Genomic DNA, 57671 nt, shown 5'->3' with positions numbered 1-57671 from the left:
GCTACAAGGCGCTCCAGGACATCATCGCGATCCTGGGCATGGACGAGCTCTCGGAAGAGGACAAGCTCACCGTCGCCCGCGCCCGCAAGATCGAGCGCTTCCTCAGCCAACCGTTCCACGTGGCCGAAGTCTTCACCGGTTCGCCGGGCAAGCTCGTCGCGCTTGAAGACACCATCAAGGGCTTCAAGGGTCTGGTCGAAGGCCAGTACGATCACCTCCCCGAGGCCGCCTTCTACATGGTCGGCACCATCGAGGAAGCGATCGAGAAGGCTCAGCGTCTCGCAGCTGAAGCGGCTTAATTCAAAAGCGTTGTCCCGGATCGCGGCTGCCGCGTTCCGGGACCGCGCGTTGACCGTCTCCCCAAACGATCCCGCGCCGTCGGTCACGATGGGTAGGGTGACGAGGAGCTAAAATGGCTACCTTCAATTTCGAACTCGTCTCTCCCGAGCGCGTGCTGTTCTCGGGCTCCGTCGATGCGGTGATCCTGCCGGCAGCCGACGGTGATGTGACGGTTCTTGCCGGGCACGCGCCCCTGATGACGACCCTGAAGACCGGGTTTCTTGTCGTCACGGACAAGCCGGGCAACGGAAAGCGGGTTCTGGTTCGCGGCGGCTTCGCCGATGTCAGCCAGAACGGTTTGACCGTTTTGGCCGAGCGCGCCCTTCCGGCCGAGGAACTGACCCAGGAGATCCTGGACAAGGAAATCCTCCAGGCCGAGATGGCCTATGACGCGACGAACGACCTCGCAGCAAAGCACGCGGCCGAATCGGCCCTCGCGCAATTGCGCGAAGCCAAGGCGGCGCTGAACTACTGAGTTTGAAAACCCGGCTTCGAGCCGGGTTTTTTGTTTGGGACAATCGTTTCGAGCGTTTTTCTCGCGACGTCACGGCCTTCCCCAGCGTCATTCCGGGGCCGCGAAAGCGGAGCCCGGAACCCAGAACCGCTGAGGCGGCCGGATGAGGCGGGGCGTTCAGTCATTTTTTGGCACCGTCACAGTTTATGGGTTCCGGGCTCGCGCTCCGCTCGCCCCGGAATGACGGAGAAGGCGGTGGCCCTGAGACATGGGCTTTTCACTGTCGCGTCCAGGCGTGTTTCAAACTCGCTCAGGAGCGCCACCTTGATCCGCCTGAGACAACAAGAAGAGAAGCAGAGCGCTTAGTCGCCCGCCTGCGCTGACAGCCCCCGCAATATCTCCATCGCCTCAGCGGCGCGATCCTCCGCGATGAACAGATGATCGTGAAAGAAGGCCGAGACCGGGTTCACGCCGATGCCGGCCTGCGCAAGCGCGCTCGTGATGGCCGCCAGAAATCCGACCGCTTCCAATGACGAATGAATCGACAAGGTGATGCACCGGCAGGGATAGATCGCCTTGAGACCATGCGCTTCAGCGAGCGCCTGAGGCACGATCAGGGTCACGCCCTCATCCTCCCGAAAGAGCATGAGGGCCGCAGCCACAAGGTCGGGTCCAGGGTTGTCCGTGGTCGCGAAAACGTAGGTGCCGGGCGTGAGGACGGGCGTCATCGAGGCAATGAGCCGTTGAAGATCCGTCTCACCCGCCATCCTCATTCTCCCATCGCGATCAGGTTGGCATTGCCGCCCGCCGCCGCCGTGTTGATCGTCACTGTCTGCTCGGTGGCGAACCGCAGCAGGTAATGCGGCCCGCCCGCCTTCGGCCCGGTACCGGAAAGGCCATGACCGCCGAAGGGCTGCACGCCGACGACCGCGCCAATCATGTTGCGGTTCACATAGACATTGCCGACCGACAGACGCTCGACGATGTGGTTCACCGTGGCGTCGATGCGGGAATGAACGCCCAGCGTCAAGCCGTAGCCGGTGGCGTCGATGGCCTCAATCACGTCATCGAGACGACCGGCTTTGTAGCGCACCACATGGAGAATCGGGCCGAAGACTTCTTCGGTGAGAGCCTTCGGCTGATCGAGCTCGAAGATATGCGGCGCGACATAGGTGCCGGCCGTCGGCGCTTCGCCCGCGTAATGCACCTTGGCGGACGTCCGCATGGCGCGCACATGCGCGTCGAGCCGGTCTTTCGCCTCGCGGTCGATCACCGGACCCACATGGGTCGAGATCTCGCGCGGGTCGCCGAGTTTCAGCTCGCGCGCGTTGCCCGCGATCATCTCGATCATGCGGTCGGCCACATCCTCCTGCACACAGAGCAGGCGCAGGGCCGAGCAGCGTTGACCGGCAGAGCGGAACGCGGACATGACCACGTCATCGGCCACCTGCTCAGGCAGAGCGGTTGCATCGACGATCATGGCATTGATGCCGCCGGTCTCCGCGATCAGCGGGACGATGGGTCCGTCTTTCGCCGCGAGCGTGCGATTGATGATGCGCGCGACCTCCGTCGAGCCGGTGAAGACGACGCCCGCCACATGCTTGTTCTCGACAAGCCGCGCGCCGACGCGGCCATCGCCGGGAGCAAATTGCAGGGCAGAAGTCGGGACGCCTGCCTCATGCAGGGCGCGCACGGCGAGCGCCGCGATCAGCGGCGTCTGCTCGGCGGGTTTCGCGACGACGGTATTGCCCGCCATGAGAGCCGCTGAAACCTGACCAAGGAAGATCGCGAGCGGGAAATTCCAGGGCGAGATGGCTATGAACACGCCACGCCCGCGCATGCGCAGAGCGTTGCTCTCGCCGGTCGGGCCGGGCATCGCTTCGTCCGAGCCGAAGAGCTTGCGACCTTGCGCGGCGTAGTAGCGGCAGAAATCGACCGCCTCACGCACCTCCGACATGGCGTCGTCGAGGGTCTTGCCCGCTTCCGTCTGCAGCAGATGCAGGAACGCGCCGCGGCGCGCTTCCAACAAATCCGCCGCGCGCTCCAGGGCGGCGGCGCGGACCTGCGCGTCGGTGCCACTCCAGCCTGCGAAACCAGCTCGGGCGGCCATGATGGCGCGGTCGGCCATATCGGCCGAGGCCTCGGTCACCTGACCCGCGACGGTGGTGCCATCGATGGGGCTCACCACCGGGCGCGTTTCGCCGGAGGCGGGCTTGCCGTCGATCAGAGGCTCGGCCTTGTAGGTCTGGCGCGCGCCCTGAACGATTTCGGCGAGAAGCGAATCAAGCGCGTCGCTGTTGCCGAACTCGACGCCGTCGGAATTGGACCGCTCCTTTCCGAAGAGATCGCGGGGCAGCGGCAGCTTGGGATGCCGCGCGTGATCGGCGGAAACGATGATGTCGGCGGGGCGCTTCAGAAGCGCCTCGATCGGAACCTCGGGGTCCGCCGCGACCGACACGAACGAGGAATTCGCACCGTTCTCCAACAGGCGTCGCACCAGATAAGCCAAAAGATCGCGATGCCCGCCGACCGGCGCATAGGCGCGGCAGGCGAGACCGGGCTCATCCTCGAGCAGGCGCGCATAGAGCGCTTCGCCCATGCCATGCAGACGCTGGAACTCGTAGCCCTCGCGACCGCCCGCGCGCTCGATGATCGACGCGACCGTGAGCGCATTGTGAGTCGCGAATTGCGGATAAATGCGCGGGCGCAAGCTTAGAAGCTTCTCGGCGCAGGCGACGTAGTTGAGATCGGTCATCGCCTTGCGGGTGAAGACGGGATAATCGTCGAGCCCGCGCTCCTGCGCGCGCTTCACTTCCGTGTCCCAGTAAGCGCCCTTGACGAGGCGCACCATCATGCGTCGGTCGTGGCGTTCGGCCATGGCGGCAATCGCATCGATCACCGCGCCCGCGCGCTTCTGATAGCCTTGGATGGCGAGGCCGAATCCGCTCCAGCCCGCAAGCGACGGATCAGCGAGCACCGCCTCGATCACCTCAAGGGACAATTCGAGACGGTCCGCCTCTTCCGCGTCGATGGTGAAGTTGAGATCGTAGGACTTGGCCTTCTGCGCCAGCTCGATCACGGCGGGCACGAGCTCGCGCATCACCCGCTCGCGGCTCGTGGCCTCATAGCGCGGGTGGAGCGCGGAGAGCTTCACCGAGATGCCGGGGCGGTTCGGCAAGGGTTCATTGCCGGCTGATTGGCCGATGGCCTCGATGGCCGACGCATAAGAATCGAAATAGCGGCGCGCATCGTCCGCCGTGCGGGCGCCTTCGCCGAGCATGTCGAAGGAATAGCGATAGAGCCGGCCCTTGCTGGAGCTTGCGCGCTTCAATGCTTCTTCGATGGTCTGGCCGAGCACGAAATGATTGCCCATCACGCGCATGGCCTGGCGCGTCGCCGTGCGCACGGCAGGCAGCCCGAGGCGCTTGGTGAGCTGGCGCAAGATGCCTTCCGGCGTCTCGCCGGGCTGGATGATGCGGGCGGTGATGCCGAGCGCCCAGGCCGAGGCGGACACAAGAAAGGCGTCGGATTTCGATTCATGCCCGGCGAAATCGGCCTGGCCGAGCTTGTCTTCGATCAGTTTGTCGGCGGTGGCCGCATCGGGCACCCGCAGCAGGGCCTCCGCCAGCACCATCAGGGCCAGGCCCTCCTTGGTCGAGAGCGCGTATTCCCGCAGCATCTCCTCGACGCCGCCCAGGCCGCCGCTCTTTTCGCGGATCGCCTCGATCAACCGCCGCGCCCGCCTGTCCACCTGCCGTTCCCGCTCGGGCGAGAGCCGGGCATCCGCCAACAGGCGCGCGGCGACGACTTTGTCGTCTTCCGCGTAAGGTGGGTTGAAAGGCTGGGTAGCGGTTGAGATCAGGGTCACGGCGTCCTCCGGTGTTTTGTGGAATATAAGAGGCCGGGAGCCGCGTTTCGATGGCAATATTAGCCGCTTTGCCGTAAGAACAGAGGTTAGATAGCCATAGGGCCGCGATAATGACGGAAATTGACCGGATCGATCGCAAGATCCTGAAATGCCTCCAGAACGATGGCCGCATCGCCACCGTGGATCTGGCCGAGAAGGTGGGTCTCTCGCCGACCTCGACCAGCGAGCGCATGAAGCGATTGCAGCGGGAGGGCTACATCGCGGGCTTTGGGGCGCGGCTCGATCCGCACCGGCTCGGCCTCGAATTGCTCGTCTTCGTGGAGGTGTCGCTCGACAAGACGACGCCGGACGTCTTCGAGAAATTCGCCGAAGCCGTTCGGCGCGCGCCGGAGGTGCTCGAATGCCACATGGTCGCGGGCGGGTTCGACTATCTGGTCAAGACCCGTGTCGCCGACATGGCCGCCTATCGCCATTTCCTCGGGGAGATCCTCCTCGCCCTTCCGGGCGTGAAGGAAACCCGCACCTATGCGGTGATGGAAGAAGTGAAGAGCGACGGGATGTTGCCGGTCTAACGGCACCATCGTCATGGCCGGACGTGATCCGGCCATCCACGTCGTTGAGCGGGTAGAAGGCGTGGATCCCCGGGACAAGCCCGGGGGATGACGCGCAGTTCTCTTATCCGGTGACCTGCTTCGCTTCGGGCCCTTCGCCCTTCGTCTTCCAGAGACTCCAGCCAACGCCTGCGGCGAGAATGCCGAAGGTGACGCCGAGCGAGATGGCCGGAGGAATTTTCGCCAGGTCGAACGCGTCGGCGATGAAGATCTTCGCGCCGATGAAGATCAGCACCACCGCCAGGGCATATTTGAGGTAATCGAAGCGGTGCACCATGGCGGCGAGCGCGAAGTAGAGCGCGCGCAATCCCAGGATCGCGAAGATGTTCGACGTGTAGACGATGAACGGGTCGGTCGTGATGGCGAAAATCGCCGGCACCGAGTCGACCGCGAAAACAACGTCCGCGATCTCGATGAGCGCGAGCGCCAGGAACAGCGGCGTCATGAACCAGACAAGCCCGCCGCTTTTCGGGTGGGGCAGCTTCACGAAAAAATCGTGACCGTGCATCTGGTCGGTCACGTTGAACCGGCGACGCATGAAGCGCAGAACGGGGTTCTGCGCGATGTCGTGCGTCTGGTCCGCGAAGACGAGCATCTTCACGCCGGTTGCGATCAGGAACAACGCAAAGACGTAGAGAATCCAGGAAAATTGCGCGATGGCGGCCGCGCCGAATCCGATCATCAGCGCGCGCAGCACGATGACGCCGAAGATGCCCCAGAACAGAACCCGGTGCTGGTAGACGCGCGGCACCGCGAAGAAGCTGAAGATCATCGCGATGACGAACACGTTGTCCATCGCGAGCGCCTTTTCCAAGGCGAAGCCTGTCAGATAGTTGATGCCGGATTCAGGGCCGAGTTGCCACCAGACCCAGGCACCGAAGAGCAGGCCAAGCCCGATATAAAAGGCACTCGTGAAGAGGCTCTCGCGCACACCGATCTCATGGTCTTTGCGATTGAGCACGCCAAGATCGAGGGCGAGAAGAGAAACGACGATAACCAGAAAGGCAAGCCACATCCAAAGAGGCTTGCCGAGCCAGCTGAACAGCAGGACTTCGAGCATGACCGAACCCATTAATGTTGAAATCTGTCGGTTCCGACATCACGCGCGCAATTCTGCGCCCGCCAGAGGGGCCCGGTCACCGACCAAGCTTACGTGGGAACGCGGTTCTTCGCCGTCAAGGGCTTCCGCTACGGAGATCGTCTGCCCCATTTGAGGGCACCTGCCGGTTGAAACGGCAAAGGGGCTTGACGTCGCGCGCCGTTCTGCTTGCATGAACAGGGTTTCAGAAGAAATGGCACGCAGATTGCCAAGAGGCCTGTAGGTCCCGGCTCTCCAAGGGCACGGGGCGACAAAAACAGAGGTGACGGTGATGATTTCCAATCGTTCGACACGAGCGGGATGGTGGACCAGGGGGATGGTTGCCGGGGCAGCTGTTTTTCTCGGTCTCGGTGCCGCGCAAGCGCAGACGCCGGTGCGGTTCAGCCTGGATTGGCGCTGGGAGGGGCCGGCCGCGCCTTTCGCGGTTGCGCTCGACAAGGGTTACTTCAAGGCCGAGGGCCTCGACGTGACGATCGATCCGGCGGCGGGCTCGCGCGAGCCGATCTCGCGGGTCGCCTCAGGTTCCTACGATGCCGGCTTCGGCGACGTGAACTCACTTGTCCGCTTCCGTGACGAGAACCCCGGCACCGACATCAAGGCGGTGATGGTCATGTATGACCGCCCGCCTTTTGCGATCATCGGGCGGAAAAGCCGTGGCATCACGAAGGATGTGTCGAGCCTGCAGGGCAAGAAGTTCGGCGCGCCCGTCGCTGATGGGGCCTATGCGCAATGGCCGATCTTCAGGTCGGTCAACAAGATCGACGATTCCAGCATGAAGTTCGAGAATGTCGGCTTTCCCGTTCGCGAGCCGATGCTGGCGCAAGGCGAGGTCGATGCGGTCTTCGGCTTCTCCATGTCCTCCTATATCAACCTCAAGTCTCGCGGCGTTCCGGAGGAGGACATCGTCGTCCTACTCATGAGCGATCATGGCGTCGATCTTTACGGCAACACGATCATCGTCTCCGAGAAGTTCGCCAAGGAGAAGCCCGAGGCGGTGAAGGGGCTTTTGCGCGCGATCATGAAGGGTGTGCGCGACACGGTGAAGGACCCGGCGAGCGCGGTCGATTCCGTCATCAAGCGCAATGACGTGGCGAAGAAGGATGTCGAGCTCGAGCGCCTGAAGATGGTGCTCGATCAGAACATGCTCACTCCCTGGATCAAGGCGAACGGTTTTGGCGGCATCGACAAGGACCGCTTCGCCAGGGCGCTCGACCAGATTGGCCTGACCTTCACCTACAAGACGAAGCCGAAGGTCGAGGATGTCTTCGCGGAGGAATTCCTCCCCGCGTCCGACCAGCGAAAAGTGAACTGAGCCCTGAAGGCCTGATCGCGAAAGCGGCCGGGCCTTTTTCTTTTCCGGACGAGTTCCTTCATGACAACCTTCGTCGATATTCAGGACGTCACCCACGTCTATGCGCGGGCGGAAGACGGCGCGCCTGCCGTGCAGAATCTCAATCTAACCGTGCGTGAGGACGAGTTCGCCGCCATCGTCGGCCCCTCGGGATGCGGCAAGTCTACGCTGATGAAACTCGCGACGGGATTGCAGTTTCCGCGTGAGGGCACGGTGATCGTCGGCGGAAGGGAGGTTGGCGCACCCGTTAAATTGGCGGGCATGGCGTTCCAGAATCCGACCATGCTGCCGTGGCGCACGACGCTCGACAACATCCTCCTGCCGCTCGAAATCGTCGAGCCGCATCGCTCGCGCCTGCGTAAACACAAGGCCGAGTATGTCGCCAAGGCGGAATGCCTGCTCGCCCAGGTCGGGCTGAAAGGGCAGGGGCACAAATTCCCGTGGCAATTGTCCGGCGGCATGCAGCAGCGCGCGTCTCTCTGCCGAGCGCTGATCCACGAGCCGAAGCTTCTGATGCTCGACGAGCCTTTCGGCGCGCTCGACACCTTCACCCGCGAGGAATTGTGGTGCGTCATGCGCGACCTTCATGCGGCGCAAAAGGTTACAATTATCCTCGTGACGCATGACCTGCGCGAGGCGGCCTTTCTCGCCGATCGTATTTTCTGCATGAGCGCGCGACCCGGCCGCATCGTCGCCGAGCGCGAAGTGGAATTCCCCCGGCCCCGCGATCTCGAAATCACCTATAGCGCCCCCTTTGCCTCTCTCGTTCAAGAACTGCGCGGTCACATCGCGCAGGCGCGGGCGGCGGCGTGAGATCGTTCATGACAACAAAGCGCCACTTGCACCTCGCGCCCTGGATTTTCACGCTTGGCTTCTTCCTGGCCTGGGAGATCATCTGCCGCGTCTTGAAGGTCTCAACCTTCGTTCTGCCCGCCCCATCCACCATCGCGCAGGCGATTTGGGAGTACCGCAATCAGCTCGCCTTTCACGCAATGCACACGCTCTGGATGACGCTGGCGGGTTTCGGCATCGCCGTCGCATTTGGGCTACTGCTCGGCATGGCGCTCGGCGCGTCGCGGCTCATCAATGCGGGCACCTATCCGCTTCTTGTCGGATTCAATTCCATCCCGAAGGTTGCGGTTGTGCCGATCCTCGTCTTCTGGTTCGGCGTCGGCTGGGTGCCGCCGGTGATGACGGCCTTCCTGATCTCGTTCTTCCCCATCGTGGTGAATGTCGCGACCGGCATCGCGACGGTCGAGCCGGAGATGGAGGACGTCCTACGCGCGCTCGGCGCCTCCAAACGCGACATCGTGTTCAAGGTCGGGGTGCCGCGGGCGATGCCCTATTTCTTCGGCTCGCTGAAAGTGGCGATCACGCTTGCCTATGTCGGCTCGGTGATCGGAGAGCAGAACGCGTCGAATGTGGGCATCGGCAACCTGCTGACCCGGGCGTCGGCCGCTTTCGAGGTACCCCTTGTCTGGGCGGCCCTGGTGGTTCTGGCCGTGCTCGGGGTCGTGATGTACGTCATTACCGCCCTCATCGAGCGCTCGATGACCGGCTGGGCGCAGCGCTCCGACATGGCGGCGGCATAAGGGCTGCCGCCATTTCACCTGACACCTGGATGCCCGCCGGGCACGGCGAATTCTGGGGCCATTTGGTCGCAGTGACCTCGGGATTCCCTCAGAAATAGCGACCATTCGGATCGGCGAGGTTAACGGCGTTCATAGCCGCTTCATATGGGCCGGCTTAAGGTTCCGCTGAAATTCGTGTCATGGGAGCGGAGTTCTGCTCGTGATCTCGCTCTACGCAATCGATCGCCGTCGATCGGCCGATATTTTGCTTTCCGGCTGCCTCGACGTTTTCGAGAGAACCGCCGGCGGCGCGGAGCGACGCCATGCCGCTCGCCTGAGACGTGAATCGGACCGTCTTGCGTATCGCATCGGCCACGGCGGCCTTCGACTCGCCATGGCGGAGGAATGCGGGTTCCCGCCCGAAGAGATCCGGTTGGAGACGACACCCGCGGGCAAGCCCTTCGTCCCCGGCGGGCCGTTCTTCAATTTGAGCCATGCGGGTGACATGACCCTGGTTGCCGTCTCGCGGACATTCGACGTCGGCCTCGACATCGAGCGGCTTGCGGCCCCCTCGGACGGGGCCGGTTCCTTGTCGGCTGCCTTGGCGGATGAAGACGAGGGGCTCCTCGCAAGTCTCTCCGAGATACGGGAGCACGCCGAGACCATCCTGTGGTCTATCAAGGAGGCGGCGCTGAAGCTCACCGGAGAGGTAATGGTCGATCCGCGCCATCTCGCCGTGACGCGGCAATGGGGCGGCGGATTCCGGGTCCGCCCCGCGCGTGCGGCAAAAGCGCCGCTGCCGGACATTTTTGTTCATCTGATCGTGATGCACGATGACTATGTGGCGACGTTGGCGACATATGAGCGGGCTGTGACCGCACAGGCCGCTGTTGTCGTGAAAGACTTGCCTCTTCCGTCCTTTTGTGCGTTCACCGCCGAGCGGGTTCCCAAGCCTGCGCCGCAACCCATTTTCCGCGATTCGTCGCTCTCCGCCAGAATGTGGCCCTGATGTTCAACCCCCTCCGCGGTCTGAACCGCACCGATTTTCTTCGCGACGAGACGCTGTCGGAGATTTTCGAGACGACGGCGCGGAGCAATCCGCATAAAGCCGCCATCGTCGACGGGGAAATTCGTCTCACCTATAGCGAGGTGGATCGTGTTGCCACGGCGATGGCCGAGGGCCTCGTCGCGCAAGGCGTAGGCCCAGGCGATGTGGTTGGCCTTTGGCTGCCGCGCGGTTCGGATCTTCTGGTTGCGCAGATCGCCGTCGCGAAAGCGGGCGCCGCCTGGCTTCCCTTCGATTCCGAGGCTCCGCTCGACCGCATTGCCGTGTGCCTGAGCGATTCCAAAGCCAAGGGCATTCTCGTCGCGGATGGCTGGGACAGCCGCGCGGCCGGAGCGGGCGTGCCGGTCCATACGCCGGGTTCCCTCGCCCAAGGAGGCGCGGGCACGTTCAGCGATGCCCGCAGTCGCGGTCTCACCCCGGATCATCCGGCCTATGTGATCTATACCTCCGGTTCGACGGGGATGCCGAAAGGCATCCTCATCACCCATCGGAACATCTGCCACTATCTGCGGTCGTCCAACGACCTCTACGGCATTCATGCCGACGACGTGGTTCTGCAAGGCTGTTCCGCCGCCTTCGACCTGTCGATGGAAGAAATCTGGGTTCCGTATCTCGCGGGAGCGAGCCTATGGGTCGCCCGACAGGAGCTTCTCACCGACACCGAGGCACTGGCGCGGGGCATGCGCGATGCCGGCGTGACGGTTATCGACACCGTTCCGACCCTGCTCGCCATGATCGGCGACGAGGTGCCCTCGCTTCGTCTCGTCATTCTCGGTGGTGAAGCCTGCCCGCCGGCGCTCGCGGCGCGCTTCGTCGAGAATGGCCGCCGGGTCTTCAACAGCTATGGCCCGACCGAGGCGACGGTCGTCGCCTGCGCGGCGGAGTTGGCGCCCGGCGATGCGGTCACGATCGGCACGCCGATTGCCAACTACTCCTGCTACGTTGTCGATGAGGCGATGAATCTTGTCCCTCGTGGCGTGCAAGGCGAGCTTTTGATCGGCGGACCGGGCATCGCGGCCGGTTATCTCGGCCGCCCCGATCTGACGGCTGAAAAATTCATCTCCAATCCGTTCGGCTCGGATGGATCCGATCCGGTGCTCTATCGCTCCGGCGATGCGGTGATGATCGACGAGACGGGCCGCATCGCGTTTCAGGGCCGTATCGACGATCAGGTCAAGATTCGCGGCTTCCGGGTCGAGCCCGGCGAAATCGAGGCGGTCCTCGCGAGCCTCCCCGGCATCGAGCAGGCCGCTGTCGTGTTGCGCCAGGATGACGGGCTCGATCGGCTCGTCGCGTTTCTGATGCCGCGCGGAGGAATCGAGCCCGATGTCGTCCAGCTCCGTCTGCTGCTGCGCGAGCGGCTTCCCGTTTATATGGTGCCGGGGCATTTCGAGGTCGTCGCCGAGTTTCCGCGCCTCGCCGCGTCCGGCAAGATCGACCGCAAGGCCCTGAAGATCCAGCCGCTGACATCCGCGAGCCTCGCGCTCGAACAGGACGAGCCGGAGACCGCGACGGAGGCTGCGTTGCTTGCGGCCGCGAAACGCGTCTTCCCCGATCAGGTCGTGCCGCTTACCGCCGACTTCTTTCTCGACCTCGGCGGCCACTCGCTGCTGGCGGCTCGGTTCGTGTCGGTCGTGCGTGAATCGGCACGGTTTTCGAACATCACGCTGCAGGATATTTATACCGGCCGCTCCTTACGGGCGATCGCCGCCCGGCTCGATGAACGCATGCGGCCCGATTCCGACGCCTTGCCCGAGCCGGCCTTTACTCCGCCGCCGCTCCTGCGCCGCGCGCTGTGCGGCCTCGCGCAGGCAGCCGCCTTGCCGTTCATCCTGACATTGATGTCGGCGCCGTGGCTCTGCATCTTCATCGGCTACACGCTGATCACCGGCGACGATGCCTCGATTGCTCGCGATATGGGCGTGATCTTCGCGGCCTACCTCGCCGTCAATGTCGCGACCACCTTCATCGCGATTGCCGCCAAATGGCTGATCATCGGGCGCATCAAACCGGGACGTTATCCGCTTTGGGGCGTTTACTACTATCGCCTCTGGCTCACGCAGCGGTTCCTCAGCCTGGTCCACATGAAGTGGTTCCAGGGCTCTCCCGCGATTCGGATTTATTTGCGCGCGCTCGGCGCCAAGGTCGGCAAGGATGCGCTGATCTCCGAGATCGACGCGAATGCCGTCGATCTTGTCGAGATCGGCGATCACGCGAGCGTCGGCGGCAAGGTGACCATCTCCAATGCGCGCGTCGTCGGCAATGAACTGATCATCGGACCGGTGACCATCGGGCGTGATGTCTCCATCGGTTCATCCTGCGTCATCGAGAACGATGTCGTTATCGGCGAGGGCGCGGAGCTGGCCGATCTGACGGCGGTCTCAAGCGGAGCGAAGATTGGCGCGTGGGAAGCCTGGCGCGGCTCGCCTGCCGTCAAGGTGGCGGATCTCGATCCATCGCACCTGCCGGCTCCCGCCGAAGCAGGCCGCGCGCAGCGTGGATGGCTCGCCGCGTTCTACATCACCATGCTGGTCTTCGCGCCGCCAATCGCGCTGATCCCGATCGTTCCGGCTTTCCATTTGATGGAGCAGATCGACTGGGTCATTCACGTGGCGCTCAAGCCGTTCATCCATCTTAACTACCTCTACTACATGCCGATCATCGCGCTGCCCGCGGCGGCCACGATGATCTTCGCGACCGTTCTGCTGATCGCCGCCATCCGCTGGATCGTGCTGCCGCGCCTGCGCCCCGGCGTCTATTCGGTCCATAGCGGCCTTTATGCGCGCAAATGGCTCGTCGGGCTGTCGACAGAAGTCATGCTCGAAGTGCTCTCCTCCCTGTTCGCGACCGTTTACATGCGGGCATGGTATCGGCTCATGGGCGCCAAGATTGGCAAAGGCTCAGAGATTTCCACCAACCTCGCCGGCCGGTTCGATCTGATCGATCTCGGCGATCAGAACTTCATCGCCGACGACGTCGTGTTGGGCGATGAGGAGATGCGGCGCGGCTGGATGACGCTCGGGACCGTCACGACCGGCTCGCGGGTGTTCATCGGCAACGACGCGGTCGTGCCTCCGGGCTATGCCATCGCCAGCGGCGCGCTCATCGGCGTCAAATCGAAGCCGCCGGAGGGCGGACTGGTCGGAGTGGACGAGACCTGGTTCGGCTCGCCGCCGATCCAACTCCCCGTTCGGCAGCGCTTCAACACCGCCGTGACGGATACCTATGAGCCGCCCAAACGCTTGAAATGGGGCCGCGCGCTCTTTGAAGGCTTCAACATCACTCTGCCGACCGCGCTCTTCATCACCTTCGCGACGATGGCGATGGAGGTCCTGGCGTCCTCGGTGACGGAAGGCCGCTGGGGAACAGCGCTCGCGCTCTGCGTCGCCGCGAGCGTCGTGATCGCGGTCATTCAGCTGCTCGTGGCCGCTGCCTATAAATGGCTGCTCATGGGCATCTACAAACCCACGATGCGGCCGATGTGGTCGTGGTGGGCGCTGCGCACCGAGGCGGTGGCGGTCATGTATTGGGGCATGGCCGGCAAGGCCATTCTCGACCATTTCCGCGGCACGCCGTTCCTGCCCTGGGCCTTGCGGTTGTTCGGCACCAAGACCGGCAAGGGCGTCTACATGGATACGACCGACATCACGGAGTTCGATTGCGTGACGATCGGCGATTATGCGGCGATCAACACCAATGCGTGCCTGCAGACCCATCTTTATGAGGACCGCCTCATGAAGGTGGGACGCATCCACGTCGGAACGGGTGTGTCGGTGGGCTCGGGCTCGACGGTTCTCTACGATACGGAGCTTGGTGCGTTCGCAACGCTCGGCCCACTGACGCTCGTGATGAAGGGCGAATCCATCCCCGCCCACGGCGATTGGTATGGTTCACCGGCCCAGGAGCGGTCGCAGGGAGCGCCTTCTCCCGTCGTTGCGAAGCCTAAGGAACTCATGCCGGCATAAGCGCCGCTCGCATGCTCTCCACATGACAATGGCGGGGTTTGTCCCCGCCATTCTTGTTTTCCGGGAGTGTTCCGGAGCGCCGGATCAGTTTTCCGGCAGCTTTTCTGCGGGGCCTGTCCAGGAATCCACAAAGCTCCACGTCATGGTGATCCTCGCCTTGCCCGAATAATTCTTCCACGGAGAGACGATAATCGGGGTGCGCAGGGTGATGGTTTCCGTCTTCGAGCCCGAGAGCGGAATGCCGCGCACGTTCTTGTTGAGCCAGGCCTGCACATCGGCCGGCACGGTGCTTGTGCCCTGCGGGATCGGAACATTGCCGACGCTGGAGCCGGTCGTGACGCTTTTCGTCTCGACGCCGGGGAAGGCGAAACTTTCCAGATAAAGCTTCTTCGTTTCCGTATCGACGATGGTCATCGTGTATGCGTTGCACAACCCGGATTTGACGCCGCCGGCATTGATCTTGATTTCGCGATGGCGGGGGCGCGCACCGCCGACATCGCTGATCGAGCCATCGCTGACGTCGTTTCGGAACGCGACCGTCTTGCCGACGCAGCCATCGAAGCTGAGCCAGTTCTGATAGATTTCCTTCTCGTCAGGCTCGTCGCCGCCGGTGTTCATGGACGAGTTCGGAGCCACCGAGATTCCCTGTGCCGGCGCCATGAGCTGCGGCTGAGCCTTCATCACCGCCTCGCGGATGCAGGATTCGTCACCCTTGCAGCGTTGATAGGCTTGCATGATGGCGGCGTTCATCTGCTCCTGCGCGGCGGCGCTTGGCATGCCGGCGGATCCCAACGCCTTCTGGCGTTGCTGAACCTGCGCCACCCGGGCCTGAACCTGAGCGCTCTTCGCCTGCGTCTTCTTGACCGACTCCGGATCGAGCAGGTTCATCGAGTTGAGGTCCGGGCTCGCCTGCAGGATCGTGGCGAAATAGAACCGCTCCGAGATCGTTCCTTTTTCCGAGCTTCCTCCGTCCTTCCAGGATTCCTCACCCTCGACACGAACGTCGATCTTCAGAAGACGTTGGGCGGGCCCCGCGTGGGAGGCTTGCGGAAGCATGAAAGCGGCAAGGCAGGTTGCGGCAAGAAGCTGGTGTGTCGGACGCATGATTCCTCGATCCCGGTAACGATATAAATATCATTCCGTTCAATAGCGCCTGATCGGTTTCTTGGGAACCCGCCGGATCGGCATTCTCTTGCGCGGAAACGGTTTCTACTTCCGCGGAAAATACGCTAGCGCCGCAACGAGAGCGGGTTGTCCGAAAGAGCCGCCGCATCCGGTTGGTCGATGGCGGGCCTGCCGAGAAAAGCGTTCCAGAGTTTTTCGACGACGCTCCGGTCGAGATCGTCGACGATGAAGACGAGACGGCTGCGTCGGTCCTCGCTCGGCCATTTCGGCAGAATGGCGGGGACGTGAATGACATGCTGCACGCCATGGATGACCACCGGATGCTCCGGGTCTTCCGCCAGCGCGACAAGTCCCTTCACGCGCAGGAGCTTTGTTCCTTGCGACGAACGCAAGAGATCGAGGAACATGTCGAGCGTGCCCTGGCGGATCGGTTGATCGCTCGTCAGGCAGAAGGCGCGGATGCGCTCATCGTGCCGGTTCACGTCGTGATGATGATGGCCGTGATCGTCATGCCCGTGGCCGTGATGGTGGTGGCCGTGCTGATGCGCGTGGCTCTCGCGCTCTGCCTTCTCCACCGCCTCTGCCTTCAGCCATTCGCTCACGTCGGCGATCTTGCCTTCGAGATCGAAGAGGCCGCCCGCGACAATGGTGTCGGCCGCCGCATCTGCGGGTAGAATCGACGCGCCGGGATTGAGGTCCCGCAGCCTGGCGCGCAAGGTGGCGAGGCGCGATTGATCCGAGACGAGATCCGTCTTGGTCAACACGATCCGCTCCGCGACGGCGGCCTGTTTGACGGCTTCGCGATGTGCGTCGAGCGTCGCCGATCCATTCACCGCATCGATCACGGTCACCACTCCCTCGACCGCGTAACGCATCGAGAGATAGGGGTGATAGAGAACCGCGTGGAGAATGGGCGCGGGGTCCGCCAGGCCCGTGGTCTCGATGATGACCCGGCGGAACGGTGTGATGCGTCCGTTGTCGCGCTTTCGCAGAAGGTCTTCGAGCGTCGCGATGAGATCGCCGCGCACCGTGCAGCAAAGACAGCCCGCCGACAAAAGAACCATGCCTTCATCGACCTTCTCGACGAGGAGGTGATCGAGGCCGATCTCACCGAACTCGTTGATGATGACGACGGTGTCGTGCAAAGCGGGGTCTTGAAGCAGCCGATTGAGCAGCGTCGTCTTTCCCGCCCCGAGAAATCCGGTGAGGATGGTCAGCGGAATGGGCGAGGGGAGCATGGTCGGTCTGGTATCGGTCATGGTTCAATCCGCGATGGCAATCATCGGCGCGTCTTTGTGACGGCGCTGCTCCAGCAAGACATTGGTGACGATTGCCGCGAGCACCAGGACGCCGCCCGCGATTTGCATGGCGTTGACGGTTTCGCCGAGGAGCAGGACCGATGAAAGGGCGGCGACCACCGGCTCGGTGCAGTAGATGATCCCCGCCGCGACGGCGGTGATGCGCCCGAGCGCGAGAAACTGCAGCACGAAGCCGAAGATGTAGCCGCCGATGGTCATGGCGACGGCGAAGGGCGCGACCGCAAGGCCCGAAGGAGGCGTGAGTTGCCCTGCCGCGAGCCCGATCAGGGTGGCGGTCGGCAGCACGAGAAGATGGATCCAGAAGATCTTGGCGACGACGCCGGTCTTGCGGCAGCGCGCTCCGGCAAAGAACTGGATCGCGGTGGCGACGCTGGCCGCGAAGGCGAGGGCCAGGCCGCGCCAGTCGAGGCCGCCGAAGGCCGGTCCCACCACCATCACGACGCCGAGCGAGGCCATGGCGGCGACGCCAAGAAGCGTCGGCGTGAGCCGCGTTCCCTCGACGAAGGGGCTCGCCAGCACAATGAGGATCGGAAAGGTGTAGAACACCACCGCCGCGACCGTCACCGGAATGAAGGCCACCGCCGAGAGGTAACAGATGCCGAGAAGCGCCGTGGAGACGCCGAGCACGAGCATGGTGCCCCGCTCCTCCCGCGCCATGGCCAGAGAGCGCCGGGCCACCGCCGCCGCGATGCCGACGAGCACCAGCATCAGCAGCACCCGGTAGACCACGATGGCCGAACCGCTGGCGCCCGCAAACGAGGCCATGCGGGCATAGACGATGTTGAGCCCGTAGAGGGATGCCGAACCGAGGGCGAAGAGCATTCCGTTGGCGGGGGAGGAGGTCTGGGTCATCTCGGCAATCGCGATAGGATCAGCACCGTTCGCGCGGATCGCCCCCGATTGCAAGAGCCGCGAGCGCCGAAGCCCGCCCCAACACCGTCAGGATTGGGGCCGCTTCCCGGCCCGTCCGGTCACTTCCTGATGGTTTTCGTCTTGTCCGCCGTTTTGGCGCCAGCCTTGGGAGATACCTTGGTCACGGGCGTCAGGCTCAAGGTGTTTCGGCCGGCATCCTTCTTCAATGCTTTCGCAGGAGGGGTGTGAGCGAGCTTCTTCTTGCTCTTGGCCTTGCGCGCCCGGTCGGCGGCATCTTCTTCCGCCGCCTGTCTGGCGAGTTCGGCTTGGGACGGCGGGTTCAGTCCGACCCAGATCCGTTCCGGCTCGACATCGGCGCGGGGAGCAAGCGTCGTGCGGAGGGGCTGGGGAGTGCCCCCGGCAAAGGCCATCACGCCCGAGGAAAACAGATTGGGCGACCCGGCTTCATCGCCGGTTGCGGCAACCGTGGGGCTGTCCTCTTCCTTCGGCATCGGGCCACGCCGGTCGCAGATGACGGCACGCATGTCCGGCGGGGTATGGACCGCCGAGGCGGGCAGGGCCGTCAGCAACGGATTGGTGAAGTTGGGCGTGCTGTTGAAGCCGCGATCAAACAGCTCGGCGGCTGCCATCGTGCGCTCGTTCGCCGAGGGAGCGCCGAGGACGACGGTGATGAGATGGCGTCCGTTGCGGGTGGCGCTCGCCACCACGTTGAAACCGGCGGAGCAGATGAAGCCGGTCTTCATGCCGTCCGCGCCGGGATAGCGGCCGATGAGACCATTGGTGTTGCGCATGATCCGGCGGCCGAACTGGATGGCGCCGATATGGAACAGATCCTGCTCATCGGGAAATTCGAGCAGAAGCGCGCGGGCGAGGATCGCCATGTCACGGGCGGTGGTCTGGTTGCGCTCGTCGGGAAGCCCGTGGGGGTTGGCGAAGTGGCTGTCGGTCATGCCGAGCCGCCGGGCTTCGGCATTCATGATGTCGGCAAATCCCTCGATCGAGCCGCCGATATTGTCGGCGATGGTGGCCGCGACGTCATTGGCCGACTTCACCATGAGGACTTTAAGCGCATTGTCCAAGCGGATCTGCGTGCCCGGCTTGAAGCCCATCTTGGAAGGGGGCAAGGCCGCCGCGTCCTCAGAGACGGTGAGAAGCGTGTCCATCTTCATCTCGCCCGCGCGGACCTTATGGAGCGCCACGTAGGTCGTCATGAGCTTGGTGATGGAAGCGGGGAACCAGGGATCCGTCGCCCGTTCGGCGTGGAGGACGCGCCCGGATTCGACCTCGACGACGAGGGTCGGATTGCTGGCCAGAGCCGTTCCGCTGACGAGGGCGGCAATGGCGAAGGCCGTCATGCGGAGGGCGCGGCTTGCGTTCATGCGGATCGAATCCATACAGACGATGGGGTGGACATTGGGGCGGCCCCGCTTATGGCAGCAGGGTCAGTTTAAGCCTCGAACCCCTGTCTTGGCTAGGCCAGGGCGGTTTTATCGCCCGTAGCTGCACTCTTTCTAAAAGATTCCATGGCAAGAGCGTGGCAAGAGCGGCGCGGTTTGAAGGTCAACGCATGAATCTCTCTCTTCTCTGGATCCCGGTAACCCTGGCCGCAGCCGCGGCTCAAACGGGCCGCAACGCCACCCAGCGCCGGTTGACGGAAAAGATCGGGACCGTGGGTGCGACGCAGGTCCGTTTTCTTTACGGGTTTCCCTTTGCCCTCATTGCTTTGGCGGTCGTGCGCCTGGCGACGTCCGAGGCTGTGCCGCTGCCCAATGGGACTTTTTTTCTCTATGTGTTGGCTGGAGCGATGTCCCAGATCATGGCCACGGCACTCATGCTCTCGGCGATGCGCGAGCGCGCCTTCTCGGTCGTGACGGCCTATACGAAGACCGAGCCGGTGCAGGTGGCCCTGTTCGGGCTCGTCCTTCTTGGAGACCAACTGACGCCGGTGATCGCCCTGGCGATTCTGATCGCGACCTTGGGCGTGATCGTCATGTCGGTGAAGCCGGGAGCGAGCTTGACCTCATCCGGGTTGAGGCCGGTTTTGTCCGGCGTCGTGTCGGGCGCGTTCTTCGCGCTGGCCGCCATCGGCTTTCGTGGGGCAATCCTTTCGCTTGGCGAAGGCTCGTCGCTGATTCGGGCGACAACGACGCTGGTCTGGGGGCTTGGGCTGCAAACGGCCATTCTGCTCATCTGGCTCGGCCTTTTCGACCGCAAGGCCCTGACGGCGAGCTTTGCCGCCTGGCGTCCCTCCCTCGGCGCCGGATTTCTGGGCGCGCTCGCCTCCCAATTCTGGTTCCTCGGATTCGCGCTGACGACGGCGGCGAATGTGCGCACGCTTGCACTCGTTGAGGTGCTGATGGCGCAGGCGGTGTCGCACCGGTTCCTGTCCCAGGCCACAAGCCGCCGCGAGATTATCGGCATGGTCCTGATCGTGGGCGGGGTGGCGCTGCTCTTGCTCGCCCAGAGCTGACTTGCAGGTTCAGCTCCCGGCGGCTAGATAAAATATAATAACCTAACGTAAATGGGGGATTCGATGACACCTGAGGCTGCGCCGCGACCTTTTAAAACACTTCTTATCGGCGATCCGGCCCCCTGGTTCCGACAGGTCTGCGGGGGAAATCCGAGCTATAGTTTCGACACGGTTGCCGGGCGCTACCTGGTGCTGTGCTTTTATGGAACGGCGTCTGACGGGGCCGGCGGAGCGGTTCAGCAATTGGTTCAGGCCAACCGCAGCCTCTTCGACGATGACAAGATTGCCTTTTTCGGGGTCAGCATCGATCCGGGCGATTTATCGGAGGAGCGGGTGCGCGACAGCATTCCGGGCATCCGGCATTTTCAGGATTTCGATGGCAAGGTCAGCCGCCTGTACGGGGCTTTGGCGCAAGATGGGGCGTTCGATCCCCAAAGTCCTGTTGCGATGCGCCGTTTCTGGGTGGTGCTGAACCCGACCATGAGGGTTCGTGCCGTATTCCCCTTCAAGCAGGACGGCCACGAAGAGGTCATGGCCTATCTGAAGAACCTCCCGCCGGTCGATCGCTTCGCAGGATTCGAGATTCAGGCGCCGGTCCTCATCATTCCCGACGTGTTCGAACCGACCTTCTGCCAACATCTGATCAGCCTTTACGAGCAGCATGGCGGCGAAGAATCAGGCTATATGCGCGAGATCGACGGGAAGACCGTGCCGGTCCACGATTTCCACTACAAGCGCCGCAAGGATTTTACGATCACGGATGATGCCCTCATCCGGCAGCTTCAGGCACGCGTGATCCGCCGCATCAACCCTGAAGTTCAGAAGATCCACTTCTTCAAGCCGACCCGCATGGAGCGCTACATCGTCTCCTGCTACGCGGCGGAGGATGGCGCTCATTTCCGTCCGCATCGCGACAACACCACCATGGGCACGGCGCACCGGCGATTCGCGGTTTCCATCAACCTCAACGGCGATTTCGAGGGCGGGGAAGTCAGCTTCCCGGAATACGGGTCACGCGGCTACAAAGCGCCGCCGGGCGGCGCCGTCGTGTTCTCATGCTCTCTGCTTCATGCGGTGTCGAAAGTCACATCCGGCCGCCGTTTCGCATTCCTGCCGTTCATCTATGACGATGAGGCTGCCCGCATCCGCGAGCGGAACAACGCGCATCTCGGCGAAGGCGTCGAGGCTTACCAGGCCTGAGATTGCTCGCTTCCGTCACACATCAATCCGGCGAGGATGCCGATCATTCCTCGCCGGTCTTGATCCATTTGATGACAACCGGCGGCTCATAGGCCCGGACCGCGCGGATCATCGCCTCGGGCTCCTGTTCGACGATCAGCATGGCGCGATGGGGCGGCTTGACGAATCCCTTCGTCACGACGTCGTCGAGGAAGTCGATGAGCTTGTCGTAGAAGCCGCCTGCGTTGAAGAGCGCGCAGGGCTTTCCGTGATAGCCGAGCTGCGCCCAGGTCCAGACCTCGAACAATTCCTCAAACGTGCCGATGCCGCCCGGCAGCGCAATGAAACCATCCGCAAGCTCGGCCATGAGCGCCTTGCGCTCGTGCATGGACCCGACGACGCGCAGATCGCTCAGGCCCCGGTGCGCGATCTCCTTGTCGAAGAGCGATTGCGGCATCACCCCGATCACATGGCCACCGGCCGCGAGCGCAGCATCGGCGACCGCGCCCATCAGGCCGACCGAAGCGCCGCCATAGACGAGCTCGACACCCGCCTTCGCCAGCGCCGTGCCTAGGTCCCGGGCCGCTTGCAGGTAGATCGGATCGTTGCCCGGGCTCGAGCCGCAGAAGACGCAGAGGCGCATGGGAATCCCTTTCATTTTCCCCTCATGGATCATGAGATGCCCCTGACAGACAAGGCGCGGCCGGCGGCTTTGCACACATGTCCGTCATGCGCTCCTGATGGCCGAGCTTGCCGGGTGTCGCGAATAGCCCCATCTTTGTGACAACAACTCATGATTTTGGAGGAAGCGCCGATGACGGCCTGTATCGTCGGGTGGGCCCATACGCCCTTTGGGAAGCTCGATAACGAGACGGTCGAGAGCCTGATCGTCCGTGTCGCGAGCGAGGCGATGGCTCATGCCGGAATCGGCCCGGAGGACGTGGACGAGGTCGTGCTCGGCCATTTCAACGGTGGCTTCTCGCCTCAGGAATTCACTGCCTCGCTCGTGTTCCAGACCAGCGACAAGTTCCGTTTCAAACCCGCGACCCGGGTCGAAAACGCCTGCGCGACCGGCTCGGCGGCGGTTCATCAGGCCATCAAGACCATCGAGGCGCGGCGCGCCAGGACAGTGCTGGTGGTCGGCGTCGAGCAGATGACGACGACGCCGGGGCCGGAGATCGGCAACATTCTCCTCAGAGCCTCCTATCTGCCCGAAGATGGCGACACCAAGGGCGGCTTTGCCGGCGTGTTCGGCAAGATCGCGGCCCTGTATTTCCAGCGCCATGGCGATCAATCGGATGCGCTGGCGCTGATCGCGGCCAAGAACCACAAGAACGGAGTCGATAATCCCTACGCCCAGATGCGCAAGGACCTCGGCTACGCGTTCTGCCGCGCCGAGAGCGAGAAGAATCCGTTCGTCGCCGGGCCCTTGAAGCGCACCGATTGTTCGCTCGTCTCGGATGGCGCGGCGGCGCTTATCATTGCCGATACGGAAACGGCCTTGCGCATGAAACGCGCGGTCGCCTTCCGCGCCACCGCCCATGCCCAGGATTTCCTGCCGATGTCGAAGCGCGACATCGTGAAGTTCGAGGGCTGCGCCGAAGCCTGGCGGCGGGCGCTCGACCAGGCCGGGATTCAGCTCACCGACCTGTCTTTCGTCGAGACCCATGATTGCTTCACCATCGCCGAACTCATCGAATACGAGGCGATGGGCCTGACGCCCCAAGGGCAGGGGGCCATTGCGGTCAAGGAGGGCTGGACGAATCGCGACGGCAAGCTCCCCGTGAATCCATCCGGCGGGCTGAAGGCGAAGGGGCATCCGATCGGCGCGACCGGCGTCTCGATGCATGCGCTCTCCGCCATGCAGCTCTGCGAGGAAGCCGGGGGCATCCAGGTCAAGAACCCGGTGCTCGGCGGCATCTTCAACATGGGTGGTGCGGCGGTCGCGAACTACGTCAGCGTGCTCGAGCGAATCAAGTAGAGGCATGTCCCGGAAAAGTGGGAACCGGTTTTCCGAGCAGGACATGCACCGTTAGAATTATGTCCCGGAAAAGTGGGAACCGGTTTTCCGATCCGGACATGCCCTAGCGTCGCTCAGGTGCGCCGGCTCGCGCGCGGATCGGGCTCGCCCGGCGCGCGGGCTTCGATGGCGAGTGCGTGCAAACCCTTCGCGAAGGCGCCTTTAAGCGTCTCGTTCACAAGGCGGTGACGCTCGACGCGGCTCTTGCCGGTGAAGGCTTCCGATACGATATGAATGCGGAAGTGGGTTTCGCCCCCCTCGCGCCATCCGGCATGGCCGTGATGCTGCTCCGACTCATCCGTGACAGCGAGTTCGGCCGGTTGCAGGCGTTCCTGCAGTTCTTCTTTGATCCAAGCGGCGAGGGTCATGCTGTTTTGTAAGCCTTTTTGAACGTATCTGCGGCGAAAAGCGCTAAGCCCTTGGCTCCAGCCTTTAAGCCACTCATAATCGCATCATCATGGATCTCAATTCGCCTCTTTTCGATAGCATCCGCATCAAGCCGTCCTGCGACGAGCCGCGCGAGACCAACGGACCGGTCTGCGAGCATCCGTCCTGCAAGGCGGAGGGGATGTATCGTGCACCGAAGGGGCGTGAGCATGAGGGGCAATATTGGCGCTTCTGCCTCGCCCATGTGCGCGAATACAACGCATCGTACAATTATTTTTCCGGCATGTCGGACAACGCGGTGGCGGCCTATCAGAAGGACGCCATCATCGGCCACCGGCCGACCTGGGCCATGGGCGTCAATTCCGCCGCCAAGGCGGAAGGCGAGGGCGTCAAGGCGGAGCCTCGGGATTGGGCTTATTTCGATCCGTTGGGCGTTCTGAATGGCGCCGATTTCCGGCAGGGCCGGCAGCGCCGAACCCCGGCCGAACCGAAAAAGCCGCGCTATACCGGCCAGGTCCGGCGGGCGCTCGACATTTTGGGTCTCGATGAAACCGCCGACGGACCGGCGATCAAGGCCCAGTACAAGGCGCTGGTGAAGCGCTTCCATCCGGACGCCAATGGCGGCGACCGCTCCTTCGAGGAGCGTTTGCGGGACATCATCAAGGCGCATGACGCCCTGAAGACCGCCGGCCTGTGCTGAAACAGGGCTGTTTAATGCAACCCAGTTAAGCTCTTAGGAAATTGCGCCATGCCGCCGTGAGCGGTAAGAAGCCAGCGACACACTAGCAAACGAAGCGTTTTTCAATCCGATCGAGAGGCCCCTATGACGGCACAAACCGACACCACGACCCAACTGCCCGACATGAAAGTGTCGGTGCGACAGGTCTTCGGCATCGATTCGGATCTTGAAGTTCCGGCGTTTTCGCAAGCCGAGGAGCATGTGCCGGATCTCGATCCGGATTACCTGTTTGACCGGGAAACGACGCTCGCCATCCTCGCGGGCTTCGCCCGCAACCGTCGCGTCATGATCACGGGCTATCACGGCACCGGCAAGTCGACCCACATCGAGCAGGTCGCGGCCCGCCTGAACTGGCCCTGCGTGCGCGTCAATCTGGACAGTCACGTCTCCCGTATTGACCTCGTCGGCAAGGACGCCATCGTTCTGCAAGAGGGCAAGCAGGTCACGGCGTTCCAGGACGGCATCCTGCCCTGGGCCCTGCAGCACAACGTGGCCTTGGTGTTCGACGAATACGATGCCGGCCGTCCGGACGTGATGTTCGTGATCCAGCGCGTGCTCGAGCAGTCGGGCAAGCTGACGCTTCTCGACCAGAAGCGGGTGATCAAGCCGCATCCGGCTTTCCGTCTCTTCGCGACCGCCAACACGGTGGGCTTGGGCGATACGTCGGGCCTCTATCACGGCACGCAGCAGATCAACCAGGGCCAGATGGACCGCTGGTCGATCGTCACGACCCTCAACTACCTGCCGCACGACAAGGAAGTGGACATCGTCCTCTCCAAGGCGAAGCACTATCAGGACAGCGCGGAGGGCCGCGATATCGTCAACAAGATGGTGCGCGTGGCCGATCTGACCCGCAGCGCCTTCATGAACGGCGATCTCTCGACCGTCATGAGCCCGCGCACGGTCATCACCTGGGCCGAGAACGCCGAGATCTTCGGCGATACGGGCTTTTCGTTCCGCGTCACCTTCCTCAACAAGTGCGACGAGTTGGAGCGGGCGCTGGTCGCCGAGTTCTATCAGCGCTCTTTCGGCAAGGAATTGCCCGAGAGCGCGGTGAATATCGTGCTGAGCTAAAAAGCAACGATCAGGCATCCTCATCCTGAGGAGCGTAGCGTCTCGAAGGATCAGGATGCCGGGTCCAGAATTCTCTGGAAGCGCCCTCGTTGTTCGAGACGGCCTATGGCCTCCTCAGAATGAGGGCTTATCGGAAATGACCGACAGCCATGTCCATCTCGAACCGCAAGCCAGGTGAGAAGAAGGAAGCGCCGGCGGAGCCGCTGAAGCGCTCCATCGCCGGCTGCATGAAGGCGATTGCCCGTAAGCAGGATCTCGAGGTGACCTTCGCCTCTGATCGCCCCGCGCTCATGGGCGACAAGGCCCGTCTGCCCGAGCCGCCCCGGCGTCTGACGCCGCATGACGTGGCGATCCTGCGCGGCAACGCGGATTCCATGGCTCTGCGTCTCGCCTGCCATGATGCGACGCTCCATCGCCGGCTTGCGCCGGAAGGTCAGGCGGCGCGCGCGGTTTTCGATGCGGTCGAGCAGGCACGCGTCGAATCCATCGGCTCGCGCCGCATGAGCGGGGTGGCTTCCAACATCTCCGCCATGCTCGAAGACCGCTATCATCGCGGCGGCAAATACGAAGAAATCACCGACCGTGCCGACGCGCCTCTTGAGGACGCGGTCGCGCTCATGGTGCGCGAACGCCTGACCGGCCAGAAGCCGCCGCCGGCGGCGACGAAGATTGTCAATCTCTGGCGCGACTTCGTTGAGGATCGTGCCGGGCACGATCTCGACAGCCTGCTCAAGAACATCGAAAGCCAGCGCGATTTCGCGCGCGGCATCCGCGAGATTCTCTCCTCCCTCGACATGGCCGATGAGGCAGCCTTCAACGAAGAAGACGAGGAGAACGAGGAAGAGAACGAATCCGAGCAGGATCAGCAGCAAGCCGAGGGCGAATCGGGCCAGGAAGCGCAAGGCGACCAGGCCGAGGTCGAGGCTGGCGAGGATTCGAGCGACGAGATGGAAGAGGGCACGGCGGAAGATGCCGATGGCCCTTCCGGCGAAATGCCCGACGAGGCCGACGAGGCCGACGCGGATGAAGCCGGTGAATCCTGGCGTCCGCCGTCACGATCGAACGAGGCACGCGGGCCGGACTACAAGGCGTTCACGCACAAATTCGACGAGGTCGTCCATGCGGAGGATCTCTGCGATTCCGATGAGTTGACGCGGCTTCGCGCCTATCTCGACAAACAGCTCGCCCATCTCCAGGGCGTGGTCGGGCGCTTGGCGAACCGCCTGCAGCGCCGTCTCCTGGCGCAGCAGAACCGGGCCTGGGAGTTCGATCTCGAAGAGGGCATCCTCGATCCGGCGCGTTTGCCGCGCGTGGTCATGGACCCGTTCCAGCCGCTCACCTTCAAGCACGAGCAGGACACCAATTTCCGCGACACGGTGGTGACGCTGCTGCTCGACAATTCCGGCTCGATGCGCGGACGCCCGATCACGGTCGCCGCGACCTGCGCCGACATTCTCGCCCGCACGCTGGAACGCTGCGGCGTGAAGGTCGAGATTCTCGGCTTCACCACACGGGCCTGGAAGGGCGGGCAATCGCGCGAGATGTGGCTGCAGAACGCCAAGCCCGCCAATCCCGGCCGCCTCAACGACCTGCGCCACATCATCTACAAATCGGCGGACGCCCCGTGGCGGCGTGCGCGGAAAAACCTCGGCTTGATGATGCGTGAGGGACTCCTGAAGGAGAATATCGACGGCGAGGCGCTGGATTGGGCGCATAAGCGCCTGCTCTCGCGACCCGAGCAGCGGCGCATCATGATGGTCATTTCCGATGGCGCGCCGGTGGACGATTCCACCTTGTCGGTCAATCCGGGCAATTATCTCGAACGGCATCTGCGCTACATCATCGACGAGATCGAGACACGCTCGCCGGTCGAACTCATCGCCATCGGCATCGGCCACGACGTGACGCGCTATTATCGCCGCGCGGTGACCATCGTTGACGCCGAGGAGCTCGGCGGCGTCATGACCGAGAAGCTGGCGGAACTCTTCGAAGAGAATCCGCCGTTGCCCTCAAGGGCTCCCCGCCGCCGCCGGGCCGTTGCTTGATCGCCCCTTCGTGACGCCCTATCACCGTGATGGGCCCCCCGACACAGGCGGCGGGCGCGGGATCGGCGAATGAGGCTCAATCGGCGTTTGTTCCTGATCGGCGGCGGTGTCACCGCCGCCGCGGCCGTCGTTGCGGAGCGTACGCTTGCGCGCCCACGGGCTGCTGCTGCGATCACTCCCATCGACATTTCTGCGAGGCCGATCGACCATTTCTCGGTGACCGATCAAAGCCGCAATCGCTTCGGCGACCTCCTGTTTCGGGGCGGGCTTGACCTGCGCTCATCTGACAGCCGGTTCGGCGGTTTCTCCGCCTTGTGGCGCTCGCCCGACGGCGCGCGGCTCGTCTCCGTCGCCGACAACGCCCAATGGCTGACCGCCCGCGTGCAGACCTCCGATGGCCGTCTTTCCGGCCTTGCGGAGGCGAAGCTTGCGCCTCTTCTCCATGAGAACGGACGGCCCCTGGGCAGCACGGGCTATTACGACACCGAGAGCCTCACCATCGAGAATGGGGTCGCGTATGTGGGCATCGAGCGCAAGCACGCGATCATGCGGTTCGACTGGGGCGCTTCGGGAGTGGCGGCGCGGGGCACCCTGCTGACCCTGCCCGAGGCGATCCGGGGGGAGATCAAGGATCTGCCCAGCAACCGGAGCCTTGAGGCCATCGGCGTCGCGCCACCTCGCTCGCCCTTGGCCGGGTCCGTCATCGCCATCGCGGAGCGCTCGGGCGACGCTGATGAGCCGACCCGGGGCTTCATCGTGACCGGCCCGCGCCGGGGCGCATTCTGGGTCCGGCGGGCGAAGGGCTATGACATCAGCGATCTGGCGTTCCTGCCCAGCGGAGAGATGCTGCTGCTGGAGCGGCATTTTTCGCTTTTCGAGGGTTTCCGCATCCGCATGCGCCGTGTCGCGGCCGACGCGATCAAGCCTGATGTCGAGGTGGATGGTGCGGTGATCTTCGAGAGCGATTCATCCCACCAGATCGACAACATGGAAGGATTGGCGGTCCACCAGGAGGGAGGCGAGACCGTCCTGACCCTGATCTCGGACGATAATTTCAGTCCGTTTCAGAAAACACTGCTGCTGGAATTCGCGTTGAAAGCCTGAGCGATGTGCCTCAGGCCGCGCTGCGCTGGATCAGGGCCGGGCGCATGACCCGGAGCATCGCGCCGTAGGGGATGATCGAGACGGCGGAGAGGGTCAGTTTGACGCCATAATCGGCAAGAGCCAACGTAACCCACGGCAATGCAATGCATTCATCTGCGATGCCGGCCTGATTCAGGACGGCGCTGATGGTCAGCTCGGTGCCTGGGATGGCCCCGCAATAAAACGCGATCGAGAAGAAGAGCATCGTGTCGACCGCGGCCGAAATTGTCGAGGAGGCGAAGGGCGGCAGCCACCAGGCGCGGTCGCGAAGGCGCGAGAAGATCGAGATGTCCAGAAGCTGCGCCGTCAGGAAGGCGGTTCCCGAGGCGATGGCGATGCGTGGCGTCGCGAGGATCACCGAGAGCACGACCGCGAGGACGAAGCCCACATAGACGACCCGGCGAGCACCCTTCGGCCCGAAGCGCCGGTTGGCCAACTCCGTCACGAGGAAGGAGAAGGGATAGGTAAAGGCGCCCCAGGTGAAATAATCCTGAAGGCCCCAGGCATGGAACGGATACTGGACCAGGATATTCGACGACAGCACCACCACGGTCATGGCGGCGAGTGCGATTCCGAAATCGCGACGATCCAGAGCGGTCATGGGGTCCATTCCTGAACAGGCAACGCAAAACGGGCGGCTGTGAGGCCGCCCGCTGCGCGAATTGTGCTGAAATCCGAGATCAGCTCGCGGCGGCGAGCTTCTTCTCGATCTCGCGCTTGATCGTGCGGGCGTTCATCGACAGCTCGTCCGCCTTCGCCTTGGCGAGGAAGGCATCGAGGCCGCCGCGATGCTCGACCGAGCGGAGCGCATTGGCGGAGACACGCAGGCGCACGGAGCGCTGAAGCGTGTCCGATTGCAGCGTGACGTTGCAGAGGTTCGGCAGGAACTTCCGCTTCGTCTTGCGGTTCGAGTGGCTCACGAGGTGGCCACTCAGCACGGCCTTGCCGGTCAGTTCGCAACGGCGCGACATGGGTTCAATCCTATTATCACAGGGCGTCGCGGCTTGAGTTTCGCGGGTTTGCTTCAACGCAGATCCCACGCCGCCGGACACCAGAAGTCCTTGGAAGGTGCGAGGCTATAGGCCGAAACCGGGGGGGCCGTCAAGAATAGTGCGGAGCCGGAGCCTGATTTTTTGCAACATCGTGGTCACGATTTATTCGGATTCGCGTGCGATGTAACAGGGTAGACTTCTCGGAACACCCCATGCGCCTCATCGCCTCAGCACTTATGACCCTGGCCCTCATCGGCGTCGGCTCGCGGAGCGAGGCACAGACGCTCAAGGCGGATTACGACATCAGCCTCGCGGGCCTTCCCCTCGGCAAGGCCGACCTGTCCTCGACCTTCGAGGGGCCGAAATACAAGATGCAGGCGGGCGTGAAGCTGTCCGGTCTTGCCAAGATGCTGACCGGCGGCAGGGGCGCGGCGACCGCGTCCGGTGCCCTCGTCGGACCTCAGCCGCAACCGGCTGCCTTCGCAGTGACCTCCCGTTCCTCCAGCGATCAGCGCACCGTGCGCATGGGCCTCACGGAGGGGAGCGTCGCGGCGGTCGAGATCGTGCCGCCCATCGACGAAAAGCCCGACCGGGTGCCGGTGATGGACGATCACAAGAAAGGCGTCGTCGATCCCGTCAGCGCGCTTCTCATGCCAGCCCTTGCGACCGGAAGCCTCACCGATGCGGCCAATTGCAACCGCACCATCCCGGTTTTCGACGGGGCGGCGCGGTTCGACGTGGTCTTGAGCTATGCCGAGACGAAAAAAGCCGACCTGCCGGGTTACCGGGGGCCGGTTCTGGTCTGCAACGCGCGCTATGTCGCCATTTCCGGCCACCGGTCCTTGCGTCCTTCCACGAAATTCATGGAGGACAACAAGGACATGTCGGTCTGGCTGGCCCCGGTTGAGGGGCCGCGCGTTCTCGTCCCCGTGCGGATCGCGGTTCGCACCATGGTCGGCATGAGCCTGATCGTGGCCTCGAATTGGGCGATCGATGGCGCATCTCAGGCGATCCCGATTTCCGCCGATCAGGCCGTGAAGGCCGGCGCGGCGCAATAAGCGTTCAAAGCGCCACGCGGCCGTAGCGCGCCCGATGCAAACCCCCATATAAAGGCTCAACCGGCAGCAGGGCCGCTTCAGAGCACCCCGCCGCCATGTGAGAACGCCGCTTGCGCCGGATGTCGGCCACGGGGCCTCTCGAAGCTCTCACCGGGATCAGACCCCGCAAAACCGAACCAGGTATGGCCCGCCGTTCCCTTCTCCCGCAAATGCGCGCGCGCGGCGTGACAGCCGTGCTCGGCCCCACCAATACGGGCAAGACGCACCTCGCCATCGAGCGGATGCTCGGCCATGAGAGCGGCATGATCGGCCTGCCGCTGCGGCTGCTCGCCCGCGAAGTCTATCAACGGGTGGTGGAAAGGGCGGGCGCGCACAACGTTGCCCTGGTGACCGGCGAGGAGAAGATCAAGCCGGACAAGCCGCGTTATTGGATCTCGACTGTCGAGGCGATGCCGCGCGATCTGGACCTCGCCTTCGTCGCCGTGGACGAGATCCAGCTCGCCAGCGATCTCGACCGGGGGCATGTGTTCACGGACCGTCTGTTGAACCAGCGTGGGCGGGATGAGACGCTGCTCATCGGCTCCAGCACCATGCGTCCGTTGATCGAGGCGCTGATTCCGCATGTCCACGTCGTGACCCGGCCGCGCCTGTCGAAACTGACCTTCGCGGGCGAGAAAAAAGTCTCGCGGCTGCCCCGGCGCACCGCCATCGTCGCCTTCTCGGCGGAGGAGGTCTATGCCATCGCGGAGCTGATCCGACGCCAACGCGGCGGCGCGGCGGTGGTTCTGGGGGCGCTGTCGCCCCGGACCCGCAACGCTCAGGTGGAGCTCTATCAGTCCGGCGATGTGGAATATCTCGTTGCCACCGACGCCATCGGCATGGGGCTCAATCTCGACGTCGATCATGTCGCCTTCGCCTCGGACAAAAAATTCGACGGATTCCGGTTTCGCAAACTTTACCCTGCGGAACTGGCGCAGATCGCCGGCCGCGCGGGCCGCCATCTGCGCGACGGGACCTTCGGCACGACGGGCCGTTGCCCGTCTTTCGATGCGGAAACCGTCGAGGCGTTAGAGAATCACACCTTCGATCCCCTGCGTATTCTGCAATGGCGCAACCCGGATCTCGATTTTTCATCCCTTGGCCGCCTGCGTGATTCTCTCGCGCAACAGCCCCGCGAGCATGGCCTGGTGCGTGCGCCCATGGGCGAGGACGTGGCGGCGCTCGAATTGCTGGCGCGGGAAGACGACATCCAGGCCCTCAGCCGCTCGAAGATCGCGGTGGAACGCCTCTGGCAGGTCTGCCAAGTACCGGATTATCGTAAGGTTTCGCCGCAGACCCATGCGGATCTGATAGGCCAGCTCTATCGTTTCCTCATGACGGACCGGGCGATTCCGGCCGACTGGTTTTCCCGCCATCTCCTGGCGATGGACCGGACTGACGGGGACATCGACACCCTCTCCAACCGGATAGCACAGGTCCGTACGTGGTCCTTCGTCGCTAACCGTCCTGACTGGTTAAAGGACCCAGAGCATTGGCAGGGTGTTGCGCGTCAGGTAGAGGACAAGTTATCGGACGCGCTCCATGAACGTCTCGCCCAGCGCTTTATTGATCGGCGCACGAGCGTTCTCATGCGGCGCTTGAGAGAGAACACGATGCTCGAAGCGGAAATTACGACCTCCGGCGATGTTACGGTCGAGGGTCAGCACATTGGCCACCTGCATGGCTTTCATTTCGTGCCTGATCCCCAGGCCGATGCCACGGAAGCCAAGACCCTGCGTAATGCGGCCAGCAAAGCCTTGGCCGGGGAAATCGAAGCGCGGGCGGATCGGTTCGCCGAAACGCCAGATACCCTGCTCGTGCTCTCCAATGACGGCACCATCCGCTGGATGGGCGACCCGGTGGCGAAGCTCGAGCCCGGCGACAAGATTTTCGAGCCGCGCCTGCGCGTCCTCTCCGACGAGCAATTGACCGGTCCGGCCCACGAAAAGGTCGAGAATCGCCTGCGCGCCTGGCTCAAGGCCTATGTCGTGCGCCTGCTCGGCCCCCTGATTCAGCTCGAAAGCAGCGCCGAACTGACCGGCCTTGCCCGTGGCATCGCGTTCCAGATCGGCGAGGCGCTCGGCGTGCTGGAGCGCGCCAAGGTGCTGAACGACGTGCGCAGCCTCGACCAGGAGGCCCGCGGGGCCCTGCGGAAGGCCGGAATCCGGTTCGGTGCTTATCACCTTTACCTGCCTGCCCTGTTGAAGCCCGCTCCCCGCACTCTCGCGGCGCAGCTCTGGGCGCTCCAGAATGGCGGCCTCGACCAGAAGGGCATCGACGAGATTGCGCATCTCGCCCAATCCGGGCGGACCTCGATCCCGGTCGACACCGATATCGCGGCGGGCCTCTACCGCGCGGCGGGCTTCCGTGTCTGCGGCGGCCGGGCTGTGCGCGTCGACATCCTGGAGCGGCTGGCGGATCTGATCCGCCCGGCCATTGCCTATCGTCCGGGCGTCACCCCTGGCGAGCCGCCGGCGGGCACGGCGGATGGCGAGGGCTTCGTCCCGACCGTGTCCATGACTTCGCTCGTGGGCTGCGCCGGCGAGGATTTTGCCACCATTCTGAAGTCGCTCGGCTACGTGATGGAGCGTCGCAACGGACCGGCGATCACCGTGCCGCTGGTGTCCGCGCCGCGCGTGGTGGAGGCTCCGGCTCCTGCGACGGAAGGCGAGACCGCCCCCGCGATCGAGACGACCGACGAAGCCCCGGTCGTGGAGGCTCCTGTCGAAACTCCCACGACAGAGGCCGCAACGGTTGCCGTGGATGCGCCTTCGGTTGAAGCTCCGGCTTCGGAGGAGGCTGCGGAGCCTGTCGCCGAGGCGCTCATGATCGAGGTCTGGCGTCAGCACCGCCGCCATCAGGAAGGTGGGCAGCCCCGCCAGGGCCGTGGCCGTCCCGACCGGGGCGACCGGCGTCCGCGCCACGGCGACGGACAGGCGGAGCGCTCCCAGGGCGAACGACACTCTGGCGAGCGTCCCTCTGGCGAGCGCCCGCCACGTCAGGATCGCCGCCCCGACCGTCGCGAGGGGCAAGGCGAGGGCGGTCGGCCGCAAAATCGTCCGCCGCGTGGGCCCGGCCGTCCCGATGACCGTCGCGGGCCGCGTCCCGAGAAGCGCATCGAGGCACGCCGCGATGGCGGCCACGAGCGCCGCGAAAAGCAGCCGGACCCGAATTCGCCCTTCGCTAAGCTCATGGCCCTCAAGGCGCAGCTTGAGGACAGCAAGAAGTGAGGTGCTGATTCCCGATGCGTGAGGACCGCCAGCGGCTGGACAAGTGGCTGTGGTTCGCACGCTTCGCGAAGAGCCGGACTCTTGCGGCGAAGCTCGTCACGAGCGGCTTCGTGCGGGTCAACGGCCAGCGCGCCACCGACGCGGCAAAGGCCGTTGCGGTCGGCGATGTGGTGACCGTGGCGCTCGCACGGACGACGATTCTGGTGCGGGTGGAGGACCTCGGCGTGCGTCGGGGCCCTGCAACGGAAGCAAGGCAGCTCTACGTCACGCTCGGCCCAGACAATGGTACGCTTGTCAGCGACAGCGGCAAGGGTTAGAGCGACGCCAACTCGCGCCTATATTCTCGAACTGACCCTCGATAAAGGACCGGTCATGACCTACGTCGTCACGGATAATTGCATCAAGTGCAAATACATGGACTGCGTGGAAGTGTGTCCGGTCGATTGCTTCTACGAGGGCGAGAACATGCTCGTCATCCACCCGGACGAGTGCATCGATTGTGGCGTCTGCGAGCCGGAATGTCCCGCCGAGGCGATCAAACCCGACGCGGAGCCCGGTCTTGAGCAATGGCTGAAGATCAACGCCGACATGGCGAAGAGCTGGCCCAATATTACCCAGAAGAAAGATGCCCCCGCCGACGCCAAAGATTTCGATGGCGTGACGGGCAAATTCGAGAAGTACTTTTCGGCTAATCCCGGCGAAGGCGACTAGGACGCAAACCTGGATGGCTGAAATCAATCGGCCCGGAAAAATTTATTGATCAGAAATGGATAGGGGAAAGAGACGGCCAGCGTCGGCGTTCTTCCATTCCCATCCGGAAGCCTTGCCATAAGCGTCACTTCTTTACGCTGTTCCTGAAATATTTTTGCTTTTTCGGCCGGACTGTGATACGGTCCACAAATACCGTCGCTTGCGCCGAAAAAGCGCGCCGATACCGCAGGTAGGCGGTCGAACAAAATGAAGTAATGACGCACGACCCATGACGCGAAGAGGCTGGCTACCGCAAGTCAGTATTTCGCGCGTTTCTATCTGTCGGCTTAATCAGGGATATGCGCGGAGCCGTCAAGTTCCGCAATCAGTTTTTATCGTTTCTCCGGGCCCTGCCGGACGAAATTAAAGCGCCCTCGCCGTAAGGCGGGGACCATGCAAGGAGGCCTCTCTCGCATGACGACCGCCAAGAAGTCCGCCCAGCGCCTAGCTTTCAAGACCGGCGAAGCGATTGTTTACCCCGCTCATGGCGTCGGCCGTATCACGGCCGTCGAGGAGCAGGAGATCGCGGGATTCAAGCTGGAGCTGTTCGTGGTTTCCTTCGACAAGGACAAGATGGTTTTGCGCGTCCCGACCGCGAAAGCCACCAGCGTCGGCATGCGCAAGCTCGCCGAGCCGGCTCTTGTGCAGAAGGCCCTGGATGTGCTGACCGGTCGCGCCCGCATCAAGCGTACCATGTGGTCGCGTCGTGCGCAGGAATATGAGGCCAAGATCAATTCGGGCGATCTGATCGCCGTGACCGAAGTCGTGCGCGATCTCTACCGCTCGGACGCCCAGCCGGAGCAGTCCTACAGCGAGCGTCAGCTCTATGAATCGGCCCTCGATCGGGTGTTGCGCGAGATTGCCGCCGTCAACAAGATCACCGACACGGAAGCTCTGAAGCTCATCGAGCAGAGCCTCGCCAAGTCGCCGCGCCGCGCCGCGAAAGGTGCCGAGGCGGAGGGTGACGCCGATACGGATGATCTGCAGGAAGAGGCTGCCTGATCGAAGGTTCCTCTCTCGCGAATTCAAGAAAGCCCGGTTCCAGCCGGGCTTTTTTATTGTCGCGATCCTTGTTTTCCGGAAATCGGAGTCTATTTTTCGAAACTTAGCTATTTTGCTCTGAACTTTTTCCCCTGCCGCCCGTTGTGACTCTGCCAAAGGGAGGACACGATGGGAGAAATCTCAGGGGTTCGTCGCCGGTTTGTGCGTGCTGCCATGAACGCTCCATTCCTCGAACGGGAGGAGGAGCACCTGCTCGCAGTGCGATGGAAGGACCAGGGCGACGAAACGGCTCTTCACCAACTCACCGCCGCCCATATGCGTCTTGTGATTGCGCTGGCGGCCCGGTTCCGACATTACGGACTGCCCATGGCCGATCTGGTTCAGGAAGGCCACGTGGGTCTTCTCGAGGCCGCGGCGCGCTTCGAGCCCGAGCGCGAAGTCCGGTTCTCGACCTACGCCACGTGGTGGATCCGCGCCTCGGTCCAGGATTACATCCTGCGTAACTGGTCAATTGTACGAGGCGGAACAAGTTCCGCCCAGAAGGCTCTTTTCTTCAACTTGCGCCGTCTGCGCGCCCGCCTGACCCGGGGCGGCGAGGAGCGTATCGCAAGCGAAGTCCATCAGAAGATCGCCGACGCCATCGGGGTTTCCCGGGCCGATGTCGCGCTGATGGATGCCCGCCTCTCGGCTCCCGACGCCTCTCTTAACGCACCCGTTCTCGATGCCGATGCCGGCAATTCGGCGGAACGGGTCGAATTCCTGGTGGACACCAGCCCGTTGCCCGACGAGAGCGTCAGCGAGGTCATCGACAGCGAGCGCCGGGTCCGGTGGCTGCGGCAGGCGCTGGAAGTGCTCAACGAGCGCGAACTGCGCATCCTGCGGGCGCGGCGGCTCGATGAGGAGCAGGTGACCCTGGAGTTTCTGGGCGACCGGCTCGGGATCTCGAAGGAACGCGTCCGGCAGATCGAAAACCGCGCCTTGGAAAAGCTCAAACGCGCCCTGATCGAGAAGCATCCGCAGGCATCGGGCGCTTTCGTTTAGAGTCCGCTTGCGTTTAAACGCACTCTGACCTGTTGATTTTGCGCCGGTTACTCGACGATGACCTTGTAGCGCTCGCCCGGCTTGAGCGGGCCGTTCTTTTCAAGCCCGTTGATCAGCAGGAAGCGCTCCAGCGCCCGGTCGACAGGCATGCGTTCGGCGAGGCGTTGCGCGGTGTCGCCCGGTTGCGCCGTGACCATCTGGAGCGTCAGGGGCCTGATCATGCGGGCCTCGTCTGAATGAACCTGGCGAACCGTATTGAGGGTCCGCTGAAACATGCCTTCAAGGTCGCCGGTGCCGTTCCGCACGGCCATGATGAGCCGATACGTCGTGTTCCCGATGCGAATGGCGGATAGCCGGAACAGCCACTCTTTTCCCGTGGAAGAAGCCGTGGCGACCGGCAGGCCCTTGATCGTCGTCGTCGTGAGGCTGCCCGGCTCGATCGTGTCGTTCCAGGTTGAGCGCAGCACGTCTTCGAGGCTTTGACCGCTTGGCGTATCGGCCGCATCGAACAAAAGCCGGCGTGCCCCGTCCTGCGAGGAGCCGAGAACTGCCTGCGAGGTGTTTTCCAGCGTGAAGCCCTCGGGGGCCTCGAACGCCACGCCCAAGCGCGCGTGGACGAAACGACGGCCCTTCACGACGCCGTCCGCCGGATCATCGCCAAAGGCGATACCGTCCAGGGCGAAAAGATAAGCTGCTCGGTCCGCCTCGCCGATGCCGGGTGCGCTGACGCGACGAGCGGCCTGGAGCGCTAACGAGGTGCGCTCGTTCGTGCTGGGATGCGAGGCCATCATGTCCGCCCCCGCTGCATCGGTGGCGGGACCGCCGCTGCCGGAACGCCCCAGCGCGGTCAGGAAACGCGACGCGCCATAGGGGTCGAAACCCGCCCGCGCGAGCACCCGGACGCCCATGCGGTCAGCCTCGAGTTCCTGCGAACGGGAGAAACTCGCGAGGCTCGATCGCGACTGGTTCTGCACCACGGCAGCTTGCGCCGCATCGTTCAGCACGTTCTCCGTGACGCGTTTGATTAGCGTCGAGCGAGCCTGCATCTCGTTGCGCTGGGAGGCGTGACGTAAGGTCACATGAGCGATCTCGTGAGAAAGCACAGCCGCGACCTCGGCGGAATCGTTCGCCAGAGCCAGCAGCCCGCGCGTGACATAGAGACGCCCATTCGGCAGCGCGAATGCATTGACCACGGGAGAATTCAGGATCGCGACCTGATAGGCCTCGTCGGGCCGGTCGGTCGCCATGACGAGGCGGTTCGTGACATCCGTGAGCAGGCGTTGAAGCTGAGGTGCCCTGACCTCGCCGCCGAAGGCTGCGAGGAGCCGCTGGTGGTCGCGATCTTTCTCCAACTCCGGGCCGATGACGCGCGGCGCGTTGGCAGGCAGGGAGGCATCCCCGTTGCCGAAGACCGCGCAGCCGGCAAGCGAGGCGGCGAGCATCGCGCCGCCGATCAACCGTACCCCTTGTGAAAGCAGTCTTTCCCTCATGCTGTCATTAGCGTGGCAGGCGCTCGCCCGCGAGGCGTTCGATCATCTCCGGAACGAGGAGTGTCAGCGAGGTCCCCTGCCAAGGCTCCAAAATGCCTCGGACCCTGATCCGCTGCCCCTTCAGCGCCGCGGCGTCCAGGCCGCGATCCACCAGCGATTTCCATGTCTTCTTCGGAATGACGATCGTAAAATCCTCTGCCCAGTGCCCCCCGAAATTCAAATACGTCCGTTGCGCCCGTTCACCGACGCTTCGGACCCGGCCCTCAACCAGCGCGAAGGTCCCGACCCGGTCCCGCAAGCGGTCGGCATGCTCAGTGCTGATGGGCTTATAACGGTCATCCCGCCAGAGACCAAGGCTTTGCTCCCGCGCTTTCTCCTCGAAAGCCAGCAATTCGGGCTGGCAGAATGTCTCGGCGGCGGCTGGATCGACCAGGGCGAGCCCGGCTTCGACGAGGCCACGGCCAAAATCGACAGTATTGAGGTCATTCGATGGCCATATGCGCACGGAACGCCTGTCCCAGCGATCACGCTCCGGCGCCCCCTGGACAACAAGGGCTTGTCCGACCCGCGCGCGGAGCCAGACCAACGCCTGCCCGCGGAAAGACGGCTCATCCGGCAGCCGGATCGCCGCAAGTTTCGCCAGACGGCCGGCGGACAGCACGAGATCTCCCTGCGGAGTCACGCCTTCGAGCCGATCTGGCTGGCCGGACGCGGCGCAGGTCGCCGGAGTGACGAGCGCAGGCCGCTCCTGCGCCGCTGCAGGCAAGGCCGCCAAAGCCACCGCAACGCCAAGAGCCCATGAATTTTGCATCGCCCGACCCGGTCTCATCCCCGGATCATAGCCGTTCACGAAAAAACGGCCATGCGGAGCTTGGCGGGAGATGCGTCCATCACCAGTTTACCTGACGGCGGATTGTGCTACTCATCCCCTCAAGCGGTCCCGTAGCTCAGCAGGACAGAGCAGCGGTTTCCTAAACCGAAGGTCGGAGGTTCGAGTCCTCCCGGGATCGCCAACTAAATAATTGGCCGTGAAAGATTTTTCTCTTTCTGCTGCCCCCAAGGCAGTGTGTCGACACTTTCAGTCGTCCCGGTTTGGCGAACGGTTGTTCGCCATTCGTTTCGGACCGAATTCTTCGCCAATCTCTGGCATTTTCTTGCGCAGAGGTCCGACCGGTGCTCAACGCTTGGCATGATTTGCCCCGATGAGCGATGAACTGAGGCGGGCATCGATGGCGCTCGTAGCTGCGGGCTGAGGCTCCCGACCAAGAGTGACGGGGACAGCCCCTCCCGGACAAGTCCAGCATCCCCCTGATTTCAATATGTCGCCCGGCCACCTGATACGTCAAAGACTGCCCCCGTCGAGAAGGAGCATTCCTCGCTCGCCAGCCAGCAGATCAACGCCGTCACCTCGTCGACCTTTCCGAAACGTCCCATGGGGATTTTGGAGAGCATGAAGTCGATATGGCTCTGGTTCATCTGATCGAAGATCGCGGTATGGACTGCCGCAGGCGTCACGCAGTTGACGGTGATATTCTGCTTCGCCAGTTCTTTTCCGAGCGACTTGGTCAATCCGATGACGCCCGCTTTCGAGGCGCTGTAGGCCGGGGCATTCGGGTTCCCCTCCTTGCCCGCGATGGAGGCCACATTGACGACGCGTCCATAGCCGCCGGCCAGCATCACCGGGACGACGGCCTGGTTGCAGTAGAACAACCCATTGAGATTGACATCAATCACCTTTTGCCACGCCTCGACCGGGTATTCCCAGGTGGTGGCGTTCGGCCCGGTAATCCCGGCGCTCGCAACGAGAATATCGATTCCGCCCAATACCTCTCGCGTCTCCCCGCACGCCTTCGCGACGGCCGATGGATCCGTGATATCCACCTGAACGACAACAGCGTTTCCATCGAGTGCCTGGCTCGCGGCAGCGAGGGAATCCGGGCTGACGTCCCATATGGCGACCTTGCCGCCCTCTGCGGCTATGCGTTTGCTGACGCCCAGTCCGATACCGGATGCCCCACCGGTGATGACGGCCTTGCGCCCTTCGAAACGTCTATTGCCGTTCATAGTGACTTCTCTCCTTGCAGTTTGTTCGCCGCCGCTTTGCGCGACCTGCCCGTTCTGGCTTCAAAAATGATCATCAGCGCGCTTGCCACGATGAGACCTGCCCCTATGAATGTCTCGGTCTGCAGCACTTCCCCGAACAGAAGGGCACCTGCAATCGCAGAAAAGACGAGGCGGAGATAAGGAAACGGCGCCAAGGACGATGCTTCGGCATGCCGATACGCCTCCACCATCAGCCACATGCCAGCTGTTCCCAGAACACCCACGGCCGACAACAGCATAACCTCTCGACTCCCAATCGGCTTCCAGTCCAAAGCCGCCTGCGGAAGTGCAGCAATGAAGACGACAATGCCGATATAGAACATGATGGTTGGCGTCCGCTCCGTTCGCGACAACGAGCTCGTGATGACAACCATGACGGCGCCGAGAAAAGCGCTGCTGAGGCCATAAATCGCCCGGCCATCAACCGCTTGCGCGTTCCAGATCTGCATGGCGACCGCGATCCCGGCCAGCCCGAGCAAAGTCGCTCCCATTCGTCGCCATGTGAGCCTCTCGCCCAAAAACATCGTCGCGAGGATGACGACGAAGATTTGGCTTGAGAAACTCAAAGTGGTCGCAAGCGCGAGATCCAGAACCCGAAAGCTCGTGTAATACATCCACCAGGATCCGGCCGAGAGTGCTCCCCGCAAGAGGTGAACCTTAATGCGTGTGGTGCGCAACAGCGGTAGACCACCCATCAGCGCAACACACCCACCCGCAAGAATAACCTGCGCCAAGGCGCGAAAGAGAACGATCTGGCCACCGCTTGCATGATCCGCAAGCAGACGCACGCAGACGACCTCGATGGTCGAGACGATGCTCGAAGCGATCAGGAAAGCGGCACCGACAGCGACGCCGGACATAATCTTTACTCGGTTCGAGGAATGCCCGACGGTGATCGCCGGGCATAGGGGGTATTAGGCGAGCTCGGGCGTCGCGTAGAGGGTCCGGGACGACACCTTGATCTCCACATCGACGAGGTATTTGCGCACCGCATCGAGATTGATCTCAATGCCAAGGCCCGGCGCCTCGGGAGCGGCAACCTCGCCATTCGCGTCGCGGTCCAGATGGTTCGCGGTAAACTCGCGAGCAACCGGCTTTGGTGCGAAGGGAAACTCACAGATTCGATGGTCGGCCAATCCCGCATAGGGTTGCAGCGACGCGCTCAACGCAAGATGGGACGTGAAGGTGTGGTTCACATAGGTCACGCCCCGGGCCACGGCGTATTCGGCCACTTTCTTGGCCGGCCCTATGCCTCCGATGCGACCGCAATCGATCTGCACAAAGCCGACGCCGCCATAGTCGATCATGTGCCGCGCCATGAACACGTTGTGCGCAGCTTCGCCGCCCGCGATCTTGACCTTACTGCTTCGCCGCGCCAGTGCCTGGTATGCGTCAAGCGCACCGCCGTGAAAGGGCTCCTCGAGCCAAACCGCGCCAGCCTCCTCCAGTGCCGGCAGTCGCGCCGCCGCCGCCTCCACATCCTCTCCCCATATCTGCCCCACATCGACGAGCAGGATTCCGTCAGGTCCAAGCCCTTCCCGCGCCGCCTGCAGGTGATCGGTATCTTCCTTGACGGTGCCGCGACCGATCGGCCCCCAGCCGAACTTCACGGCTTTGAAGCCATCCCGCCGCGCAACCTCGCCGCCGCGCAGGGTGTCCTGCGGCGTATCGCCGAAAAGCTGCGAGGCATAGGGAGTTTTGCTGTAAGACGTCCTGTATCCAAGCAACCGCCAGACCGGCTCGCCCCGCGCCTTGCCGAGAAGGTCCCAAAGCGCCATCTCGATACCGGAAAACGTGTGGGCGGCCTGCAGTAGATCCATGCTGTTGTATTCGACCTCGGCGGCGATGCGGGCAATGTCCGCCGGACTATCGAGGGTCTGGCCAAGCACGGAGGCCGCGACAGGCCGGCATACGCCATGCGACATGGGCGTGACGAAGCCCGCAATGGAAACGAGGGGTGACGCCTCGCACTCGCCCCAGCCGACATGCCCTCCGGCCACGACGCGAACCAACAGCGCATCCTGACTGCCATCCGCCTCCGTGGTGACTTGCGGCATGGCGAGATAGAAAAAGTCAACGGCTTCGATTTTCATCGTTCTCACTCGAGCAGACGATTCGTGGTGGATCAGCGTTCGTAGATGCGGGCGGCGGCGGTGAACGCGACGCCTTCATCCAACGGATACATGGGCCTCGCGCAGACGGTATGTCCGAGGCTCTTCAGATTGGCGGATGTCGCTCCCGGTGCGTCGACGTTGAAGTTCTTTTCGACCCAACCGTCGTACATGTGGTATTCCGTGTGCGGTGACTTCACGACGATCAGGTCGAAATCCTCCGGATCGAGGCCGTTGGAATAGTACATCGCCCTGTCGAAGAGGCTGATCGAGCGGCTGAACACGACAACTGTGAAATTATCGAAGGCGAGCACCGCCGTCGGCCCTGCGGCGAGGCCGATCTTCATAGTCTCGAGCCGCGAATTCCCGTCTGAGAGAAGTTTCACCTCGGCTCGCACCCGCATCGGTTCGAAGCGTTGCTTGTCGTAGAAGCCGCCGAGAGAGACGTTGACCGTGGCTCCCACGCCCGCCTTATGCGCCGCCGCCGCTGCGTCCGGGTCAACGATCTGGACAAGCACACGCTTGGAATAGCCCGCATCACGCAGTGCCTTCAGGATGATGTGGGAATCGCCGGTTGCCCCCGATGAAGTGGCATCGGCAGCGTCGGTGAACACCACGGGCCCCTCGATGGTCCGCGCCTGGGCAATGGCGCGATCAAGAGGGATGAGCTTGCCTTGCATTCTAAAACGCTGCGGCCAAAACTCGTGGGCGATACGCTCGGCCTCTCGCTTTGCAGTCTCCTGATCGCCATCGGTCATCACGAGAACCTGCGAGCACAATTCCGGTACATCCGTGAAGGGGTTGCCGATCATGATGCCTGCCGCCAAGGCGGTTCCGTCGCGTTCAAGACGCTGGCACTCGCGGATCAGGTCGCCATAGCAACCGGTCCTCGTAATCAGTTCGTCGCCACGCACCAATGCCGGTATGACGACCCGCGCGACCACCGGCCTGGACTTTCCTTCCAGCAACCGCACCAAAAGTCGGGCGGCGCGCTCGCCCGTATCCGCAAAATCGACGTGGGGATAGGTGTGATAGATCGCGAGCCCGTCGACCTGCCGGAGCATCTTGTCGGTCAGGATACCGTGCAGATCAAGGGAGATGACGATCGGAACGTTGGGCCCGGCCATGCGGCGGATCTCAGCGAGGAGATGTCCCTCCGGATCAAGCTCGGTTTGCGCGCCCATCGCTCCATGGAGGGAGAAATAGATGGCGTCGACCCCGGACAATCGATTCTCGACGGCCTCGAGTATTTCCTCCGAAAGCCGCTGCCAGCCTTGTCCGGACAATGGCCCTGCGCTACCGGCGCGGGCGGCGATGACCGGAACGACCGACAGATCCGGTTGCGTTTCGAAAACCTGCAACGCGCCGCCGATGGCGGTGTTCAGTCCACGCTGCGCGTAGATCTCCTCGCCGCGCTCGATGTGGAAGTTTTCATAGTGCGATGGCAGCGGGTTGAAGGAGGAGATCTCCTGCATGCATTCGATGATCATCACTTTGGGCATGGCGTTTCCTCAGGAATTCAAGTCATAGGTGGGGAGCGTCCGATCGGCAGCGCGGTGGCATGACACCAGCCTCCCATCCGGCAGAGGCGCGAGAGGAGGATCGATGGCGCGGCAGCGCTCCTCCGCGAAGGGACAGCGGGCGGCAAACCGACAACCGGAGGGGATGTCCAGCGCACTTGGCAGATCACCTGTCAATCGATGGCGATGACGTGTCGCATCCGGATGCGAAGGCGGAATGGCTGACAGCAGCGCGCGGGTATAGGGATGGGTCGGATTGTCGAACAATCCGTTGGCGTCAGCGATCTCGACGATCCGACCGAGGTACATGACGGCAACCCGATCCGAAATGTGCCGAACCACTGAAAGATTATGGGAAATGAACAGGTATGTGAGTTTCAGATCACGCTGTAGATCCTGCAGCAGATTGATAATCTGTGCCTGAACCGAGACATCGAGGGCGGAAACCGCCTCATCGCAAACCACGAAGTTCGGCTTGAGAGCGAGCGCGCGGGCGATGCCGACACGCTGGCGCTGCCCTCCTGAGAATTCGTGCGGATAGCGCTCCGCTGCGGAGCGCGGCAGCCGCACGAGATCAAGCATTTCAAGCACCGCTTTCCGCCGCTCCATGCGATCGCCGATGCCGTGGATGACATAGGCCTCAGCAATCGCATCTCCGATGGTCATGCGGGGATTAAGCGAACCATACGGATCCTGGAAGATGATCTGCATTTTACGGCGTGCCTGCCGCAGCTCCGCCTTAGAGAAGTCGGTCAGGTCGCGACCGTTCAGATGCACGGATCCATCCGTCGGCTCGATCAGGCGCAGCAGCAAACGGCCGGTGGTCGATTTCCCGCAACCTGATTCACCGACGAGACCGAGCGTTTCACCGGCCCGTACGGCGAGATCGACACCGTCGACGGCTTTCGCACCGCCTTTTCCACGACCGAAAAAGCGGCCACGGGCTCCGAAGACTTTGGTCAGACCGCGCGCCTCGATGACATGGGAGAGCGTCACAGAAAGGCCTCCTCTTGGAGTTGCGGGAAACCGAACGGTTGAAGGCAGGCGACCTTCTGACCTTGAGTGACGGGCCGCAATGGCGGCGCCTCCGTCTCGCAGATGTCGCGACGATAGGGGCAGCGCGGCGCATAGCGACACCCTCGCGGCATTGTTCCGACCGTCGGAACGTTGCCCTCGATCGTGACGAGACGATCACGGGGCCCTTCGATCTTTGGAATCGAAGCAATCAACGCCTTGGTATAAGGATGCTGCGGATCGTCGAAGATCTGGCGCACGGGCGCGACCTCGGCAACACGGCCTGCATAAAGAACGAGCACCGTGTCCGCGATATCCGCAATCACTCCGAGATCATGCGTGATGAAGAGAAGCGCAAGCCCTCGCTCCTTCTGCAGCTTTCGCAGCAGATCGAGAATTTGCGCCTGCACGGTCACATCGAGCGCGGTCGTCGGCTCGTCGGCGATCAACAGCCGGGCATCCGCAGCGAACGCCATCGCGATCATCACCCGTTGCCGCATGCCGCCCGACATTTCATGCGGATAAGACTTCAGGCGTGCTTCGGCGGACGGAATCTCGACTTGATGGAAGAGATCGATAGCCACTTTCCGGGCCTGAGATGATGAAAGACCCCGGCGGCGGCGCAGCACTTCTTCCACCTGAGCGCCGACGCGCATCACAGGATTGAGCGCGGTCATCGGCTCCTGGAAAATCATGGCGAGGTCGCGGCCGCGTTTCTCGCGCCACTGATCGGCTGGAAGCCGGATGAGATCCTCGCCGTCGAGACTGATCCGCCCTGAGGCGGTGCGAATGGCTTTAGGCAGAAGTCCCATCATCGCAAGAGCGAGCATGCTCTTGCCACTGCCGGATTCACCGACCACCCCGAGAACCTCTCCTGCCCGCAGTGAGAAGGAAACGTTCTCGAGAATGGTTGTCTTGGAGCCGGTCAGGACAGTCGTCAAGCCGTCGACGTCAAGAATGGGAGATGTCTCTGGCATCGCTCAAACCCTCATGCGTGGATCAAGAACGTCCCGGAGACCATCACCAAGAAGGTTGAGTCCGAGCACCGAAATCATGATCGCCAGGCCGGGAAAGATCGTGATCCAGGGAGCTTCCGCAATGAAATCCCGCCCTTGCGCGATAATGCTGCCGAAAGATGGCGCGGGAGGGGGAGGCCCTACGCCAATGAAAGACAGCGCTGCTTCGGCCAGAATGGCCGTCGCGAAGACATAGGTCAGCCGCACGATCAGCGGGCCGAAGGTATTGGGAATGACGTGGCGGAAAAGGAGACGTAGATCCGTGGCCCCTAGTGCGCGCGCGGCCTCCACGAACTCGCGCTCGCGAACGGTCAACACCGAGGCCCGGACAATGCGCGCCGTGTGGGGCGTGGTGGCGACCGCAAGGGCGATCACCACGTTCGTCACCGATGCGCCGAGGACGGCCGCGACAGTGATGGCCAGAAGGATGGCCGGAAAAGCCATCAGCGCATCCATCAGCCGCATGATCGGATTGTCGAGAGCGCGGAAAAAGCCGGCAGTGGCCCCTACGAGCGTTCCGACGACGCCTGTCAGAAGTGCGGTCATGAGGCCGATCATCAGCGAAATGCGCGCACCATGGATGACGCGAGACAGGATATCTCGACCGAAATGATCCGTGCCGAACCAGAATGTCGCGTCGGGCGGACGCAATCGTGTCCGGAAACTGTTGCGCAATGGATCATACGGCGAAAGCAGATCGGCGAATACGGCGATGACAGCAATCAGGACGACAAGGCTCATTCCGATCATAAAGGAACGATTATGGAACAATCGGCTTAGAGTCTGCCACGCGGGGTTTGCGCGGGAGATGCCGAGATTTGATGACTCGACTTTCATTCCAGACGCACCCGCGGATCAGCAACGGCGTAGAGAACATCGACTGCCAGATTGACCATGAGATAGATGACGGCCAGGAACAGAAGGCCTCCTTGAATAACGGGATAGTCGCGCGACAGAATGCCTCCGATGATGAGGCGGCCAACGCCCGGGATCGAGAAAACCTGCTCGACAATCACGGCACCGCCGAGTAGCGCGCCAGCCACGATTCCGCCGACCGTGAGGATCGGTACGAGGGCATTGGGCAGCCCGTGACGAAGCATGATTTCCGCCCGCTTCAGCCCTTTCGCATCCGCAGTGCGGATGAAATCCTGGTTCAGGACTTCCAACATGGAGGCACGCGTCATGCGGGCGATAAAGCCGACCTGGATGATGGCCAGGGTGGCCGCCGGCATGATAATGCTTCTCATCCAGCCAAACGGATCGTCGCCAAGCGGTATGTAGCCGCCGGTTGGAAAAAGACCGAACTGCACGGCGAGCACCAAAATCAGCATAATTCCGAGCCAGAAGTCGGGCACCGACAGCCCAAAGAGAGCCACGGTCATCACAAGCTGATCAGGCCAGCGGTTATGATTGACTGCCGCCACGATGCCGGCGGCGATTCCGCCGATAAGCGCGAGAACCAGCGCGAAGCCGGTGAGCGAGAGCGTCACCGGAAGCCGCTCCAAAATGGCTGCGGTGACACTGCGGTTGAGCAGGATTGAATGTCCGAGATCGCCTCGCAGCACGCGTCCGTACCAATCCACCATTTGCACCAGGATCGGCTTGTCGAGGCCGAGTTCGCGGCGCAGCCGCGCGACCTGCTCGGGCGTTGCGCTCGTATCGAGAAAGGCTGCGGTTGGATCTCCGGGCACAAGCCAGATGATCGCGAACGACATCATGGAAACAAGCGCGAGAACCACCAAGGCGCCAGCAAGTCTCTTGGCAAGGAATGACGACATTCAGAACTCCCCTTTGTCAGGCGGGCGTGCGGGAGGTGCACGCCCGCCTGATGAGTCTCAGTCGAGCCACACGCCCCACATGCGTGGGATGCGCGATGGCTTGAAGTTCTTGAGCTTGCCGGTGGCGACCTGGAACAGGCCGTAGTTTCCAGCTTTCATGGCGACGGCATTGTCGTACATATGCGTCTGGAATTCCGTGAAGATTTGCTTGCGCTTGCCTTCGTCCATGGCGGTGTTCAGGCTGGCGTAGAGCGCGTCGATCTTGTCGTCCTTCTTTTGCTGGGACGTTCCATTGACCCACGGCGCCATCACCGAGGCTGGGCCTTCATAGGGCTCGATGCCGTAGCCGTGCACCCAGAAGTGCCAACCCGTCGGCGTGAACCCCGTCTTCGAGACGGTCGGCCAATCCGCGACCGACAGCTCCACATTGATGCCGATCTCTTTCAAGCGCTGTTGAAGGACGGTGGCGGTATCGATGTTGGGACGAAGGTTGTCGACAATGAAGGTGAGCTTTTCTCCCTTGTATCCGGATTTTGCCAGGAGAGCCTTGCCTGCCGCGAGGTCAGCCTTGTTGTACTTCTCGGTTCCGGTCGTCGAGTAGAAAGGCGCACCAGGATAGAGCCAGGCGCCGTCCATCTGATAGATATCAGGATAGGAGATGCCCATGATCTCCTCCATGTCGAGGGCTGCCTGAACGGCGAGCCTGAAGTTCACATCGCCCGTCGGCGCTTGAGCATGATTGAACTTGATCACCTGGAAGGCAAAGGGCAGCACCTTATAGATTGCGTAGTTCTTGTTGCCCTCGAGGCGCTTTGCCGTTGGTCCATCGACCGTTTCGAGCAACTGCACCTCTCCCGCTTCAAAGGCCGCGTTGCGCGCGCCTGCTTCCGGCATGAAGCGGAATGTCACGGAGTCCAAAAACACTTCCTTCTTCCCGGCGAGGCCATCCCTTCCCGTGGCCTTGGGATTCGGCACATAGCCGTCGAAGCGCGCGATTTTCACGTGGCTGTCAGGCTTGTATTCAACGAACCGGAAGGGACCGGTGCCGATGTAATTGATCTGGTTGGCCGGCTTCGCCGCCTCTTCCGCCGGATAGATGGCGATGGGAGCGCGCGGCGATGACAGATTGTCGAGGAAGGTGGATTGAACCTCGTTGAGACCGATCGTTACCTCGTGCGGCCCAGTGGCCTTCACAGTATCGATTGCCTTCAAGAGAGATGCGGAGGCCCCGATCTTGCGATAGCGTTCGAGAGAAGCGACGACGTCGTTCGCGTCGAGTTCCTTGCCGTTATGGAATTTGACGCCTTTGCGGATGGGAAACACATAGGTCTTCCCATCCCCGGAAATCTTCACGTCTTCCGCCAGCTCCGGAACAGGCTTGGCGTTTTCGTCGCGCGCGAAGAGGGTTTCATAGAGATGCAATGTGACATTGCGCGCGGCCTGCGCCGACGTCACCTGCGCATCGAGAGATGGCGGCGCCTGCACCATACCGATGATGACATCGCCTCCCTTGCGCTGAGCGAGGGCGGCGTCGGGTGCTGCCGTCAAGACGACCGCCCCCATGGCAGCCAAGCTGGAAATCATCCACCGTTTCATGTCTTCCTCCTCCTGGTCGGCTCGACGCCGGAACACCTCATGTCGAGGCTCTAGAAGCTTCTCTGTCGCACCATTCTTCGTTCGACGATGTCATGCCCGGTGCTAGGCTTCGCAAAGCGCATCGTCGTAATCGTTCATCACGACGGCGACCGCGTCGCCGCGTTGCACGCGCCCTGGACCAGATGCCATCCAGAGCACCCCGGAACGGGCATAGAACAGCTCCACTGCGGGACGGTCGACATCCTCGACGAAATGCAGGAAGCCCGCCGATTGGCCCGCTTCGACAGTTTCGCCGGCGAGGTGGCGCGGCTCGAACAGACCGGCCGATGGCGAGAACAGATAGCAATCCTGATCACGCACCATCATGTGGCGCGTTTGTGCCGAGCCATCGCGCTGCGATGTCTCGGTACATCCGTCCATCAGGCCGAAATGTTTGAGGGTATTGGTCAACCCCCGCTCGCCGATGCGCACGCCCTCTACGTTCACGCGCCCCCATCCGCCGAGTTCTGTTCCGAGCGAGAGAATGCCGCGACGTTCGACCGAGGAGGTCAGCGTGGCGCCCTCGTCGACGCCCCAGAACACCACGTTGAAAGGTGCGCCAAAGGCAGCCGCGGCTTCCATGGTGCGTTTGCGCATCGCCGGATCGGACGCATAGTGCATGTTGGTCGAGAGAGCCGATTCCATGGAATGACCCGCCGTGTGAACATCGATAGAGATGTCCACGTGCGGCAGCACGACTGCGTCGATGAAATGCGCCAGCATTTCGGAGAATGTGCCCTTCGGATTGCCTGGGAAACAGCGATTGAGATCCCGCCCGTCGACCGGTGACAGGCGAGTGTCATTCAGGATCGCGGGGACATTGATCGCGGGCAGCATGATCACACGGCCCTGGATCGTTGCCGGATCGAGCGTGCGCGCCAGTCGCGACACCGCGATCAGCCCTTCGTACTCGTCGCCATGGACGCCGCCGGTCAATAATACGGTGGGTCCGGAGCCGTTCTTTACGCACACGACCGGGATTTCCACCGTGCCCCAACCGGACGTGTTGCGTGACAGCGGCGCACGCAAATAGCCGGCCTGGCGGCCCGCTTTGTCAAAGTCGATTCCACACCGAATTCTGCTTTTCAGCTCACTCTCGCCCATCAGCCCGTCCCCATCCTTGTTTTGTTATTCGTATGATGGTATACGATTAGACGAGATGTCAATGGCGTACTTCCTTTTCGTCAGCCTTTACGAAACATGCGTGAAGGAGGAAGGATCGGAGCACATACGGCATGCCAATTTTTTCGACTTAGAGCACTGAAATCAATGACTTCGCGACCGCGTCTGACGCCCTCACCCAAAGCAGAACCTGCAGATGTCGCAGCAGCCGAGCCTCAGCAGGGCTGGCAACCACTGCGCCCGCGCACGCTCGTCGATGCCGTCATCGACGAAGTCATCGCCGCCGCGGCGTCCGGGCGGATTCTTCCTGGCGATCGGATTGTCGAGGCTGAACTCGCGCAAGGACTCGGCATCAGCCGCGTACCGGTACGGGAGGCGCTCCGGATTCTCGAGAGTCAGGGGCTTGTGGTCAATGAACCCTACAAAGGAATCCGGCTGAGAACGGTCACCCAGGAGCGCATCGACCACCTCATCGAAGCACGCGTAGCTCTTGAGACAACGGCAGCCACACGGGCGATCCTCGCAGGGCGAAACGGCACGGAGGAAGTGCAGATCTTACACAAGCACGTCGACGAGCTTGATCTCATGCGGGTCAGAGGTGACGCATATGGCTTCGCGACGGCGGATACCAGCTTTCACCGCGCACTGTGTCAGTTCAGCGGTAATGAAGTCATTTGCGATCTGTGGGATATGCTGTCGCGGCAACTCACCATCATCGTCGGCCTTTCCACTTTCGGAAAGGCGATGTCGGACATCGTCAACGAGCATCGAATCCTTATCAAGGTTTTCGAATCGGGCGACGTGACCCGGATGGCGCAGGCTCTCGACGACCACATCAACGTGCAAACGCACGCAGTCGATTTCCAGGGCATCATCGAACGTCACAGGACTGAGCGGACCAAGCGTTCCAAGACCTGATCACCGATCCTTCTCCTCCGGCTCCCCAACACAGGCGCTCCTCATGACATTCGTGACACCGGGTCATGCCCACTCTTCATCGACCCTCCCGCCCGTTAGAATCCGCTCCATTAAGACCACGCCTTTATTGGGAGAAAGCCCGAAGGGCGGCTGGACGGCCGAGATCAAGCCGGAGGATTCCATCCATGCCATCGTCGCCGTTCACACCGACGCGGGCATCACCGGGTATGGCAGTGCCTTCACGGACGGCCGACTGGTCGAGGCCGGGGTGAAAGTGCTTGAACCGCTGTTTGCCAACGAGAATGCTCTCGAGCCGGAGCGAGTTACCGAGAAGCTGCACCAGAATACGTTCTGGATGGGCCGCGGCGGTACGCTCACGCATACGATCAGCGCGATCGACATCGCCCTATGGGACATCCTGGGCAAGGTCACGGGCATGCCCGTCGGTCGTCTCCTGGGCGGAACCTACCGTCGGCGCGTTCAGCCCTATTGCTCGCTTCTCATGGAAGAGCCCGCACAGATGCGCGACGTCGTCGCGCAATATCGCGACAAGGGCTTTCGCGCGTTCAAGATCGGTTGGGGGCCATTCGGTCGCAGAAATGACGCCAAACTCGACGAAGCCATTGTTCGCGCGGCCCGCGAGGCCGCCGGAGACGAGAACCAGTTGCTCGTGGATGCGGGGGCCAGCGATGCCCTTTGGCCGAATGGCCTCAAATGGGCGATGCGCACCGCGGAGATGTTGAAGGACTATCAGATCGGGTGGTTTGAAGAGGCCCTCAAACCTGATGCGATCGATGATTTCTGTGATCTCAGACGCGCCAGTCCGGTGCCGATCGCGGGTGGCGAAGTGCTGACGCGCCGGCAGTCCTTCATTCCCTGGCTCAGCCGAGGGGCTTTCGACATCGTGCAGCCCGACGTCACTAAAGTCGGTGGCATCAGTGAACAACGACGGATTGCCTGGATGGCTTCAGATTTCGGCGTGAAATATATCGGGCATGGCTGGAACACCGCCCTAGGTGTTGCCGCCGATCTGCAGATGGCTGCAGCCTTCCCTGATGCAGATCTTGTCGAGTTCATCGGCGGGAGCCCGTATGTGGACGGCATTCTCGCCGAGCCCTTTGTGCTCGACACAGAGGGTTACCTTACCATTCCGGATGCGCCCGGCCTCGGTGTGGAGCTCGATCGCGAAAAGGTTGCGCGGTACGCGGCGGATGCGTCCAAACTATTCATCTAAATCCACCGCGTTGCGCCTGGGGATAGGCAGCACACGCAATCGACATTGGAACAAACGCGACCTTTGGAAGGTGAAGCGCGATGAAGTTGGTTCGGTTTGGAAACGCGGGGCAGGAGCGTCCCGGTCTGCTCGACAATGAAGGTACCGTCCGTGATCTTTCCTCTCACGTGAAAGATTTCGCCGGCGAAGCCCTGGATCCGACCTATCTCGCCCGCTTGAGGTCGATTGATCTTTCCGAATTGCCGCCTGTCGCAAAAGGGACGCGTTTGGGCCCACCGGTCGCAGGAACGCGGAACTTCATCGCGGTGGGTCTCAACTACGAGGATCATGCACGCGAGACCAATCAACCTATTCCGGCCGAGCCGATCCTCTTCAACAAGACGGCAAACTGCATTGTCGGTCCCAACGACGACGTGATGATTCCCAAGAATTCGTCCAAGACGGATTGGGAGGTCGAACTCGCCGTCGTGATCGGGCGTCGCACGCGTTATGTATCCGAGTCCGATGCCCTGTCGCACGTTGCCGGCTATTGCGTCTGCAATGACGTTTCCGAGCGCGCCTTCCAGATGGAGCGTGGCGGGCAATGGATGAAAGGCAAGGGTTGCGAAACCTTCGGCCCTCTCGGCCCATGGCTTGTGACGGCTGACGAGATCACCGATGTCCAGAAGCTGGACATGTGGCTCGACGTCAACGGACGCCGTGTGCAGAGCGGGTCGACCGCCACGATGATCTTCGGCATTGCGACGTTGGTGAGCTATATCAGCCAGTTCATGGTGCTCGAGCCCGGCGACGTCATTACCACGGGTACACCGCCCGGCGTCGGCATGGGCATGAAGCCCCCGGTCTTTTTGAAAGCCGGAGACGAAATCCGGCTCGGCATTCGGGGGCTCGGTGAGCAGCATCAGCGCGTCGTCGCCTTCCGTCCGTGATCAGGTCTTAGGAACGCTCATCATGACTGGACGTCTCAACGGCAAAACCTGCCTCGTCACGGCCGCTGGCCAGGGCATCGGTCGCGCGATCGCCGAACATTTCCTGGCCGAGGGCGCGAATGTATGGGCGACGGATCTCGACGCCCAGAAAGTCACCGGTCTTGGACAAGCCTCCGGACGCGCGCTCGATGTGCGTTCGTCGAACGCTGTCAATGCGCTGGCTGAGGAGATCGGCGGCATCGACGTGTTGGTGAACGCCGCGGGTTACGTTCATCACGGCAGCGTCCTTGATTGCTCGGAGGAGGATTGGGACTTCTCCTTCGATCTCAACGTCAAGTCGATGCATCGCACGATCCGCGCCTTCTTGCCGGGCATGCTGAAGCGCGGTGGCGGTTCGGTCATCAACATCTCATCGGGCGTTTCGTCCGTCCGCGGCGTACCGAACCGGTATGCTTATGGCGCGAGCAAAGCGGCGATCATTGGTCTTACGAAGGCGCTTGCCGCTGATTTCATTCGATCCGGAATTCGCGCTAACGCAATCTGCCCCGGCACGATTGAATCGCCTTCGTTAGATCTCCGGATTCAATCGCAAGCCCAGGCTCTTGGAAAGACAACCGATGAAGTCCGTCGGGCCTTTGTGGACCGGCAGCCGATCGGAAGGCTCGGGACCGTCGGCGAGGTGGCGATGCTGGCGGTTTACCTCGCCTCAAACGAATCCGCGTACACAACCGGCGCTATTCACCTCATTGATGGTGGCTTTTCTCTCTGAACCTGACTGTTGGGACTGACCGAAGGTGACGGGTCAGAGGCATATTTGAGGGATGAAGAAGGGGGATGTCACGGTCATCGGAGGGGGCGCAATGGGCCCTGCCTCGCTGATTTCAGGCAAGCACACGGGCTGTGGCTTTCCATTCTGCCATGGCCCGGAGGCGGTGAATGTGGGTGGCCAACGCAGACCGATTGGAAGGGGATGGAACGAACAGGTTTCTAACGGCTGAAAAGACAGAGGTGAACCGTTGCAGACCTCCTTTGGACCGGAACAGCCAGACCGCATGGGCGATAGTCTCGGATTGGAATCGGTGACGTTTGTAGCTGATGGGCTGGAGCATGCCTCAGCAATTAAGCCAGAGATCCCCGACCAAGAGTTACCGTGACATCCCCGTGCGCTTTACCTGTTCCGCGGAGAGCTCGAATTTGCGACGACGCGGTTGGCCGCAGATCACATATAGGGGCTGGCGACTTCAGAGGCGGGGAGCCTTCCCATATCCAGCCATACGCTCAAGCAATTTTACCATATGCTCCAGTTTCTTACGAACCCTATCGGTGCTCCATTCCTTCAATCGCAATGACGGCGCCTCGATAAATCGCCAAGACAGAAATGCGATCAAGATCGCTGCAAGGGTGACAAAAATCAGTGCAGCGAAAAAACTTTTCAATTGTGGGACAAGTATCAGCAGAATCGTAAGGACGACAGCATGGTTAAGGTAAATTCCATAGGAATAATCCGAGCGAAATTGCCGACTGCCAAATACATCAGAGAAGCCGATATAAACCACCAAATACGCCACAGAGAGTGGTAAAATTACCGGACCTAGGCCTAGAGGCAAAAGTATTATACACATCATCAAAATGAATATCGCTATTCTTTTATCATATGGCACCTTATCTGCGAATATATTTAACATAACCCCAGAAAAAAAATAAACAAACAAGCTATTAAAAACAACTATACGAGACGGCATTGCTTCAGACAGTTCCGGTCTAAACCAAAGCAAAATATTCGATAAATAAACGACAGAAAATAAAATCATAAAAACTATTCTGTTTGATAGAGCGCCAACGAAAAACATCAAGACTAACACAACATACGATAGCATTTCAAAATACAGTGTCCAAAGCGATCCATTAATAACGGGCGCTGATCCATTATCGAATTGCACCCCAGGAAGCGTCGATGTCATTCTGAAAATCAAATTATTAAGATAGCGGTATGTCTCCGCATCACGAAAATATTCGGTAAGCGGCAAATTACTCAACAAAGGCCCGACCAGGAATATCGTTAAAAGTATATTGATGAAAAGCGCTGGCATTATTCTTAAGAAACGATGAACAGCAAATGCTGTGATATCCCTCTTGCGGATAAGACCTGGCACTACCAAGAATCCGCTTACGGCGAAAAATACATTTACGGCTAGTATTCCAAACTGTATAGATCCGCGACTGAAGTGAAAAAGAATATCATGTGAAATGTTTGGTGTTATGTATGTTGTACAGTGATGTACGACGACGACCAAGGCTGCAACAACACGAATGCGATCAAATCCGGGACCCTTGAAGTGCTTTAGCGCCATTCGGGATGACAACGGCGTCATGCTAAGGCTCCTGTGGTCAGCGCCCGCTTTAGGCAGTGCGCAGGCATAGAACCACCAGCCAATTCTTCGGACAATTACTCTTTTGATCGGAGATTGGCACGAGAGGGGTGCCGGTACAGGGAGGGGTGTCACGGTAACTCTTGGTCAGGGATCTCTGGCTTAATTGCTGAGGCATGCTCCAGCGCATCAGCTACAAACGTCACCGATTCCAATCCGAGACTATCGCCCATGGGATCTGGCTGTTCCGGTCCACAGGAGGTCTGCAACGGTTCACCTCTGTCTTTTCAGCCGCTAGAACCCTGTTCGTTCCATCCCCTTCCAATCGGTCTGCGTTGGCCATCCACATTCACCGCCTCCGGGCCATGGCAGAATGGAAAGCCACAGCTGGTGTGCTTGCCTGAAATCAGCGAGGCAGGGCCCATTGCGCCCCCTCCGATGACCGTGACATCCCCGTCTGCAGTGACATCTCGTATTCCAAATGGGGTACCCACTATCCTCTATTGATGCGGCAAGCCAAAGTGCGCTGTAGCTAGGATAGCCCTTCGTTTTCCAACGATTATTGAGATAATTTTGACAGCAGCAACTCCCGTCAATTGATACTACAATTGCAGAGATGATCGATATGGAGCTTTATAGCAGCGAGCGGAAGGGTAGATCGCGCCGCTTTACTGTCCGGGCGCCCGAGCGGGCGACGAATGAAGTCGAACTAGACTCAGTGAGCAGAAAACCAAAAGGCAATGCTGAAAGGTTCCGCCAAGCTGCAGAACCTCGGAATCGGGCAAAAAAACTTCCTTGGCCGGTTATTTTGTTTCTGACGGGGATCGTAATTCCTTGGGTGATACCGATTGGCCCCCTAAGAATGACAATCTACCGAATTGTTTTGGTTACGACTATCGTACCGTGCTTGTTTATGTGGATGTCTGGGAGGGCTGGGAGGGTTAGATTTCCAGATTTTGTTCTGTTGCTCTTCTGCGCGTGGGGCATACTCAGTTTAGCCATGGTGCACGGGATTGAGACGGCTATCCAATCAGGAGGGATTCTTTTTGTAGAGACTATGGGCGCATATTTGCTTGCAAGATGCTACATACGAAATGAGAATGACTTTTATAATATGGCCCGTTTACTATTTATAATAATTGTATTTCTTCTGCCTTTTGGCCTCGTCGAGACGGTAACCGGCTACAAACCCTTGCTGGCTGCCTTCGGCGCCATCCTCCCGACTACTGATATTACGATGATGGAGCCTCGAAGAGGACTCTGGCGAGTCCAGGGGCCCTTCGACCATCCAATATTATTTGGCGTAAGTTGCGGCAGTATGCTTGCTATGACACACCTAGTTCTCGGCTATGGGAAATCGCCGGCGCAACGATGGTTAAAATCAGGACTGGTTGTAGCAACAACGTGTTTGTCCCTTTCATCTGGCCCGTTAAGCGCTCTGATGGCGCAGATCCTACTTCTCTCTTGGAATGGGATGCTGCGGCGCATCGAAGCTCGATGGAAAATATTCTGGGGACTTCTAGCGGTAATGTATGCCTTCATATCTGTCGCATCAAACCAATCGGTGCCGGCTTTTTACATTACCCATGCGCCTTTATTCGATGTGTGGTCCGCTTACTACC

Annotated in this window: 51 protein-coding genes, 1 tRNA gene and 2 pseudogenes (2 of these 54 running past the window's edge); 28 read left to right on the top strand and 26 right to left on the bottom strand. The window is 61.9% G+C overall.

Annotation, left to right across the window (positions count from 1 at the left end; genetic code table 11):
* Both atpD and I2H38_RS05655 read left to right on the top strand, forming a co-directional pair.
* A protein-coding gene (gene atpD / locus I2H38_RS05660) for a F0F1 ATP synthase subunit beta (RefSeq protein WP_196270852.1) crosses the window boundary here: on the top strand, positions 1-299 show its end. The gene continues 1153 nt to the left of window position 1, outside the view; only the last 299 of its 1452 coding nucleotides appear in the window; the start codon falls outside the window, past its left edge; it ends in the stop codon at positions 297-299.
* Positions 300-412: 113 nt separating this feature from the next.
* Positions 413-814 (top strand): F0F1 ATP synthase subunit epsilon, encoded by a 402-nt coding sequence (locus I2H38_RS05655; protein WP_196270851.1) that lies wholly within the window; start codon positions 413-415, stop codon positions 812-814.
* A 341-nt stretch (positions 815-1155) separates the two neighbouring features.
* Here I2H38_RS05655 and I2H38_RS05650 read toward each other — a convergent pair whose 3' ends face one another.
* The gene (locus tag I2H38_RS05650) at positions 1156-1560 is read right to left on the bottom strand and encodes an ACT domain-containing protein (RefSeq protein WP_196270850.1); all 405 of its coding nucleotides are present in this window, start codon (positions 1558-1560) and stop codon (positions 1156-1158) included.
* A 2-nt stretch (positions 1561-1562) separates the two neighbouring features.
* Positions 1563-4652: a bifunctional proline dehydrogenase/L-glutamate gamma-semialdehyde dehydrogenase PutA gene (putA, locus tag I2H38_RS05645; protein WP_196271325.1), complete on the bottom strand. Its 3090-nt coding sequence runs from the start codon at positions 4650-4652 to the stop codon at positions 1563-1565.
* Between the two features lie 119 nt (positions 4653-4771).
* On the opposite strand from putA, the gene I2H38_RS05640 reads away from it, so the two are divergent.
* Positions 4772-5233, top strand: coding sequence for an Lrp/AsnC ligand binding domain-containing protein (locus I2H38_RS05640; RefSeq protein WP_196270849.1), 462 nt, complete (start codon positions 4772-4774; stop codon positions 5231-5233).
* A 103-nt stretch (positions 5234-5336) separates the two neighbouring features.
* Here I2H38_RS05640 and I2H38_RS05635 read toward each other — a convergent pair whose 3' ends face one another.
* Positions 5337-6332, bottom strand: coding sequence for a TerC family protein (locus I2H38_RS05635; protein ID WP_196270848.1), 996 nt, complete (start codon positions 6330-6332; stop codon positions 5337-5339).
* 310 nt (positions 6333-6642) lie between these two features.
* On the opposite strand from I2H38_RS05635, the gene I2H38_RS05630 reads away from it, so the two are divergent.
* From I2H38_RS05630 to I2H38_RS05610, 5 genes are all read left to right on the top strand, one after another.
* Positions 6643-7683 (top strand): ABC transporter substrate-binding protein, encoded by a 1041-nt coding sequence (locus I2H38_RS05630; protein ID WP_196270847.1) that lies wholly within the window; start codon positions 6643-6645, stop codon positions 7681-7683.
* A gap of 60 nt (positions 7684-7743) precedes the next feature.
* Positions 7744-8535, top strand: a complete 792-nt coding sequence (locus I2H38_RS05625; RefSeq protein WP_196270846.1) for an ABC transporter ATP-binding protein — start codon at positions 7744-7746, stop codon at positions 8533-8535.
* Positions 8536-8543: 8 nt separating this feature from the next.
* Positions 8544-9314: an ABC transporter permease gene (locus I2H38_RS05620; RefSeq protein ID WP_196270845.1), complete on the top strand. Its 771-nt coding sequence runs from the start codon at positions 8544-8546 to the stop codon at positions 9312-9314.
* 199 nt (positions 9315-9513) lie between these two features.
* A complete protein-coding gene (locus I2H38_RS21355) occupies positions 9514-10302 on the top strand; it encodes a 4'-phosphopantetheinyl transferase family protein (protein ID WP_196270844.1) in 789 nt (262 codons plus the stop codon).
* Positions 10302-14324, top strand: a complete 4023-nt coding sequence (locus I2H38_RS05610) for a Pls/PosA family non-ribosomal peptide synthetase (protein ID WP_196270843.1) — start codon at positions 10302-10304, stop codon at positions 14322-14324. The genes I2H38_RS21355 and I2H38_RS05610 overlap by 1 nt, the downstream gene beginning before the upstream one ends.
* A gap of 84 nt (positions 14325-14408) precedes the next feature.
* On the opposite strand, the gene I2H38_RS05605 is transcribed toward I2H38_RS05610, so the two are convergent.
* From I2H38_RS05605 to I2H38_RS05590, 4 genes are all read right to left on the bottom strand, one after another.
* On the bottom strand, positions 14409-15428 hold the full coding sequence (locus I2H38_RS05605; RefSeq protein ID WP_196270842.1) for a hypothetical protein: 1020 nt from the start codon (positions 15426-15428) through the stop codon (positions 14409-14411).
* Positions 15429-15553: 125 nt separating this feature from the next.
* Positions 15554-16708 (bottom strand): CobW family GTP-binding protein, encoded by a 1155-nt coding sequence (locus I2H38_RS05600; RefSeq protein WP_196270841.1) that lies wholly within the window; start codon positions 16706-16708, stop codon positions 15554-15556.
* 3 nt (positions 16709-16711) lie between these two features.
* Complete coding sequence (locus I2H38_RS05595) at positions 16712-17620, bottom strand: EamA family transporter (RefSeq protein ID WP_196270840.1); 909 nt, start codon at positions 17618-17620, stop codon at positions 16712-16714.
* 119 nt (positions 17621-17739) lie between these two features.
* The gene (locus tag I2H38_RS05590; protein WP_196270839.1) at positions 17740-19020 is read right to left on the bottom strand and encodes a D-alanyl-D-alanine carboxypeptidase family protein; all 1281 of its coding nucleotides are present in this window, start codon (positions 19018-19020) and stop codon (positions 17740-17742) included.
* A 188-nt stretch (positions 19021-19208) separates the two neighbouring features.
* Between I2H38_RS05590 and I2H38_RS05585 the strand changes: the two genes are divergently transcribed.
* Both I2H38_RS05585 and I2H38_RS05580 read left to right on the top strand, forming a co-directional pair.
* Positions 19209-20111, top strand: a complete 903-nt coding sequence (locus I2H38_RS05585; RefSeq protein ID WP_196270838.1) for a DMT family transporter — start codon at positions 19209-19211, stop codon at positions 20109-20111.
* A gap of 63 nt (positions 20112-20174) precedes the next feature.
* A complete protein-coding gene (locus I2H38_RS05580) occupies positions 20175-21311 on the top strand; it encodes a 2OG-Fe(II) oxygenase (protein ID WP_196270837.1) in 1137 nt (378 codons plus the stop codon).
* Between the two features lie 43 nt (positions 21312-21354).
* Here I2H38_RS05580 and I2H38_RS05575 read toward each other — a convergent pair whose 3' ends face one another.
* Entirely contained in the window at positions 21355-21933 is a 579-nt protein-coding gene (locus I2H38_RS05575; RefSeq protein ID WP_196271324.1) for an LOG family protein, read from the bottom strand.
* Between the two features lie 171 nt (positions 21934-22104).
* On the opposite strand from I2H38_RS05575, the gene I2H38_RS05570 reads away from it, so the two are divergent.
* Complete coding sequence (locus I2H38_RS05570) at positions 22105-23271, top strand: acetyl-CoA acetyltransferase (protein WP_196270836.1); 1167 nt, start codon at positions 22105-22107, stop codon at positions 23269-23271.
* Positions 23272-23384: 113 nt separating this feature from the next.
* Here I2H38_RS05570 and I2H38_RS05565 read toward each other — a convergent pair whose 3' ends face one another.
* Positions 23385-23678 (bottom strand): BolA family protein, encoded by a 294-nt coding sequence (locus I2H38_RS05565; RefSeq protein ID WP_196270835.1) that lies wholly within the window; start codon positions 23676-23678, stop codon positions 23385-23387.
* Between the two features lie 89 nt (positions 23679-23767).
* On the opposite strand from I2H38_RS05565, the gene I2H38_RS05560 reads away from it, so the two are divergent.
* From I2H38_RS05560 to I2H38_RS05545, 4 genes are all read left to right on the top strand, one after another.
* Entirely contained in the window at positions 23768-24397 is a 630-nt protein-coding gene (locus I2H38_RS05560; protein ID WP_196270834.1) for a J domain-containing protein, read from the top strand.
* 123 nt (positions 24398-24520) lie between these two features.
* Positions 24521-25510, top strand: coding sequence for a cobaltochelatase subunit CobS (gene cobS, locus I2H38_RS05555; RefSeq protein ID WP_196270833.1), 990 nt, complete (start codon positions 24521-24523; stop codon positions 25508-25510).
* Positions 25511-25659: 149 nt separating this feature from the next.
* The gene (gene cobT / locus I2H38_RS05550) at positions 25660-27555 is read left to right on the top strand and encodes a cobaltochelatase subunit CobT (protein ID WP_196270832.1); all 1896 of its coding nucleotides are present in this window, start codon (positions 25660-25662) and stop codon (positions 27553-27555) included.
* 69 nt (positions 27556-27624) lie between these two features.
* The gene (locus tag I2H38_RS05545; RefSeq protein ID WP_196270831.1) at positions 27625-28659 is read left to right on the top strand and encodes an esterase-like activity of phytase family protein; all 1035 of its coding nucleotides are present in this window, start codon (positions 27625-27627) and stop codon (positions 28657-28659) included.
* Between the two features lie 10 nt (positions 28660-28669).
* On the opposite strand, the gene I2H38_RS05540 is transcribed toward I2H38_RS05545, so the two are convergent.
* Positions 28670-29299, bottom strand: coding sequence for a queuosine precursor transporter (locus I2H38_RS05540; RefSeq protein ID WP_196270830.1), 630 nt, complete (start codon positions 29297-29299; stop codon positions 28670-28672).
* A gap of 79 nt (positions 29300-29378) precedes the next feature.
* On the bottom strand, positions 29379-29669 hold the full coding sequence (gene rpmB, locus I2H38_RS05535; protein ID WP_196270829.1) for a 50S ribosomal protein L28: 291 nt from the start codon (positions 29667-29669) through the stop codon (positions 29379-29381).
* Between the two features lie 233 nt (positions 29670-29902).
* Between rpmB and I2H38_RS05530 the strand changes: the two genes are divergently transcribed.
* The 4 genes from I2H38_RS05530 to fdxA all read left to right on the top strand — a co-directional run bounded on the left by I2H38_RS05530 (position 29903) and on the right by fdxA (position 34728).
* A complete protein-coding gene (locus I2H38_RS05530) occupies positions 29903-30748 on the top strand; it encodes a DUF3108 domain-containing protein (protein ID WP_196270828.1) in 846 nt (281 codons plus the stop codon).
* A gap of 182 nt (positions 30749-30930) precedes the next feature.
* Positions 30931-34017, top strand: coding sequence for a helicase-related protein (locus I2H38_RS05525; RefSeq protein ID WP_196270827.1), 3087 nt, complete (start codon positions 30931-30933; stop codon positions 34015-34017).
* A 14-nt stretch (positions 34018-34031) separates the two neighbouring features.
* On the top strand, positions 34032-34334 hold the full coding sequence (locus I2H38_RS05520) for an RNA-binding S4 domain-containing protein (RefSeq protein WP_196270826.1): 303 nt from the start codon (positions 34032-34034) through the stop codon (positions 34332-34334).
* A 55-nt stretch (positions 34335-34389) separates the two neighbouring features.
* Positions 34390-34728, top strand: a complete 339-nt coding sequence (gene fdxA / locus I2H38_RS05515) for a ferredoxin FdxA (protein WP_196270825.1) — start codon at positions 34390-34392, stop codon at positions 34726-34728.
* Positions 34729-34751: 23 nt separating this feature from the next.
* On the opposite strand, the gene I2H38_RS05510 is transcribed toward fdxA, so the two are convergent.
* Complete coding sequence (locus I2H38_RS05510) at positions 34752-34991, bottom strand: hypothetical protein (protein ID WP_196270824.1); 240 nt, start codon at positions 34989-34991, stop codon at positions 34752-34754.
* Between the two features lie 190 nt (positions 34992-35181).
* Between I2H38_RS05510 and I2H38_RS05505 the strand changes: the two genes are divergently transcribed.
* Together I2H38_RS05505 and I2H38_RS05500 are read left to right on the top strand one after the other, a co-directional pair.
* Positions 35182-35769, top strand: a complete 588-nt coding sequence (locus I2H38_RS05505) for a CarD family transcriptional regulator (protein ID WP_196270823.1) — start codon at positions 35182-35184, stop codon at positions 35767-35769.
* A gap of 168 nt (positions 35770-35937) precedes the next feature.
* Complete coding sequence (locus tag I2H38_RS05500) at positions 35938-36810, top strand: RNA polymerase factor sigma-32 (protein WP_196270822.1); 873 nt, start codon at positions 35938-35940, stop codon at positions 36808-36810.
* A gap of 47 nt (positions 36811-36857) precedes the next feature.
* Here the strand turns inward: I2H38_RS05500 and I2H38_RS05495 are convergent, their stop codons facing one another.
* The gene (locus I2H38_RS05495) at positions 36858-38300 is read right to left on the bottom strand and encodes a M48 family metalloprotease (protein ID WP_196270821.1); all 1443 of its coding nucleotides are present in this window, start codon (positions 38298-38300) and stop codon (positions 36858-36860) included.
* 7 nt (positions 38301-38307) lie between these two features.
* Positions 38308-39111, bottom strand: coding sequence for a thermonuclease family protein (locus I2H38_RS05490; RefSeq protein WP_196270820.1), 804 nt, complete (start codon positions 39109-39111; stop codon positions 38308-38310).
* A gap of 125 nt (positions 39112-39236) precedes the next feature.
* Between I2H38_RS05490 and I2H38_RS05485 the strand changes: the two genes are divergently transcribed.
* Positions 39237-39313 (top strand) — tRNA-Arg (locus tag I2H38_RS05485).
* Between the two features lie 301 nt (positions 39314-39614).
* Here I2H38_RS05485 and I2H38_RS05480 read toward each other — a convergent pair.
* The 10 genes from I2H38_RS05480 to I2H38_RS05435 all read right to left on the bottom strand — a co-directional run bounded on the left by I2H38_RS05480 (position 39615) and on the right by I2H38_RS05435 (position 50581).
* A complete protein-coding gene (locus tag I2H38_RS05480; protein WP_196270819.1) occupies positions 39615-40364 on the bottom strand; it encodes an SDR family NAD(P)-dependent oxidoreductase in 750 nt (249 codons plus the stop codon).
* Positions 40361-41263: a DMT family transporter gene (locus I2H38_RS05475; protein ID WP_196270818.1), complete on the bottom strand. Its 903-nt coding sequence runs from the start codon at positions 41261-41263 to the stop codon at positions 40361-40363. Before I2H38_RS05475 ends, I2H38_RS05480 begins: the two co-directional genes overlap by 4 nt.
* 54 nt (positions 41264-41317) lie before the next feature.
* The gene (locus I2H38_RS05470) at positions 41318-42496 is read right to left on the bottom strand and encodes a mandelate racemase/muconate lactonizing enzyme family protein (RefSeq protein WP_196270817.1); all 1179 of its coding nucleotides are present in this window, start codon (positions 42494-42496) and stop codon (positions 41318-41320) included.
* Positions 42497-42528: 32 nt separating this feature from the next.
* Positions 42529-44016 (bottom strand): M81 family metallopeptidase, encoded by a 1488-nt coding sequence (locus I2H38_RS05465; protein WP_196270816.1) that lies wholly within the window; start codon positions 44014-44016, stop codon positions 42529-42531.
* Positions 44017-44025: 9 nt separating this feature from the next.
* Positions 44026-45030, bottom strand: a complete 1005-nt coding sequence (locus tag I2H38_RS05460) for an ABC transporter ATP-binding protein (RefSeq protein WP_196270815.1) — start codon at positions 45028-45030, stop codon at positions 44026-44028.
* Positions 45027-46025 carry an ABC transporter ATP-binding protein gene (locus tag I2H38_RS05455; protein ID WP_196270814.1) on the bottom strand — a complete coding sequence of 333 codons (999 nt, stop codon included), beginning with the start codon at positions 46023-46025 and terminating at the stop codon, positions 45027-45029. Before I2H38_RS05455 ends, I2H38_RS05460 begins: the two co-directional genes overlap by 4 nt.
* Before the next feature lie 3 nt (positions 46026-46028).
* Complete coding sequence (locus I2H38_RS05450) at positions 46029-46901, bottom strand: ABC transporter permease (RefSeq protein WP_196270813.1); 873 nt, start codon at positions 46899-46901, stop codon at positions 46029-46031.
* Positions 46898-47842: an ABC transporter permease gene (locus tag I2H38_RS05445; protein WP_196270812.1), complete on the bottom strand. Its 945-nt coding sequence runs from the start codon at positions 47840-47842 to the stop codon at positions 46898-46900. The genes I2H38_RS05450 and I2H38_RS05445 overlap by 4 nt, the downstream gene beginning before the upstream one ends.
* Positions 47843-47899: 57 nt before the next feature.
* Entirely contained in the window at positions 47900-49438 is a 1539-nt protein-coding gene (locus I2H38_RS05440) for an ABC transporter substrate-binding protein (RefSeq protein WP_196270811.1), read from the bottom strand.
* A 102-nt stretch (positions 49439-49540) separates the two neighbouring features.
* Positions 49541-50581 carry a succinylglutamate desuccinylase/aspartoacylase family protein gene (locus tag I2H38_RS05435; protein ID WP_196270810.1) on the bottom strand — a complete coding sequence of 347 codons (1041 nt, stop codon included), beginning with the start codon at positions 50579-50581 and terminating at the stop codon, positions 49541-49543.
* A gap of 165 nt (positions 50582-50746) precedes the next feature.
* Here I2H38_RS05435 and I2H38_RS05430 point away from each other — a divergent pair, with 165 nt between their 5' ends.
* From I2H38_RS05430 to I2H38_RS05415, 4 genes are all read left to right on the top strand, one after another.
* Entirely contained in the window at positions 50747-51517 is a 771-nt protein-coding gene (locus tag I2H38_RS05430; protein ID WP_196270809.1) for a GntR family transcriptional regulator, read from the top strand.
* 43 nt (positions 51518-51560) lie between these two features.
* A complete protein-coding gene (locus I2H38_RS05425) occupies positions 51561-52751 on the top strand; it encodes a mandelate racemase/muconate lactonizing enzyme family protein (RefSeq protein ID WP_196270808.1) in 1191 nt (396 codons plus the stop codon).
* Between the two features lie 80 nt (positions 52752-52831).
* The gene (locus I2H38_RS05420) at positions 52832-53680 is read left to right on the top strand and encodes a fumarylacetoacetate hydrolase family protein (protein WP_196270807.1); all 849 of its coding nucleotides are present in this window, start codon (positions 52832-52834) and stop codon (positions 53678-53680) included.
* A gap of 22 nt (positions 53681-53702) precedes the next feature.
* Positions 53703-54449 carry an SDR family oxidoreductase gene (locus tag I2H38_RS05415; protein WP_196270806.1) on the top strand — a complete coding sequence of 249 codons (747 nt, stop codon included), beginning with the start codon at positions 53703-53705 and terminating at the stop codon, positions 54447-54449.
* Between the two features lie 112 nt (positions 54450-54561).
* Here the strand turns inward: I2H38_RS05415 and I2H38_RS05410 are convergent.
* Positions 54562-54720 (bottom strand): annotated as a pseudogene (locus I2H38_RS05410) (IS6 family transposase); the annotation flags it as partial.
* 201 nt (positions 54721-54921) lie between these two features.
* Positions 54922-56052 (bottom strand): acyltransferase family protein, encoded by a 1131-nt coding sequence (locus I2H38_RS05405; RefSeq protein WP_196270805.1) that lies wholly within the window; start codon positions 56050-56052, stop codon positions 54922-54924.
* A gap of 242 nt (positions 56053-56294) precedes the next feature.
* Here I2H38_RS05405 and I2H38_RS05400 point away from each other — a divergent pair.
* Positions 56295-56453, top strand: a pseudogene (locus tag I2H38_RS05400) (IS6 family transposase); the annotation flags it as partial.
* Positions 56454-56665: 212 nt separating this feature from the next.
* Positions 56666-57671 carry the 5' portion of an O-antigen ligase family protein gene (locus I2H38_RS05395; RefSeq protein WP_196270804.1) on the top strand. It continues 455 nt past the right edge of the window, so 1006 of the gene's 1461 nt are visible here — the first part of the coding sequence; the start codon lies at positions 56666-56668; its stop codon lies beyond the right edge, outside the window.

The sequence above is a fragment of the Microvirga alba genome (genome assembly GCF_015694465.1).
GTDB lineage: Bacteria > Pseudomonadota > Alphaproteobacteria > Rhizobiales > Beijerinckiaceae > Microvirga > Microvirga alba.
The sequence above is the reverse complement of the archived record's forward strand: the minus strand, read 5'-3'. Positions and strand labels throughout refer to the sequence as shown.

Coding starts and splice junctions, on each gene's coding strand:
- I2H38_RS05470 (WP_196270817.1), bottom strand. CDS start 42,496: ATGAAAATCGAAGCCGTTGACTTTTTCTATCTCGCCATGCCGCAAGTC.
- I2H38_RS05495 (WP_196270821.1), bottom strand. CDS start 38,300: ATGAGGGAAAGACTGCTTTCACAAGGGGTACGGTTGATCGGCGGCGCG.
- I2H38_RS05430 (WP_196270809.1), top strand. CDS start 50,747: ATGACTTCGCGACCGCGTCTGACGCCCTCACCCAAAGCAGAACCTGCA.
- I2H38_RS05435 (WP_196270810.1), bottom strand. CDS start 50,581: ATGGGCGAGAGTGAGCTGAAAAGCAGAATTCGGTGTGGAATCGACTTT.
- I2H38_RS05635 (WP_196270848.1), bottom strand. CDS start 6,332: ATGCTCGAAGTCCTGCTGTTCAGCTGGCTCGGCAAGCCTCTTTGGATG.
- cobT (WP_196270832.1), top strand. CDS start 25,660: ATGTCCATCTCGAACCGCAAGCCAGGTGAGAAGAAGGAAGCGCCGGCG.
- I2H38_RS05405 (WP_196270805.1), bottom strand. CDS start 56,052: ATGACGCCGTTGTCATCCCGAATGGCGCTAAAGCACTTCAAGGGTCCC.
- I2H38_RS05570 (WP_196270836.1), top strand. CDS start 22,105: ATGACGGCCTGTATCGTCGGGTGGGCCCATACGCCCTTTGGGAAGCTC.
- I2H38_RS05605 (WP_196270842.1), bottom strand. CDS start 15,428: ATGCGTCCGACACACCAGCTTCTTGCCGCAACCTGCCTTGCCGCTTTC.
- I2H38_RS05600 (WP_196270841.1), bottom strand. CDS start 16,708: ATGACCGATACCAGACCGACCATGCTCCCCTCGCCCATTCCGCTGACC.
- I2H38_RS05595 (WP_196270840.1), bottom strand. CDS start 17,620: ATGACCCAGACCTCCTCCCCCGCCAACGGAATGCTCTTCGCCCTCGGT.
- I2H38_RS05545 (WP_196270831.1), top strand. CDS start 27,625: ATGAGGCTCAATCGGCGTTTGTTCCTGATCGGCGGCGGTGTCACCGCC.
- I2H38_RS05565 (WP_196270835.1), bottom strand. CDS start 23,678: ATGACCCTCGCCGCTTGGATCAAAGAAGAACTGCAGGAACGCCTGCAA.
- I2H38_RS05450 (WP_196270813.1), bottom strand. CDS start 46,901: ATGAAAGTCGAGTCATCAAATCTCGGCATCTCCCGCGCAAACCCCGCG.
- I2H38_RS05540 (WP_196270830.1), bottom strand. CDS start 29,299: ATGACCGCTCTGGATCGTCGCGATTTCGGAATCGCACTCGCCGCCATG.
- I2H38_RS05610 (WP_196270843.1), top strand. CDS start 10,302: ATGTTCAACCCCCTCCGCGGTCTGAACCGCACCGATTTTCTTCGCGAC.
- I2H38_RS05420 (WP_196270807.1), top strand. CDS start 52,832: ATGAAGTTGGTTCGGTTTGGAAACGCGGGGCAGGAGCGTCCCGGTCTG.
- I2H38_RS05445 (WP_196270812.1), bottom strand. CDS start 47,842: ATGTCGTCATTCCTTGCCAAGAGACTTGCTGGCGCCTTGGTGGTTCTC.
- I2H38_RS05480 (WP_196270819.1), bottom strand. CDS start 40,364: ATGAACGGCAATAGACGTTTCGAAGGGCGCAAGGCCGTCATCACCGGT.
- I2H38_RS05585 (WP_196270838.1), top strand. CDS start 19,209: ATGAATCTCTCTCTTCTCTGGATCCCGGTAACCCTGGCCGCAGCCGCG.
- I2H38_RS05455 (WP_196270814.1), bottom strand. CDS start 46,025: ATGCCAGAGACATCTCCCATTCTTGACGTCGACGGCTTGACGACTGTC.
- I2H38_RS05580 (WP_196270837.1), top strand. CDS start 20,175: ATGACACCTGAGGCTGCGCCGCGACCTTTTAAAACACTTCTTATCGGC.
- I2H38_RS05440 (WP_196270811.1), bottom strand. CDS start 49,438: ATGAAACGGTGGATGATTTCCAGCTTGGCTGCCATGGGGGCGGTCGTC.
- I2H38_RS05560 (WP_196270834.1), top strand. CDS start 23,768: ATGGATCTCAATTCGCCTCTTTTCGATAGCATCCGCATCAAGCCGTCC.
- fdxA (WP_196270825.1), top strand. CDS start 34,390: ATGACCTACGTCGTCACGGATAATTGCATCAAGTGCAAATACATGGAC.
- I2H38_RS05640 (WP_196270849.1), top strand. CDS start 4,772: ATGACGGAAATTGACCGGATCGATCGCAAGATCCTGAAATGCCTCCAG.
- cobS (WP_196270833.1), top strand. CDS start 24,521: ATGACGGCACAAACCGACACCACGACCCAACTGCCCGACATGAAAGTG.
- I2H38_RS05505 (WP_196270823.1), top strand. CDS start 35,182: ATGACGACCGCCAAGAAGTCCGCCCAGCGCCTAGCTTTCAAGACCGGC.
- I2H38_RS05500 (WP_196270822.1), top strand. CDS start 35,938: ATGGGAGAAATCTCAGGGGTTCGTCGCCGGTTTGTGCGTGCTGCCATG.
- I2H38_RS05625 (WP_196270846.1), top strand. CDS start 7,744: ATGACAACCTTCGTCGATATTCAGGACGTCACCCACGTCTATGCGCGG.
- I2H38_RS05530 (WP_196270828.1), top strand. CDS start 29,903: ATGCGCCTCATCGCCTCAGCACTTATGACCCTGGCCCTCATCGGCGTC.
- rpmB (WP_196270829.1), bottom strand. CDS start 29,669: ATGTCGCGCCGTTGCGAACTGACCGGCAAGGCCGTGCTGAGTGGCCAC.
- I2H38_RS05590 (WP_196270839.1), bottom strand. CDS start 19,020: ATGAACGCAAGCCGCGCCCTCCGCATGACGGCCTTCGCCATTGCCGCC.
- I2H38_RS05490 (WP_196270820.1), bottom strand. CDS start 39,111: ATGCAAAATTCATGGGCTCTTGGCGTTGCGGTGGCTTTGGCGGCCTTG.
- I2H38_RS05520 (WP_196270826.1), top strand. CDS start 34,032: ATGCGTGAGGACCGCCAGCGGCTGGACAAGTGGCTGTGGTTCGCACGC.
- I2H38_RS05415 (WP_196270806.1), top strand. CDS start 53,703: ATGACTGGACGTCTCAACGGCAAAACCTGCCTCGTCACGGCCGCTGGC.
- I2H38_RS05425 (WP_196270808.1), top strand. CDS start 51,561: ATGACATTCGTGACACCGGGTCATGCCCACTCTTCATCGACCCTCCCG.
- I2H38_RS05655 (WP_196270851.1), top strand. CDS start 413: ATGGCTACCTTCAATTTCGAACTCGTCTCTCCCGAGCGCGTGCTGTTC.
- I2H38_RS05465 (WP_196270816.1), bottom strand. CDS start 44,016: ATGCCCAAAGTGATGATCATCGAATGCATGCAGGAGATCTCCTCCTTC.
- I2H38_RS05475 (WP_196270818.1), bottom strand. CDS start 41,263: ATGTCCGGCGTCGCTGTCGGTGCCGCTTTCCTGATCGCTTCGAGCATC.
- I2H38_RS05575 (WP_196271324.1), bottom strand. CDS start 21,933: ATGCGCCTCTGCGTCTTCTGCGGCTCGAGCCCGGGCAACGATCCGATC.
- I2H38_RS05650 (WP_196270850.1), bottom strand. CDS start 1,560: ATGGCGGGTGAGACGGATCTTCAACGGCTCATTGCCTCGATGACGCCC.
- I2H38_RS05630 (WP_196270847.1), top strand. CDS start 6,643: ATGATTTCCAATCGTTCGACACGAGCGGGATGGTGGACCAGGGGGATG.
- I2H38_RS05620 (WP_196270845.1), top strand. CDS start 8,544: ATGACAACAAAGCGCCACTTGCACCTCGCGCCCTGGATTTTCACGCTT.
- I2H38_RS05525 (WP_196270827.1), top strand. CDS start 30,931: ATGGCCCGCCGTTCCCTTCTCCCGCAAATGCGCGCGCGCGGCGTGACA.